The sequence below is a fragment of the Streptomyces sp. NPDC001904 genome (genome assembly GCF_040297005.1).
Lineage (GTDB): Bacteria > Actinomycetota > Actinomycetes > Streptomycetales > Streptomycetaceae > Streptomyces.
The window spans coordinates 1-57,671 of record NZ_JBEOYI010000025.1; the positions used below are offsets into that span (position 1 = coordinate 1).

At 68.1% G+C, this 57,671-nt stretch carries 31 protein-coding genes and 1 pseudogene (1 of these 32 running past the window's edge); 10 read left to right on the forward strand and 22 right to left on the reverse strand.

Translation table 11 applies throughout. From position 1 onward, the window contains the following. Positions 1 to 71 precede the first annotated feature (71 nt). The 20 genes from ABT127_RS30880 to ABT127_RS30975 form a co-directional block, all read right to left on the reverse strand. The gene (locus ABT127_RS30880; RefSeq protein WP_351457119.1) at positions 72 to 641 is read right to left on the reverse strand and encodes a cysteine dioxygenase family protein; all 570 of its coding nucleotides are present in this window, start codon (positions 639 to 641) and stop codon (positions 72 to 74) included. Positions 642 to 699: 58 nt separating this feature from the next. Continuing rightward, the gene (locus tag ABT127_RS30885) at positions 700 to 3,279 is read right to left on the reverse strand and encodes a condensation domain-containing protein (RefSeq protein WP_351457122.1); all 2,580 of its coding nucleotides are present in this window, start codon (positions 3,277 to 3,279) and stop codon (positions 700 to 702) included. Positions 3,280 to 3,332: 53 nt separating this feature from the next. After that, on the reverse strand, positions 3,333 to 4,544 hold the full coding sequence (locus ABT127_RS30890) for a class-II aminoacyl-tRNA synthetase family protein (protein WP_351457125.1): 1,212 nt from the start codon (positions 4,542 to 4,544) through the stop codon (positions 3,333 to 3,335). A gap of 79 nt (positions 4,545 to 4,623) precedes the next feature. Continuing rightward, positions 4,624 to 4,869, reverse strand: coding sequence for an acyl carrier protein (locus ABT127_RS30895; protein WP_351457128.1), 246 nt, complete (start codon positions 4,867 to 4,869; stop codon positions 4,624 to 4,626). A 40-nt stretch (positions 4,870 to 4,909) separates the two neighbouring features. Next, a complete protein-coding gene (locus ABT127_RS30900; protein ID WP_351457130.1) occupies positions 4,910 to 5,761 on the reverse strand; it encodes a 3-hydroxyacyl-CoA dehydrogenase family protein in 852 nt (283 codons plus the stop codon). 124 nt (positions 5,762 to 5,885) lie between these two features. Beyond that, a complete protein-coding gene (locus ABT127_RS30905) occupies positions 5,886 to 10,466 on the reverse strand; it encodes a type I polyketide synthase (RefSeq protein WP_351457133.1) in 4,581 nt (1,526 codons plus the stop codon). Then, a complete protein-coding gene (locus ABT127_RS30910) occupies positions 10,463 to 15,088 on the reverse strand; it encodes a type I polyketide synthase (RefSeq protein ID WP_351457136.1) in 4,626 nt (1,541 codons plus the stop codon). Before ABT127_RS30910 ends, ABT127_RS30905 begins: the two co-directional genes overlap by 4 nt. Positions 15,089 to 15,522: 434 nt before the next feature. After that, entirely contained in the window at positions 15,523 to 18,732 is a 3,210-nt protein-coding gene (locus tag ABT127_RS30915) for a non-ribosomal peptide synthetase (RefSeq protein WP_351457139.1), read from the reverse strand. 82 nt (positions 18,733 to 18,814) lie between these two features. Next, positions 18,815 to 19,978, reverse strand: a complete 1,164-nt coding sequence (locus ABT127_RS30920; RefSeq protein ID WP_351457141.1) for an acyl-CoA dehydrogenase family protein — start codon at positions 19,976 to 19,978, stop codon at positions 18,815 to 18,817. Positions 19,979 to 20,000: 22 nt separating this feature from the next. After that, positions 20,001 to 20,981 carry an alpha/beta fold hydrolase gene (locus tag ABT127_RS30925; RefSeq protein WP_351457144.1) on the reverse strand — a complete coding sequence of 327 codons (981 nt, stop codon included), beginning with the start codon at positions 20,979 to 20,981 and terminating at the stop codon, positions 20,001 to 20,003. A gap of 14 nt (positions 20,982 to 20,995) precedes the next feature. Continuing rightward, positions 20,996 to 22,399 (reverse strand): amino acid adenylation domain-containing protein, encoded by a 1,404-nt coding sequence (locus ABT127_RS30930; RefSeq protein WP_351457147.1) that lies wholly within the window; start codon positions 22,397 to 22,399, stop codon positions 20,996 to 20,998. 3 nt (positions 22,400 to 22,402) lie between these two features. Then, positions 22,403 to 24,154, reverse strand: a complete 1,752-nt coding sequence (locus ABT127_RS30935; protein ID WP_351457150.1) for a non-ribosomal peptide synthetase — start codon at positions 24,152 to 24,154, stop codon at positions 22,403 to 22,405. Positions 24,155 to 24,171: 17 nt separating this feature from the next. Further along, the gene (locus ABT127_RS30940) at positions 24,172 to 25,389 is read right to left on the reverse strand and encodes a cytochrome P450 (protein WP_351457152.1); all 1,218 of its coding nucleotides are present in this window, start codon (positions 25,387 to 25,389) and stop codon (positions 24,172 to 24,174) included. Positions 25,390 to 25,499: 110 nt separating this feature from the next. Beyond that, positions 25,500 to 26,219 carry an alpha/beta hydrolase family protein gene (locus ABT127_RS30945; protein WP_351457155.1) on the reverse strand — a complete coding sequence of 240 codons (720 nt, stop codon included), beginning with the start codon at positions 26,217 to 26,219 and terminating at the stop codon, positions 25,500 to 25,502. 136 nt (positions 26,220 to 26,355) lie between these two features. Then, on the reverse strand, positions 26,356 to 29,811 hold the full coding sequence (locus ABT127_RS30950) for a non-ribosomal peptide synthetase (protein WP_351457158.1): 3,456 nt from the start codon (positions 29,809 to 29,811) through the stop codon (positions 26,356 to 26,358). Positions 29,812 to 29,865: 54 nt separating this feature from the next. After that, entirely contained in the window at positions 29,866 to 30,624 is a 759-nt protein-coding gene (locus ABT127_RS30955) for a thioesterase II family protein (protein WP_351457161.1), read from the reverse strand. After that, entirely contained in the window at positions 30,621 to 30,836 is a 216-nt protein-coding gene (locus tag ABT127_RS30960) for an MbtH family protein (protein WP_351457163.1), read from the reverse strand. Before ABT127_RS30960 ends, ABT127_RS30955 begins: the two co-directional genes overlap by 4 nt. Positions 30,837 to 30,890: 54 nt before the next feature. Next, positions 30,891 to 32,354: a condensation domain-containing protein gene (locus tag ABT127_RS30965; protein WP_351457166.1), complete on the reverse strand. Its 1,464-nt coding sequence runs from the start codon at positions 32,352 to 32,354 to the stop codon at positions 30,891 to 30,893. A 440-nt stretch (positions 32,355 to 32,794) separates the two neighbouring features. Next, positions 32,795 to 38,194: an SDR family NAD(P)-dependent oxidoreductase gene (locus ABT127_RS30970; protein ID WP_351457169.1), complete on the reverse strand. Its 5,400-nt coding sequence runs from the start codon at positions 38,192 to 38,194 to the stop codon at positions 32,795 to 32,797. Between the two features lie 335 nt (positions 38,195 to 38,529). Beyond that, positions 38,530 to 39,453: a TauD/TfdA dioxygenase family protein gene (locus ABT127_RS30975; RefSeq protein ID WP_351457172.1), complete on the reverse strand. Its 924-nt coding sequence runs from the start codon at positions 39,451 to 39,453 to the stop codon at positions 38,530 to 38,532. A gap of 336 nt (positions 39,454 to 39,789) precedes the next feature. Here ABT127_RS30975 and ABT127_RS30980 point away from each other — a divergent pair, with 336 nt between their 5' ends. The 6 genes from ABT127_RS30980 (at position 39,790) to ABT127_RS31005 (ending at position 47,870) form a co-directional block, all read left to right on the forward strand. Beyond that, positions 39,790 to 40,041 (forward strand): acyl carrier protein, encoded by a 252-nt coding sequence (locus ABT127_RS30980; RefSeq protein WP_351457175.1) that lies wholly within the window; start codon positions 39,790 to 39,792, stop codon positions 40,039 to 40,041. Between the two features lie 508 nt (positions 40,042 to 40,549). After that, positions 40,550 to 42,541, forward strand: coding sequence for a carbamoyltransferase C-terminal domain-containing protein (locus ABT127_RS30985; RefSeq protein ID WP_351457178.1), 1,992 nt, complete (start codon positions 40,550 to 40,552; stop codon positions 42,539 to 42,541). Positions 42,542 to 42,635: 94 nt separating this feature from the next. Then, the gene (locus tag ABT127_RS30990; protein ID WP_351457181.1) at positions 42,636 to 43,928 is read left to right on the forward strand and encodes a condensation domain-containing protein; all 1,293 of its coding nucleotides are present in this window, start codon (positions 42,636 to 42,638) and stop codon (positions 43,926 to 43,928) included. A 318-nt stretch (positions 43,929 to 44,246) separates the two neighbouring features. Next, positions 44,247 to 45,020: a thioesterase II family protein gene (locus tag ABT127_RS30995; RefSeq protein ID WP_351457183.1), complete on the forward strand. Its 774-nt coding sequence runs from the start codon at positions 44,247 to 44,249 to the stop codon at positions 45,018 to 45,020. Positions 45,021 to 45,177: 157 nt separating this feature from the next. Then, positions 45,178 to 45,381 carry a hypothetical protein gene (locus ABT127_RS31000; RefSeq protein WP_351457186.1) on the forward strand — a complete coding sequence of 68 codons (204 nt, stop codon included), beginning with the start codon at positions 45,178 to 45,180 and terminating at the stop codon, positions 45,379 to 45,381. A 404-nt stretch (positions 45,382 to 45,785) separates the two neighbouring features. Continuing rightward, positions 45,786 to 47,870: a discoidin domain-containing protein gene (locus tag ABT127_RS31005; protein WP_351457189.1), complete on the forward strand. Its 2,085-nt coding sequence runs from the start codon at positions 45,786 to 45,788 to the stop codon at positions 47,868 to 47,870. Positions 47,871 to 47,980: 110 nt separating this feature from the next. Here the strand turns inward: ABT127_RS31005 and ABT127_RS39400 are convergent. Further along, positions 47,981 to 48,079: pseudogene (locus ABT127_RS39400) on the reverse strand (DNA-binding response regulator); the annotation flags it as partial. A 248-nt stretch (positions 48,080 to 48,327) separates the two neighbouring features. Further along, entirely contained in the window at positions 48,328 to 49,233 is a 906-nt protein-coding gene (locus tag ABT127_RS31015; RefSeq protein WP_351457192.1) for an NADP-dependent oxidoreductase, read from the reverse strand. 113 nt (positions 49,234 to 49,346) lie between these two features. Between ABT127_RS31015 and ABT127_RS31020 the strand changes: the two genes are divergently transcribed. The 4 genes from ABT127_RS31020 to ABT127_RS31035 all read left to right on the forward strand — a co-directional run. Further along, entirely contained in the window at positions 49,347 to 49,748 is a 402-nt protein-coding gene (locus ABT127_RS31020) for a MerR family transcriptional regulator (RefSeq protein WP_351457194.1), read from the forward strand. A 188-nt stretch (positions 49,749 to 49,936) separates the two neighbouring features. Further along, entirely contained in the window at positions 49,937 to 50,176 is a 240-nt protein-coding gene (locus ABT127_RS31025) for a hypothetical protein (RefSeq protein WP_351457197.1), read from the forward strand. A 607-nt stretch (positions 50,177 to 50,783) separates the two neighbouring features. Further along, the gene (locus tag ABT127_RS31030; RefSeq protein WP_351457200.1) at positions 50,784 to 54,038 is read left to right on the forward strand and encodes a non-ribosomal peptide synthetase; all 3,255 of its coding nucleotides are present in this window, start codon (positions 50,784 to 50,786) and stop codon (positions 54,036 to 54,038) included. Beyond that, a protein-coding gene (locus ABT127_RS31035; protein WP_351457203.1) for a non-ribosomal peptide synthetase/MFS transporter crosses the window boundary here: on the forward strand, positions 54,035 to 57,671 show its 5' portion. The gene runs 1,970 nt beyond the window's last position; the window shows 3,637 of its 5,607 coding nt (coding positions 1-3,637); the start codon lies at positions 54,035 to 54,037; the stop codon falls past the right edge of the window. Before ABT127_RS31030 ends, ABT127_RS31035 begins: the two co-directional genes overlap by 4 nt.

The following is a 57,671-nucleotide window of genomic DNA, read 5'->3' on the forward strand; positions in this document are numbered from 1 at the left end:
CCCCGGCGGGGGGCCCCCCCCCCCCCCCCCGCGCGGCCGGCCCCCGCCCCCCTCTTGCGTTTCCCGCACGCTCAGACGATGACTGCCTCAGAGCGCACCGGAAGATCGTAGGTGCGACGGATGCTGGAGCCCTGCCTGCTCAGGTCGGCCCCATAGACATGCAGGGACACGCTGGTGCAGTCGGCCGCGTTCCGGACCTCGTGGATGTCTCCTGGCGGAAGAAGAAAGTCGACCGCGCCGGCCGCGTTCGTCGTGATGCCGGCGGGGACGAGGTGAGGCTGCTCTGATTGCTCCACGAGGCGGTAGCGGACCTCCTGCTCAGACCCGAGGTAGACACCCGTAACACACCAGGCGACATGATCGTGAATAGCCGTCCGCTGCCCTGGCAGCCAGATCAACGCGACGACCGAGAACGAGTCCTCGGGATCCACATGGAGAATGTGCTGCTTGTACGCGTCCTGCTGGGGGTCCATCTGCTCCGGTGTCAGCAAGCCGTCGCACCGTAGATAGGGAGCGACGGCCTGCCCGACGCGCTCGCCGCTGCGTGCTGGATCGTCGGCGGCCCACGCCCGCACTGCCACTCGGATGTCGGCGACGAGCCGAGTCAGTGGTGACGCGAGATCCTCGGAGTGTCCACTCATGCGGATCGCCCTCCCTTGCTGATCTGAGTACGTCAAAGCCTCCGCCGGAGTCCTTGGGTCACACCCCGAGACGTTCGAGTGTGCGTAGGGCGTCGAGCAGACCGGTGCGGTCGTCGTCGCTTCGGCGCATGGTTGTCACGACCGTGGCATTGGCACCGGAGTCGTCGACGCTCTGCTGGAGGGCGGGTGCCAGGACAGGATGTGCGCTGATCTCGACCAAGACGTCGTGGTCGCGCAGCAGCCGGCTGGTGGCATCGGCGAGCAGGACGGGATGGCGGAGATTGCCGGCGAAGTAGCCGCCGGTGGCTTGTTGCCAGTCGAGTTCCTCGCCTGTCACCGAGGACACCATGGGTATGCGGCCGGGCTTGGGCGTCAGTGTTCCGACGGCGGCTTCGAGGTCGGCCATGATCGGGTCGATGGCGGGACTGTGCGCGGGCAGATCGACTCGGACCATGGCACACAGCACCTCGCTTGCCTGGAGCTCGGTCACCATGGTCTCGAGGACGGCGCGTTCACCGGCCAGGATGGTGGTTCGGGGTCCGTTGCGGGCTGCGATGGACACACCGGTACGCAGGTGTGGCGTGAGTTCGGCCGCGGACAGCTCGAAAGCCGCCATGCCGCAGTGCGGGCCGGCCACCCGTCGCTGCTGGTCGCTGTAGTGGTGGACCAGTCGGGCCGCGTCGGGGATGTCGAGTATGCCCGCGATGACGCAGGCGGCGACCTCGCCGATGCTATGGCCCGCGACGGCGGAGGGTAGTACGCCCTTCGACTCCAGCCAGCGGGCGATGCCCACCTGGATGGCAAAGATGATGGGCTGCATGACTCCGACGTCGCCGGTCCTGATGTCCGGTTCGTCGAGGAAGAGCTCGTGCACGAGTGACCATCCGGTGTGCCGGGCGAGTTCCCTGTCGCACTCTTCGAGGACAGCGCGGAACGCCGGTTCGGCCCGGAAGAGCGTGCGCCCCATCCCGACCCACTGCTGGCCGTAGGGGGAGCACACGAATGCGGCTCGCATGGCGCTCTCGGTGGCAGGGGCGGACTCGACGAATCCGACCGGGGCCGTCTCCTGGACGGGCGCTTTGTCGAGTTGGCTCAGCCGTAGTTGTGGAGCTGTGGCCACGACGCTGAGCAGGTCGGTGAAGTCCTGTGCCAGCTGCTCGGCGTCCGCCGGTGTGAACAGGTCGAGGGCATAGCTGAGGCTGGCGTCGATACCGGCCGGGGTTCGGCCGCCGACAAAACGCTCGAACAGCTCGAAGCGGAGGTCGAAGCGGGTGATCCCCTCTTCGACCGGCTCCATCCGCACGGTGAGATCGGGCAGTTCGAGGTCGGCGATCGCATTGTTCTGGAAGGCCAGCATCACCTGGATCAGCGGGTGCCAAGCCGGTGATCGAGCGGGGTTGAGGGCTTGGACGAGGTGGTCGAACGGAACGTCCTGGTGGGCGAAGGCGGCCAGGTCCGTACTGCGCACGCGGGACAGGAGCTCGCGGAAGGTGGGATCGCTGTCGGTCCTGGTGCGCAGCACCAGGGTGTTGACGAAGAATCCCACGAGGTCGTCCAGCTCCTCGTCGCTGCGCCCAGCGGTGGGGATGCCGATGGCGATGTCCGTACCTGCCCCGCGACGGGTGAGCAGGGCTGCAAGTGCGGCCTGAACGACCATGAACACGCTGGTACCGGTGTCTCGCGCCAGTTCTTGCAGCGCCTTGTGCGTCGTGTGCGGCACATGTGTGACGGCTCGGCCGCCCTTGTGTGAGGGGACGTCCGGCCGGGGGGCAGCCATGTCGATCTGCAGCCGGTCGCTGAGTCCTTCCAGCTCTGCTCTCCAGAACTCTGTCTCCCGGTTGAGCAGGCTGTTCGGATCATCTTGTGCGCCCAGCAGTTCGTTCTGCCACAGCGTGTAATCGACGTACTGACACGGGAGTGCATCCCAGTCCGGGACTGCCCCGTGACGACGTGCGGAGTACGCGAATGCCAGATCCTGATTGAGTGGTGCCAACGACCATCCATCACAGGCAATGTGATGGATAGTCAGCAGCAGTACGTGCTCGTCGGGCTGCAGCCGGAACAGCCGAGCTCGCAGCACGGTCTCAGCGGTGAGGTCAAAGGCGTAGCCGGCCTCTTCTCGCAGAGCCTCGGGCAGTTCCGCCTCGGAGAGGGCGATGACAGGCACCTCGACGGGCACCTCGTCGGGTTCGAGAACGATTTGCTGGGGCTGCCCGTCCCAGTCCGGGTAGGCAGTACGCAGGCTCTCGTGCCGCGCAACCAGGTCCTCGAGGGCGCCTTGCAGGGCGGGGATGTCGAGATCGCCGCACAGCCGATAGGCGATCGGCATGTTGTAGTGCCCTGCCGCGCCGTGCAGTCGGTTCAAGAACCACAGACGGCGCTGCGTCTGCGAGAGCGGGATCTCTTCCGGCCGGTCAAACCGACGCAGTTCTGGGCGCCGGTTGGCAGCGCCGTTCTCCAGGTGCTCGGCAAGCTGGGCGACGGTTGGCGACTCGAACACCGTACGCACCGGAATGTCGATGCCCAGGGCCGCCCTGACGCGGGTGGCGAGTCGGGTGGCCAGCAACGAGTGGCCACCCAGCTTGAAGAACGAGTCATCAATGGTGACTCGTTCCACGCCGAGAACCTGGGCGAACACCGCGCAAAGGATCTCCTCCTGGGGGGTGCGTGGCTCCCGTCCCCGAGTCTCGCTCACTGCTGGCTCCCGACGACGGCCGAGCGCACCTGAGCCGGCCACTGTGCGCTGTCAAGGCCGTACTGACACAGGAACGCGTAGACCAGCCGCTCCAGACCGAAGCCGACGCATCCACTGCGGACCGGGCCGTCTTCTCCGTGGTCGATACCGAAGGTCTTACCGAACAGGTCGTCGTGGTAGTTGAAGGAACCCACGGCGATCGTCTGCTCCGGCGCGACGTGCAGCCTCAGCTCATACTTGAGCTCCATGAGCCGCTGCGACCAGATCCTTTCCGAGGTGTCCGTGCCGCAGAAGAACGGGTCGTTGCCCACCTCGCAGAATCCGCTCATACCCAGCGTCTCGACGAAGTCGAAGACCTTGCGCATGAAGCGCTCCCGGGCGTTCAACACATCTTCGCGCGAGCCCATAAAAACGATCTCTCGGATGGTGAAGTCCCAGAGCCGCTCCAGCGTCGTGGCGTACGCGGCCTCGAAGCGGAACGACTTGCCGCGCGCCGTGACGACGTGCAGCTTGTCGGCTTCCAGCGTTCGTCCGCCATATTGGTGGAACGTGTGATAGCACATCGTTGGCGGAAGGCAGTAATCGACGTTTCCGCAAGAATCGAGGATCCCGGAGTCGAGGCTGTCGGCGGCGTACGAATCCTGGAAGTCACGGTAGACGTCCAGGTCGTTGCGCAGCCGGGTGACGAACATGAGGTGCTGCGGGAAGGACTTCGTGTATCCCGCAGTTTCCAGGGTCTTGGTCCTGATCAGCGTCGGGTACCGGTACTCGCGGGGGTCGAAATCCTCGGCCAGCAGGTCGCAGACCGCCTTGTCGAAGTACGTGAAGAGGGAGAGCAACGGCTCTCCGAGGGCCACCTGGCCCTCGCCGACTTCGGTCACCGCGCCTGACTGCTCGAGGAGATCGAATATGTCTCCGTGAGACGTGCGCCGGTGCGGCGAGGTCCACACCGAACGGGCGGGAGTTACACGCTGCTTACGAACGTCGTTGTTCACCATGTAGTCGACCTTGGCGGTCAGGGCGGCGTGGTCGAGCGGCTCGGCCGAGAACAGAACCACGCCGTGCACCTCGTCGTCCTTCACGACCAGGTGGAAGCGCGTGATCTCGGGCGAAACGAAGTAGAGGCGGCGCTCGATCTCGGGGGCCAGCGCCTCGGGGATCGGAGTCTGCAGCTCGATCCGGGTCTGGACATCGTTCAGGTGCTTCATGGTGACTACTTCCTCGCCGGTGGGGACAACAGGGCCCGGCGCGCGCCTGTGCCATGGCGGCGCGCGCCGGGGAGGCGGCCTAGACCGCGGCCTTGGAGGTGACCAGTCGGACGAGGCCGTCGACGGTGCGGAAGTTGTCGAAGTTCATGTCTTCGGGACCCAGGCTCAGACTGAATTCCTGCTCCAGGAACAGTGCAAGCTGCATGGCAAAAAGGGAGTTGACGTAGCCCAGGGCGAAGATGTCGTCGCTGTCGGCCAATGGCTGGCCCGCCAGCTGGGGGGCGAGAAATGCGCGGACCCGGTCGCGGGTTTCTTCGTGCGTCATTGTGGGGCTTCTCCTTCGAGGGTATGGCGGGGTGGAAAGGTCAGTAGGTGTAGAAGCCTTCGCCGGTCTTGCGACCGAGGAGTCGGGCGTCGACCATCTTCTGGAGCAGCGGGGCCGGGCGGAACTTGCTGTCCCGGAAGCTCTCGTACAAGACGGTGAGGGAATTGAGGATCGTGTCGAGGCCGATCAGGTCACCGGTCTCCAGCGGGCCCATCTTGTGGCCGAAGCACTCACGGAACATCTTGTCGACGTCCCCGGCCGAGGCGATCTGGTCCTGGACGCAGAAGATGGCCTCGTTGATGGTCACCATCAGAACCCGGTTGGTGATGAACCCGGGGGAATCCTGGACGACGATTCCCTCCTTGCCGAGGTTCTTGAGCACTCCGCGAGTGATGTCCAGTGTCTCTTCGGAGGTGAAGTGTCCGCTGACCACCTCGACAGCGCTCATCATCGGAACGGGGTTCATGAAGTGCAGTCCGAGGATCTGTGCCGGGCGCTTGGTGACCGACCCGACCCGAGTGATCGGCACCGCGGAGGTGTTGACGCCGAAGATCACATCAGGGCGGCACAGGGCGTCGATCTGCTCGTACACCGCGCGCTTGATGTCCCAGTTCTCCGTGACGTTCTCGACCACGAAGTCGACGTCTGCCAGGGGCGCGTACACGGTACTGGTCCGAATCCGCGAGAGGACGGTGTGAGCGCTCTGCGGCGGCTTCTGCCCAAGGAGCATGGCGTGCACCATGACGTCACGCCCGATCTGGGCGAGCGCACTGTCGAGCTGATCCTGCGAGGTGTCCACCAGGACCACTTCGAACTCGGCCTGCGCGAACGACTGGGCGACGCCACGTCCGATCGTTCCTGCTCCGATCACGCCTACGGTACGGATACTCACTGGTTACGCCCTTCTTGGGTTGCGGAAAGGGGGTGCTCTGGGGACTTCCAGCACATGGGGTACGGCTCAAGATCACGTCTTCGAGAAGAGAGCGGTGGTAACGCGCTTCGGGGCCGGGCCGGCTCTACTCGCTGCCCTTCGCCATACGGCGGCGCTGCTGGTGTTGACGGCGCCGCTGAAGGTTGGCCCTGCGGTCCTCGAGAGCCATGGCCCTCTGGGGTGAGGGCTCTTTGGCAGGTGCCTGGTCCAGGCCGGCGAGGTGCGCCACGGTGAGCCCCTCGTACAGATCGCTCAGGGTGATCGTCGTTCCCAGACGGGAGTTGACGGCACTCACCAACTGGATGGCGACCAGGGAGTTGCCGCCGAGGTCGAAGAAGCTGTCCTGGATCCCGACCTTCTCGATGCCGAGCAGGTCCTGCCACACCTCGCAGACGGTGCGCTCGGCATCGTTGCGTGGTGCGACGAACTCGGTGAGGATGTCAGGCCGTTGGTGCGCCTGTTCGGCCCTCTCCACAGTCGCATCCGCTGCCAGGGAGGCCGCGTCGGCAAACACGTCCGACAGAGCGGCGGGCGATACGACGATTTGCGCCTCGGACGCGCTGGTCAGGATCGTATCGAGGGCCCTCAGTCCCTCGACCGTCGACATTCCACGCTGTTTCACCTGTTCGGCGGTTGCCGAGGCGGCCGCGTCGGCAGCCATGCCGACGTCCCTCCAAGGGCCCCAGTCGATGGTGATCACGCGGTGGCGTCGTCCGCGATCGTGGGCGAAAGCGTCGAGGAAGCAGTTGGCGGCGCAGTAGTCGACCTGGCCCACGCTGCCGATGTTTGCTCCGTTCGACCCGAACAGCACCAGGAAATCCAGGTTCTGGTCGGCCAGGGCTTCTTCGAGGACCAGCGTGCCGCGCACCTTGGGTCGGAGCACTTCGGCTGCCGTCGTCAGGTCCTTCAGCTGGATGAGACCGCCACCGGGAACACCTGCCGTGTGGAAGGCGCCGTGGATGGCGCCCCAGCGCTCGGTGGTCTGCCGGACGGCTTCGCGCATCGCCTCCCCGTCGCTGACATCGGCCTGTAGTACGAGCAACTGCGCACCTGTGTCGCGCAACCGCACCAGTTCGCGCACGACTCGGGTGTCGCGCTGCTCCCCCGGGTTGCTCCGGAGCCATGTGTCCCATTCCGCGGCCGGCGGCAGTGGGCTACGGGCCGTGAGGGCGATCCGGGCGCCGGCCGCGGCCAGATGGCCCGCCAGAGCGAGCGCCAGCCCGCCCGTGCCACCGGTGACGAGGTAGGTGCCTCCCTCGCGGATTGCGGGTGCCGGCTTTGAACCGTCCTGCGGCGCCAGCGGCTGCGGGAGATAGTGCTGGATCCAGCGGTGGCCCCCTCGGTGGGCCACCGTCTCCGATCCCGTCGCGGACTCGGTCGCCAACTCGGCGATGAGATGGTCGAGTTGCGCTCGGGTCGGCGCAGTACGGCAGTCGATGTCCACGCTGCGGCACGCGGTTTCCGGCACCTCGCGGGGCAGCACCCGGGTCGGACCGAGCAGAGTGGCCTTCAGGGGCGACAGCGGCTCGGAGCCGGTGATGTCGTGCAGACCGTTGCTGAGCACCCAAAGGTGACGTGCCGCAGGTTGCGCGTGCCGCGTCAGGGCCTGAGTGAGGTGTATCAGGCTTTCGAAGCCGAGCTGCAGTACGGCCGTCTCGTGGTCGCTCTGCGTTCCATGGGCGTCCTCGTGTTCGGAAGTGACGTTCCAGGCATGCACGATTCGGGAGGGCGTGCCTGCCGGACCGTCTCGCAGTGTGGTGATCAAACGGTTGTAGTCGGTGCCGTCGGACGGGTCGATGGTGTAGCGGCCGTCCGCTGTCTCGGACCAGGCACCGGATGCTGCCACCACGCTCACCGTGGCACCGGTTCGGCGCAGCCGCTCGGCCATCGCGTCGCCCACGCCCAGGCCGTCGGCAAAGACCAGCCAGTGCTGGTCGGGATCGAGCTGCCTGCCTACGGGAAGTGCGGCCCGTTGCCAGGAGGGGGCGTAGAACCAGTCTTCGAGAGAGTCGCGGCGCGAGACGGTCCGGGCGGTGGCCGGGGCGGTCTGAGGGGTGATCCAGTACCGCTTTCGTTGGAAGGGGTAGCTGGGAAGCGCGATGCGGCGGCGCTGTTGGTGGCCGAAATAGGCCGTCCAGTCCGGGGTGTTTCCGGTGAGCCAGAGCCCGGCGAGGGCGCGCTGCACGGTCTCCGTGGCGCTGCGCTGGTCGCGCTGGTGGGGCAGCGAGGCGAAGGCAGTGGCCTTCAGGCCCGCGCCGGTGAGGATGCGACGGGCGAGACTGGCCAGGGTCTTTCCGGGGCCCACTTCCAAGAGCACGGTGTGGGGTTCGGAGGCAGCTGTGACGACGCCTTGCGCGAACTCGACCGTGGCGAGGATGTGATTTCCCCAGTACTGGGGGTCACGGGCCTGCTCGTTGTCGATCCACCGGCCGGTGACGTTCGAGATGAACGGCGTGGTGGGGTCCTGCCGCTCTGTGGCGGCGACGGCCGCAGTGAATTCATCGACCATCGGCCTCATGAGCGAGGAATGGAAGGCGTGCCCGGTGGCGACGGGCTGGGTGGCCCAGCCCTTCTCTGCCGCGATCCGGTCGAAGTCCTCGACTGCCTGATGCGAGCCGGCCACGACGCAGTCGCGCGGACCGTTGTGCACGGCGAACGAGAGGCCGGAAGTGAGCACGGCTTCGACCGCCGGACGGTCGGCCATGACGTTGAGCATGGCTCCGGGGGCTTGTGCCTGCATCAGGCGGCCGCGCAGGGCCACCAGACGCAGTGCGTCGGGGAGGGTGAAGACTCCCGCCATGCAGGCAGCGACCCATTCGCCGAGGCTGTGGCCGAGCATGGCGGTGGGGGTGATGCCCCAGGAACGCCAGAGCTGGGCCAGCGCGTACTCGATGACGAAGAGGGCGGGCTGAGCCCACTCGGTCTCGCTGAGACGTTCGTCCTCCATGAACATCACGTCGCGGATGTCGGTGCGCAGTACGGGAAGCAGTAGTTCGGCGCAGTGGTCGACCGTGGTACGGAAGTGCGGTTCCTGGTCGTAGAGGTCCTTCGCCATCCCGGTGTGCTGAGAGCCCTGGCCGGTGAAGAGGAGGACCAGCGGTCCGCCCTCCTGAAGGGCAAGGGTGGTCGTGACGTGAGCCGGGTCGCGTGTTTCCAGGTATGCGGCGACGGCGGCCGGGTCGGATCCGGTGACGGTGCGCCGATGCGGAAAGGCACGGCGTCCGGTGGCAAGGGTGTAGGCGGCGTCGGCGAGTTCGGGCTTGTCCCGGCGCAGGGCCTGAGCAAGCCGGTCGGTGGCGGCCTCCAGCGCCTCGGCGGTGCGGGCGGACAGTACCAGTGTCTCGGTAGGGCGCCGGCTCTTTGAGGAGGGTGCGGGAGCGGGAGCCTCTTCGAGGACGATGTGGGCGTTGGTTCCGCCGAAGCCGAAGGCACTGACTCCCGCGCGACGTGCCCGTTCGGTGCGTGGCCAGGAGCCGAGGGCTGACTGGACGTGGAACGGGCCGCCCGCGAAGTCGATGGCCGGGTTGCCCCGCTTGTAGTTGAGCGAGGGCGGCAGGGCCTCGTGCTCCAGTGCGAGCGTTGTCTTGATCAGCCCGGCGATGCCGGACGCGGCGTCGAGATGACCGAGGTTCCCCTTGAGGGAGCCGAGCGCACACGATCCCGTATTGCCGAAGGCCTGGGTCAGTGCCTGCACCTCAATGGGATCACCCAGTGCGGTGCCGGTGCCGTGGGTTTCTATGTAGTCGATGTCCGCCGGGACGAGCCCGGCATCGGTCAGCGCGGCAGTGACGGCCGCGGCCTGGCCGCTCACGCTGGGCGCGGTGAAGCCGACCTTCACCGCGCCGTCGTTGTTCACGCCAGAGCCCTTGATCACAGCGTGGACGGTGTCGCCTTCGGCCAGTGCGTCACCGAGCCGCTTCAGCACTACGGCGCCCACGCCCGTCCCGAAGACGGTCCCTTGGGCATCCGCGTCGAACGGGCGCACGTGACCGTCCGGGGAGACGAAGGAGCCTTCCTGGTGCAGATAGCCGGTTCCCGGCTCCGGATCGACGTGGACACCTCCCGACAGGGCCATGTCGCAGTCCCCGGCCAGCAGGCTCCGGCAGGCCGTGTGCACGGCGACCAGTGCAGTCGAGCAGGCGGTGCGAAGCGAGACAGCCGGGCCTTTCAGATCCATCTTGTACGCGATCCGAGAGGCCAGGAAACCCACTTCGTTCGCGACCAGGACCTGGGTCTGCCCCACCGTGTCCACGATCTGCTGATGCGAATAGACGTGCTGGACATAGCGGTTGGTGCCCGCGCCGGCGAAGACGCCGATGCGGCCCGGGTAGCGGACTGCATCGTGACCCGAGTTCTCCAGCGCCTCCCACGCCGTTTCCAGCAGAAGCCGATGCTGAGGGTCCATGAGCTCGGCTTCACGGGCCGTGTAGCCGAAGAACTCAGCGTCGAACAGGTCGCTCCCGGCGAACTGAGGCGTGGCCTTGACGTAGTTCTGCCGACCGAAGACTTCAGGAGACACTCCTGCCGCGGTCAACTCCTCGTCGCTCAAAGCAACGATGGACTCGACCCCATCGCGCAGGTTCACCCAGAACTCGTCCAGGTCCTGCGCGCCTGGGAAGCGCCCGGCCATGCCGACGATCGCGATGTCACCGTCGGTGGCGCTCACTTCGCTGCTCGCAGATTCTCCACGAGACCACCGAGGGTACGAACCGTCGGGCCCTCGTAGACGATGGTCAAAGGCACAGACACACCCAGTTCCTGCCGCAGACGGTGCACCACCTGGAGGCCGAGCAACGAGCTGCCGCCCAGTTCGAAGAAGTTGTCGTGCACGCCGACGCTCTCCAGTCCGAGCAGTTCTTGCCAGATGCCCGCGACCTCGTGCTCGGTCTCCCCGCTCGGTGCGACATAGGGGTTACGCAGATGGGGGCGTTCGTGCCGCTGAGCGGGAGGCGACACCTCCGCGACCGGGTCCGACCAGACGGCTTGACGACGCGCCACGTCGCCCGTCGATATGACCAGTTGAGGCTGGGGCACGGCGTCGAGGATCCGCGCTACGACCTGGCGTCCTTCGTCCGGCGTCAGCGCCAACTCGCGTACGGCGGCGCCAAGGTCGGAGGTGCTGCGATCCCCGGCCGAGAAGTACCAGGCTTCCCAGTTGATGCTGGTCCACGGCACTTCAGCGCAGTGATGGCGCTGGGCGAAGGCGTCCAGGGCCGCGTTCGCGGCAGCATAGGCACCGAAACCGAGGCCACCCAGGAGGGAGGCGATGGAGGAGGCGAGGATTGCAAAGTCAAGCTGCTGGTCGGCCAGCACCTCGTGCAGGATCTGGGTGCCGTACAGCTTCGGGCCGAAGTGCCATCCAGCCGCTTCCGCGTCGAGGGCGGACACCTCCCGGTGAGCGGCCGGTCCAGTGGTACCGGCACAGTGCAATACGCCGTCAATGGAGCCGAACTCGCGTAGCACGCGTTCCTTGAGCGCGAGCATGGCCGAGCGGTCCGCGACGTCGGTGGCGGAGACCAGCACGCGGGAGCCGAGCGCTTCGAGTTCCCGGACGGCGTCGATCACCGACCGGGTCGCCTCCGGATGCTGCGCATTGTCCCAGGTCTCTCGCGGCGGAAGCCCGGTGCGGCCCAGCAGGACCAGCGCCACCTGCTGCCGCTCGGCCAGAACGCGGGCCGACAACAGCCCGATCTTCCCGAGTCCGCCGGTGATCAGATACACCCCGTTCTCCCTGACCGGAGCGCTGGTTCGCACCGCAGGTGTGTCGGCCACGAAGGTGGGGGCCCATCGATGGTTTCCGCGCAGGGCAACCGTGCGCTCGCCGACCGGCGCGGCAAGTTCGGCAAGGAGCTGATCGACGTTCACCGGCGCCGCGTGCCCCGAGTCCAAACGGAGGTCGAAGTGGGCGCAGCTGAGCGAGGGGTACTCCTGCCCAAGGACCTTGCAGAGCCCCTGGACGGTGGCCTTGGGCGGGCTCAGCGGCTCGTCCCCGTGGACCGTGCAGACCTCGGTGGACACCACGTCCCAGCGCTGGGAGCGGGTCATGAGCTCGGATTCGGTTGCCTGCGCCCAGTGGACGAGGCTGTCGAACGAGCGGTGCACCAGACCCTGGACGTCCTCGGGCTCGGCGGCGTGAGCGGAGACATCGCCCACGCTCCAGCAGTGCACCACGCGGTCGGGCAGCTCGTCATCGGCGCGCAGCGCCGCGGCCAGTTCGGTGAAGTGTGCCGCCTGCGCAGGGTCGAGCACGAAGTCCCGTGCGCTCTTGCGGCTCCACTCGCTTCCCGCCGAGACGGTGCGCACGGTGGCGCCGACTGCCTCCAAGCGCTCGGCGAGCTGCTGACCAACCCCGCTCTCGTCGGCGAAGACAAGCCACCTGTGGCCGACGAGATCTGCTGCGACCGGTGCGGGGGCTGCCGCGAGTCGACGCCAGGAAGGCACGTAGAACCAGTCCGGCAGCGAACCGCGCCGCTGCTGGACGACTCCGTCGGTGAGCTGGACAGCGCCGGGGGTGAGCCAGAAGGTGCGCCGCTCGAACGGGTAGCCCGGAAGCGGAGTCCGCCTGCTCCCGGCGGTCGGCGCGGGGAAGGGGCTCTCTCGGCCGGCCAGCCACAGACGCGCTGCCGCAGCAAGCATCGAGCTCCGGTCGCTCTGTCCGAGGAAAGGTCCCGGCAGCGAGGGGACGACCACGCGGTCGGTGCCGATGGCGGCCGGGTGCTGGAGGGCATCCGTGGTCAGGGTCGGCGCAGGGCCGATCTCCACGATCGCGAGGTCGGGAACCGACCAGAGGGTGTTCATCCCGTCCGCGAAGCGCACGGTGTGGCGTACGTGCCGAGCCCAGTAGTCGGGGCTGGTGGCCTCTTCTGCGGTGATCCATGTGCCGGTCAGGTTGGAGACGAATGGCGTCGAGGGGGCATTGAGCTGGACCGACGCGACCAGTTCGGCGTAGCGCTCGACGACCGGATCCATCATCGGGGAGTGAAAGGCGAAGCGAGTCGTCAGTCTCCGGCTGGCGACACCGGCCGCGAGCAGATCCCGGGCGACGCGTTCGACGCCGTCGACCGTGCCGGACAGCACACATGTCCGCTTGCCGTTGACAGCGGCAATGCACACGTCGTCGTCCGTGAAGCGGACGGCCTCTTCCTCGGACAGCGGCACCGCGAGCATCGCGCCGCCGCCCTGCTCCTCGATCAGGCGCGCGCGCTCCACGACGAGTCGCAACGCATCCGAGAGCGAGAACACTCCGGCCACACATGCCGCGACGTACTCCCCCAGACTGTGGCCGATCATCACCTCCGGCTGTACTCCCCAGGCGTCCCAGAGGCGGACGAGTGCGTATTCCACGGCGAACACGGCGGGGTAGCCGAGGCGTGGCTGGTCCAGCGGGTGCTTGCTCTGCTTCGGCTGCTGGAGCATCTTCTGCAGGTCGAAGGGCTGAGGGGCGGCGGACTGCGCGGACTCGTCGGCAGTGAGAATCAAGGGACGGATGTCCTCACCGAGGAGGGACCTCAGCAGCTCGGCACACTCGTCCAGTGCGGCGGCAAATGCGGGTTCCTGAGCGTAGAGCCCGCGCGCCATGCCGGGGAACTGGGTGCCGAAGCCGGTGAACATGAAGGCCACCGAACGATGTGCCGCGTCGGACGCGATCGCCGTGAGCAACCGCCCGTCGTCCCGTGCGTCCAGAGCCAGCAGGGCGTCCTTGGTGCTGGAGCAGACCAGCGTCCGCCGGTGCTCGAAGGATCGCCTGCCCTGCTGGAGAGTGAAGGCCGCATCGGACAGGGGGAGTTCGGGGTGCGCGCGCAGATGGTCCTGGAGTCGGTCAGTCGCCGCCTCCAGGGCTTCGGAACTCTTGGCCGAAAGTACCAGGAGCTGTTCCTGGGGGGCGTCTGTCGCGTCCTGGCGCGCGATACGGGGCGCCTGTTCAAGGATGACGTGGGCGTTGGTGCCGCCGAGCCCGAAAGAGCTGACACCGGCGCGGCGCGGTCCCTCGTCCTCGGGCCACGCCAGCAGCTCGGTATTGACGTAGAAGGGGCTGCCGTCCAGGGCGATACGGGGGTTGGGCCGCTCGAAGTGCAGGCTCGGCGGCAGTTGGCCATGCTCGACGGCAAGCACCGTCTTGATCAGTCCGGCCACTCCCGCGGCGGAGTCGAGGTGACCGATGTTCGTCTTGACCGACCCGAGGGCGCAATGGTGGGGATCGACGCCGGAGTACGCCGAGGCCAGGGCGGAGAACTCGATCGGGTCGCCGAGGATGGTGGCTGTGCCGTGCAACTCGACGTAGCGGACGGTGTCGGGCGTGACGTCTGCGTTGGCCATGGCGGTGGAGATGGCGGTGGCCTGGCCGGTCGCATTGGGGGCGCTGAATCCGGCCCGCTGGGAGCCGTCGTTGTTCAACGCGGATCCCTTGATGACCGCGTGGATGTGGTCGTCGTCGGTGATCGCGTCCTTGAGTCGCTTGAGCACCACCATGCCGACGCCGTTGCCGCCCACAGTGCCCTGGGCTCGGCTGTCGAAGGTCCGACAGCGGCCGTCCGGCGAGAAGATTCCGTCCGGCCGGTAGGTGTAGCCCGCGCTTCGTGTCTCATCAACCGCGACACCACCGGCCAGGGCGGTGTCGCACTGATAGGCGAGTAGCGCCTGACATGCCTCGACCACGGCAACCAGTGAGGTGGAGCAGGCGGACTGGATGTTCACAGCCGGGCCCTGAAGGCCCAGCTTGTAAGCCACTCGGCTGCCGAGGAAGTCCGGCCGGTTGCCGATCACCGTCTGCTTGTCAGCGAGGATCCGCGCAGCTCCGGGCTGCGTGGCGATGTTGTGCAGCAGGTAGGTGTTGTTGCCTGATCCCGCGTAGACACCGACGAGGCCGTCGTAGCGCTCGGCGTCGTGTCCAGAGCTTTCCAGCGCCGTCCATGCGCACTCAAGCAGCACACGGTGCTGGGGGTCCATGAGTTCGGCCTCACGCGGCGAGTAGCCGAAGAACGCCGCGTCGAACTTGTCGCTGTCCTTCAGCGGGTAGTGCACGCGGACGAAGTCCGGATCGGCCAGGGTGGCTTCGTCTACGCCCCGGGCGGCGAGTTCGTCGTCTTCGAAGTGGGTGGCTGAGCAGACGCCCGCCTTGAGGTTGCTCCAGTACTCCTCGACCGTGTCGGCGCCCGGGAAGCGGCCGGCCATGCCGATGACGGCGATGTCCAGGCTGTCCTCATATGCGGCAGCGACGTCGGCCGGATCGTCGAGGCGCCCGGGTTCAACGGCCGGTTCGAGCGCCGGGTCGGGGAACGACTCGCTCATGGTGACCTCACTTCGTTTGCAGTTTCAATTGCGCGCTATGCACAGGCCGATGGCGGGCGTCGCGTCGTGACACGCGGGAAGAAGCGGTTCGTCGAGGGGCCTGGATACGGCTGGCATCGATCCGTCGGCGAAGGGGACGGCGCCGCTCAGTTCGGTGTGGGCGACGCGGACACCGTGTCTGCACACGTGCGGGCGGAGTCATCGGCTCGTCTGCGCCGCGGAAGGTGCGGCCCTGGGACAAAAGCAGAGACAGAAAAGCCCGGACATGATTGCGGGTACGAAAAATCCGTACGGACGCAATCGTCCGTACGGAGCGAAGTCATATACCCACAGTGCACCAACGTGCGGTGCCTATTCTTAAGACTTGCGCATTCGTTGTCAACGGCCGATTTCGGGGAATTGCCCGGTCAGCGGAGTGGCGAGCACTATGTCCGTCACTCTTCGGTACGGCCTCGTCGTGCCCTCAACTGCTGCTGGCGGCGCTTCATCAGAGCGTTCTGCTGCACCCCTGCGGCTTTCGTGGTGAGCGGCAGGGACGAGCCGGCATGCGTCGCCGCTCGCGCAGCGCGGGGCGCGGTTGCATCGTCCCGCTCACCGAGGAAGGCCGCCTGGGCACGCACCGAGGTGTGTCGGAAGAGATCGAGCAGTTCGACCTCTCGGCCAGTGAGCGCCTGCAGCTTGTGTTGGAGCGCCACCAGGAGCAAGGAGTGCCCGCCGATGTCGAAGAAGTTCTGTTCCATGCCCACGGATACTCCGGGCAGCAGCTCAGTCCATATGTCGGCGACCAGACGCTCCCGTTCGTTTTGCGGCGGCAACGTCGGTCGGTCCGGTCCGGACGCCGGGGCGGGCAGAGCGCTGCGGTCGATCTTCCCGTGTGCGGACAGGGGCAGCTCGTCGAGGACCACCATGGCCTGGGGGATCATGTGCGGGGACAGACGCGCGCGAAGATGCCGATCCAGGTCTGCGGTATCGAAGACCTCCGGCGTCCGCGGGGCGACGTAGGCCACCACCCGCCGGTCGCCCGGAACGTCCTCGCGGACCACGGCCACCGCGCCGCGTACCTCGCCGTGTGCGTTCAGTGCCGCCTCGATCTCGCCCAGCGCGACTCGGAAGCCCCGCACCTTGACCTGATCGTCCCGGCGTCCGAGGAACTCGATGGAGCCGTCGCGGAGTCGACGCACGACATCGCCCGTACGGTACAGGCGTTCGCCGCTCCCCTCGCCGAGGGAGTCCGAGATGAAGGCGGCCGCGGTGAGGTCGTGCTGCTGGTGGTAGCCGCGGGCGAGATTGACGCCGCCGATGAGGAGCTCGCCGGTGACGCCGATGGGCACGGCCCGCCCGGCTTCATCGACGACGTGGGCGCTGGTGCCCGGCAGGGGAACGCCGAGTGGTGTGATGTCCCACTGGGCGTCCGGGTGGTCGGCAACGGCGAGGGTCAGTACGCCGACCGTCGTCTCGGTGGGGCCGTAGTGGTTGATGACCTTGCACTGCGGAACGAGCCTCTGGAGGGAGCGCATCCAGCGCCAGTCCGACGCCTCGCCCCCGATGACCAGATACCTGCCGGGCAGCAGGTCGGCGAAGCGGGGCGAGGTTTGCAGGGCGCGGAGGTGGGAGGGCGCGATCTTCAGAAAGTCCACGCCGTGTGTCTGGACCCAGTCGGCGAGTTTCGAGGCATCGAGGGCACATTCACGAGACAGCACATGGACCTCGCCCCCGGTGCACAGGGGCGGGACCAGTGCCGTGACGCTGGAGTCGACGGTGAGGGGCTGCACCATGGCGTAACGGAGGGGGCCGTCGATACCGAGGCGCCGCAGGACGGAGTAGGTGTAGCTCACCAACTGCCGGTTCTCCACGATCACGCCCTTGGGCCTGCCGGTGGATCCCGAGGTGTAGAGCAGATAGGCGGCGTTCGACGCGGCGGATGGCGGGGTCGGCACGTTGTCCACGGGCCTGCCTGCGAGAGCCGTCCAGGCGCCGTCCAGCTCGATCACTTGGTGTCCGGGCAGAGTCGTGGTCCCGGAGGCCACCACGGTTTTGACTCGGGCATCACGCAGGATGCCCGCCCGGCGTTCGGTGGGGTCGCGGGGGTCCACGGGAACGTACGCCCCGCCGGCCTTGAGAACGCCGAGGACCGCCACGATCAGCTCGACGCTGCGGTCCAGGCAGATTCCTGTGGTCACCTCGGGGCCTACTCCGGATTCCCGCAGCAGATGAGCCATTTGGTTGGCGAGAGCGTTCAACTCTGCGTAGGTGAGGGCGGCCTGCTGCGAACGCACCGCGATCGCGTCGGGTGTCCTGTCGACCTGGGCTTCGAAGATCTGGTGGAAGGTCTCTTGTGGCACGTCGGCCGATTCGCCGTTGAGTGCGGCGATGACGTCCTGCTCCGCCGCGCTGAGCAGCGGCAACTCCGCCACGGGCTGGTCGGGTGCGGCGAGCGCGCCGGCCATGAGGGTTTGGTAGTGATCCAGGATGCGCCTGGCGGACGAGGGATCGAGGACATCGGTGGCGTAGCAGAGCTGACCGGCAAGCCGGTCCCCGTCCTGGATGAACTCCAGGGTCATGTCCCCCAACGCGGCTCCGTTGTGCACGTGAATGAACTCCGGTGCAAGGTCCGTCGTCGTGACCAGCTTCGGGGCCTCGTGGAAGGAGAATCCTGGCCGCCCGAGAAGGGTGAGGGGAGACTCCGGCGCCACGGTGTCTGCCCCGCGGTCCAAGGCGTGCCGCGCCGCTTCCAGCACTGTGGTGAAGGACTGCCTCCCCGTCACCTCACAGCGCACGGCGGCGAGGGTCTCCTGGGGGCCCGGAGCTGCCGGAGTCGTCGGCCAACGCGAGAGATCGGTGGCCACGGCCAGTGCGTGCTGACCGCTGTAGCGGTGAAGTAGGGTCTCGAAGAGAGCCAACAGAACGGCGGGCAGCTCCGCACCGCTGGCCGCACCGAGCGCACGCAACGCTTCCACGGTCGCGGTGGGCACCTCGAACGGCACGGCCTCGGCCGCCAGTGCACGGCGTTCGGGGCGGGGGCGGTCCAGCGGCAGCTCCGGTACCGGCGGCAGATCCCTCGGCGCCACTGACGCGCCGGACTCAGGCGGCGGCCCAGCAGGCGCCTCGGCAACCGGCGCGAGCGCATCGGCCGCTGTGTGCACACGAGCGGTCGAGCTGTAGGCCGCGAATGTCCGCCCGAGCAGCGCCGCGGCGGACCCATGGTCGCCGGCCATGCGATGCAGGACGAGCAGCAGCGTGTGTTCCCGAGCGGCGGCACGGATCAGAACGGCGCGGGCTGTGGGACCGTCGGCGAGGTCGAACGGCGCTCGCGCCGCTGCGGCCATCAGTTCCTCGGCTCGTCGGGTGCTCGCTCCCCGCTCCAGATCACGCAGGTCGTGCACCGTCACCGGAAGGACCGGTTGTGTGCTCGCGGTGGGCAGGGGCACACCGTCGGTGACAGTGAAGCACTCCCCCAGAGCCGGATCCGCCGCAGCAGCGATGCGCAGTGCGTCTCGCAACGCGTCTTCGTCCAGTTCGCCGGTCAGTCGGACCGCTATCGGCACGTGTACGAGCGGACTTTCAGGCGCCAACAGGCCCAGCAGCCAAGCCTGCTGGCGGGCGGCGGAGAGTGGAGACGGCTTCCGGGAAGAAGAATGTGTCATGAGGGGGCTGCCTCGAGGATCGTGGTGAAGACTCCCCGCTCGTGCCGGCGGGGGTCATGGCGGGAGACCTGGGCCGTGCCGGTCAGAGCGCGCGTGTGGCCGTTCCGGCCGGGTGGGGAATGTTGGCGCTCCAGTTGCCGAGCATGGACTGGTGGAGCTGCGTCGTACCCTCGATGATCTCCATGACCTTGGCGTCCCTGAACAGTCGTGCGACTGAGGAGTCTCCACCGATGCCATAGGCGCCGAGCACCTGGACCGCGTCCGCCGCCACCCGGTTCGCCGTCGTGGAAGCGAAGTACTTCGCCATCAAGGTCCGGTTCACGGCGTCCATGCCACCGGCGTCCTTCACGAATCCGACCTCCAGGCACATCAGCCGGGACGCGGTGGCGCCGGTGAGCATGTCGGCAAGCATGCGTTGGACCAGCTGGTGGTCGATGATCGCCGTGCCGTACTGCTCCCGCTCGCGCGCGTACCGGGACGCCTCTTCCAGACATGCCTGAGCCAGACCCACACAGCCCCAGGCCGTGCTGTAGCGGCCGATGTCGAGCGCGGTCGACGCGACGAACACCAGGCCGGAGCCGGGGTGCCCCACCATGGAAGTCGCCGGGATGCGGCAGTCGTCGAAGGAGATCTCGCCGAGCGACGAGCCGCGCAGGCCCAACAAACCCGGCAACGCCTCGACCCGAAGGCCGGGGGTCTCTCGTTCGACGAGGAACGCGGTGTGTCGCCCCTCGTACTGGGCGAAGACCAGAAACACGTCGGCGATCTCACCGAAGCTGATCCACTTCTTGACACCCCGCAGCACGATGTCAGTTCCATCGAGCCGTGCCTCCGTCTGCACGCTCTTGGCGTCGCTGCCGACGTTCGGCTCGGTGAGGCAGAACGCGGCGATGGCATCGCCCGATCCGATGCGCGTGAGCCACTGGTCCTTCTGCTCCTGGGTTCCCCACTTCCAGATGGAGTGAGACACCATGTCGGCGCAGGCCACAAAGTTGCGGACGTTCTGGCAGGTGCGGCCCGTCTCCTCGGCCATCAGGCCGTAGGTCACCATGTCCAGGGAGCGGCCGCCCCACTCCTCGGGAAGCAGTGACGAGAGCCAGCCCGCGCTGCCGAGCTTCTTGATCAAGTCACGCGACAGGACCTGCTCCTCATCGGCGGCCCGTGCCTCAGGCGCGATGAATTCGTCGGCGAACTCCCTGAAGGACGCCCAGGTCTGCTTCTGCTGGTCGGTGAGGCGGCTGGTCATCGCAATTCCTAGCTTTCGGAGGTTACTTGTGTTCGACGGACCCGCACCCGAGGAGCAGCGCCAGCTTGGTCAGCAGCTCTTCCTCGGAGTCACGGAGGAAGAAGTGATCGCCGGCAATCTCCTCGGCGGCGAAGGTGCCATTGCTGTAGGAGGCCCACTCCCCCGCCGCGGCCCGCGGAACATCGTGGTCATCGGCGCCGTAGAACACGGAGATCGGGCACTTCAGCAAGGCGAACCCGGGTGCCTGGTAGTGGTCCAGGATCATGTAGTCCGCGCGCAGGGTCGGAAGGTACAGCTCCATCAGCTCTTGGTTCTCCAGAAGCTCCTCCGGTGTGCCACGCAGCTTCCGCAGCCGGTCGGTGAATTCCTCGTCCGACAGGTCATGGGTGGTCTCGAGCGGGGTGGCCTCGTGCGGGGCCGGGCAAGCCGAGACGATGAGGCGCTGCGGCGCGGGAAAGCCACGCTCAGCAAGGTGCCGGGCAAGTTCGAAGGCGAGCACACCGCCGAAGCTGTGGCCGAACAGGGCGTAGGGGGTGTGCCGTGCTTCGCCCATGGCGTCGGCCAAGTCCTCGAGCAGACGCGGCATCTGGTCCAGCGCCGGTTCGGACCAGCGTGCACCCCGCCCGGGAAGTTCCAGGGGTTTCACGGTCACGGCTGCCGGCAGGATGTCATCCCAGTGCGCGTACATCCGCGCCGAGGAGCCTGCGTAGGGAAGGCAGTAGAGGTTCAGTGCCGCGCTCTCGTCGGTGTCCTGCTGTGGGCCGGACGGGAGGTTCGCGCTGCCGATGCCGAGCAGGCCGGACACGGTGGGATTGTCGTGGATCTGCCGCAGTGGAACGGCGTGGCCGAGTGCCTTGGCCAGCCGTCGCTGGAGTGCGACGGCCAGAATGGAATTCCCGCCGGCTTCGAAGAAGTTCTCGTCGTCCGATGCGGGTTCGGCTTCGAGGGTGTCGCGCCACGCCTGCAGGACAGCAGAACGGACCGCTTCCGTCTCAGGGTTCATTGCGTGTGCTTTCGTCACAGGTCGGCGTCGGCCAGCCCGGCACGGTCGATCTTTCCGGAGCTGTTGCGGGGCAACGACCCTACGAATCGGGCCTTGCTCGGGCAGTGGCTCGCCGGCAGCCGGGAACGGATCCAGGTGTTCAGCGTCTCGGTGGTGAGGTCCTCGGAGGTGACGACGAAGGCGACCATGAAGGCTCGTTCCGGGCGGTCGGCATGGCGGACGAGTACCGCTGCCTCCGTCACCGCGGGGTGTTCCTCGATCACGGATTCCACTTCGCCGAGCTCGATCCGGTGACCCCGCAATTTGATCTGTGCGTCGACCCGTCCCAGGTACTCGAGGGAACCGTCGGCCGCCCACCGGCCTCGGTCGCCGGTGCGGTAGGTGAGCGCCGGGCCTTGGGGTGTCGTACGGACGGAGAATCGTTCGGCGGTGATATCCGGACGCCCCAGATACCCGGACGCCAGGCCCTCGCCGTAGAGGAAGATCTCCTCCTCGTCCAGGAAGAGGGCGCAGCCCGGAAGGGGGTCGCCGAGCGAGACGGTGTCGGCGTGCTCGATGCGTGCAGCGGTGGCCCAGATGGTCGCCTCGGTCGGACCGTAGAGGTTCCACAATTGCTTGCTGCGCGGGAGAAGAGCCGCGGCGAGGCTCGGAGTGAGTGCCTCTCCCCCGCACCAGACCCGGCACCCGTACGAGAGGTCTTCGTCTCCGGTCGCGAGAAGCAGACGCCAAAAGCTGGGTGTTGCCTGGATGACGTCCGGTGAGTGGAGTGCGAGGAACTCCGCGAAGGCGTCGGGATCTGTGCGCGCTTCGACAGGTACGGCGACGAACTTGGCACCGACGATCAAGGGCACCAGCATCTCTGCCAGCGAGATGTCGAAGGACAGCGCCGTCATGGCGAGGATGGTCTCCCCCGCTTTGAGGCCGGGGACCAGGGACAGCGCGCGGATGCGTGAGGCCAGGGAATCATGAGGGACCATCACTCCCTTGGGCCGTCCCGTAGATCCGGACGTGTACAGAACGTAGGCCACGTCGTGCAGGTCGCGGCCGTCCGTGTCCGCGGCCGGCATCGTGTCGAGGCGGTCGACGGTGAATTCGGCCTCCTGGGGGGCGCGGATCACGGCTGCCGGACGCGCATCGTCCAAGATGAGCTCGCGGTGCGCCGGCGGGCTCTCCAGGTTCATCGGCAGGATCGCGCAGCCGGCCCGAGCGCCCGCGAGGAGTGCGATCGCCCCGCTCACTGGACTTGAGGTCTCCAGCGCCAGCAACGAGCCGGGTTCCACGGTCTGCCGGATCAGAGCGGCCAGGGACTCGGCCTGCCGTATCACGTCCTGGTAGGCGTGCACGTGCACGCCTACGGCTGCGGGCTCCTCGGCGGTGCGGTCCGCCTGGGCGCGGACCAGGTCCCAGATCGTCTCCATACGTCAGTCCCCCTTGGTGCGGAGTTGCTCCTCGACCTGTGCGGTGAAGTCCGCGAAGACCGGGCTGCTGAACATCACTTCGAGGGGCAGCGGAATGCCGAAGGCCTTGCGGGTCATGTTCAGCACGCGGGCGGCTTTGAGCGAATGGCCGCCGAGTTCGAAGAAGTTGTCGTTCGGCTCGGGTGCTCGGCCGAGCACCTCGCTCCAGATCTCCGTCAGCTTCTCCTGCGTCGGATCCAGCATCGTCGCGGCGACCTCCACCGGCCTGTCTGCCGGTGCGGACGGCAGCTGGGCAAGATCGAGGAGTTCGGCCCGGTTGATCTTTCCGTTGGCGTTCAGTGGGATCGAGTCGAGCCGAAGCAGGGTGGCGGGCACCATGTACGCGGGGAGTACGTCGGCGAGTTCGGCGCGTACGGCATCCACGGCGGCCGGGCCCGAGTAGAGCCCCACCAGTTCGCCCCCGTCCTGGTCGGGGCGGACGGTCATCGCGGCCTGGTCGACCCCGACGACGCGCAGGGCCGCCTGCTCGATCTCGATGAGCTCCACCCGGTGTCCGCGCAGACTGACCTGGGAGTCGCGGCGCCCGAGGAACTCCAGTTCCCCCTCCGTGGTCCAACGGCAGCGATCGCCGGATGCGTACCACCGGGCGCCGTCCGGGTCCTGCGTGAACTGCTTGCGGTTCATCGCTTCGTCACGCAGGTAGCCAATGGCCAGGATGTCGCCACCGATGTGGAGCTCACCGGGGGTGCCCGGAGCGGTCACGATGGATCCGTCCTCGGCCACCAGTCGGACCTCGGCGCCGGAGATGGCGCGTCCGATCACCGGCGCCTCGTGCTGTGCGGGCTCGCGCAGATCGCCGCTGGCCGTCGTGACGACGGTGGCCTCGGTGGGGCCGTAGTGGTTGAACACAGCTGCCGGGAAGTCGGCGGGCGGTCGTACCCGGAGTCGGTCACCACCTGTGGTGAGGACCCTGAGCGACTGGGGCGGGCTGCTCATCGTGAAGGCCTGCTCGGCCAGCGGGGTGCTCAAGAAGCATTGTTCGACACGGTGGTCGTCGATGAAGCGGCACACCATGTCGATGTCTGCCGTGGCGACGCCTTCAGGGAGTACGAGCGTGGCACCGCCGGCAAGCGTCGACCACACCTCCCATGCCGATGCGTCGAATCCCAGACCGGCGAAGGCCGCGACGCGGACGCCGGGTCCGGTTCGGTAGGTCTCCTGATGCCAGGCAACGAGGTTGCCCAGACTCGCGTGGCCGACCTCGATCCCCTTGGGGGTGCCGGTGGAACCGGAGGTATAGATCACGTACGCCACTTCGGCATCGGACATCGCCGGGTGGCCGTCCTGCCCTGCGTGCGATGCGGCGTCGGGCCAGAGGACGAGCGAGACATCGGCGGGTCCACTGCCGCCGGGCGACAGGACCGCGAAAGGCCGGGCGTCGCTGAGGATCGCGGTACGTCGCGCCTCGGGAAGCGCTCCGTCCACCGGAAGATAGGCGGCACCCGCACGCCATGCACCGAGCTGGCAGACCACGCCCTGGATTCCACGCGGAAACAGGGTGGCGAGGAGCGCCCCGGGGTGGAAGGAGTCCGTCGCGGTCAGCCGGTCGGCGACCTTCCCGGCGGCCTCCCACAGTTCGCGATACGTCAGGCTCTGCGACGGGGCCGTCGCCGTCCCCAGGACGATGGCCACCGCGTCGGGACTGTGCCCCGCCCATTCCTCGATCAGCTGCGGCACGGTGCTCTGTGCGGTCATCCCACTCACAATCACTCCTACTCTGAGGGCCACGACGGCTCTGACGGCCTCGAGACGGCCCCGGATGCTGCGGACGTTCGGGTGCCGATGTTCAGCCTCAAGTGCTCCATGACGGTGACGCCGTGGTGCGGACGCAGTACCGGCGGCTCTGCCAGCTCGACTCGGCTCCAGCGTCGGATCAGACCGTTGAGGGCTGCGGCGACCTCAAGGCGGGCCAGGCCGGAGCCCAGGCAGTAGTGAGCCCCGTAACCGAAGGCGAGGTGCCTGCCATTGCGCCGATCGACGTCCAGAACGTCCGGATTCTCAAGGGCGGCAGGATCGCGGTTGGCGGCTCCCAGCATCAGCAGCACCAGGTCGCCCGGCTGGATACGGTGGCCTTCGACCTCTACCTCCTCGGCTGCCACTCGTGCCACCTGTTGGACCGAGGTGTCGAACCTCAACAGCTCGTCCACCAGCGTGGGGATCCGCTCCGGGGTCACCATGTCCCACTGCCCGCTGTGCATGAGGGCACGAACCGCCTTGCCCACGAACGACGACGTCGTGTCGAACCCGGCGAACACCAGCAGGCTTGCGGTGGCGGCGACGTCCTGCTCCTCGATCCTGCCCTCCTGGTGCGCCTCCCCCAGGATCTCCAGCGCGGTCCCGCCGGACCCGGCCTGAGTGGACTGCGCAGCGGACACCGCCTTCTCTATCTCTTCGAGGGCGAGGGTCCCGCGCCGCACCACGTCGGGCAGGTAGTCGGCCACCAGGAGGGCGGCAATGTCGGAGGCCCAGTTCGCGATGCGAGGAGCTACCTCCTGTGGCAGCCCGATCACTCGACACACGACTCGGCTGGCCAGGGGTACGGCGAGTTCGGACATGACGTCGATCTGCTCGGTGACGCTGTCGAGCAGATCGTTCACGGACTCCTCGACGAAGGGCTGGAGTGCGGCGACTCGGCTCGCGGAGAAGAGCGGGGCGATCAGGCCGCGCAGGCGCTGATGCCGGGGGGCATCGTTGAACATGAACCAACGCCGCACGATGTCAGCGGTGCGCATGACGTCGGTGGTGCCCGACCGCTCGTGGTGCAGCCGCGTCGTGCCGCGCTCCGGCCAGGCGGATGACAGGGCGGGATGGCGCAGCAACTCGGTCACCTGGCGTTGGCCGGTGACGATCCAGACCCCGAGATCGTCGTCGCGCCGAACGGGCTCAGCATCCCGGATGGACAGATAGTCCATGCACGGATCGATGGGCATCAGTCCGTTGTCGTGTCGGTAGGGACAGCTGACTTCCATGGTGTTGACCCCTCTGCGTGAGTGCAGGGCAGACCGCTCGCCCGGACCGGGCAGTGGCTACGGACGGACTTCTACAGGCGGGCCGCGACCACCGTCGCAACGGACTGAGCAGCAGCCGTGCTGGTGAACAGGGCCACCGGGTCCACCGGGAAGCGGTGCACCTCGCCGGGACCGGTGTGCTCCCATTCGGCCGCCTCGCTGAGCAGCACGTGCACCGGTTCCTTCGGCAGCACGCTGCCATGGGCACCGGCCGCGAGTGTGTAGCTCATCCAGCCGCGCTGATGCCGGGTCAGGCTCTCGGCAATGTCCTGATCGAGCTCCGGGGCACACCGCTGGACCGTCGCGGTGAGGAAGTCACCGATCACGGCCAGGGCGTCGTCGGGGCTCTGGCCCAGGATCTGGGGCACGTCCTGCGGTGCCAGATCTTCGTCCATGGCTGTGGCCAGTTCGATCAGGAGCTCCTGAGCCTCATGAGCGTCCGGCGCACCGGGGTCGACGAGAATCAGACGGGGATCACCGCCCAGCCGGGCTGCGAGTTCGGAGGCGAAGCCGGACCCGGAGCAGTAACCGAGGACCACTGTCGGCACGACCGGATCCACCGCCAACTGGGCTGCCCAGTAGTCCGCCTGGGCCTCGATGGCGCAGATGGCCCCAGGAAGGGTGGGGTTGTCCAGCGGATCGATCGGAACGTAGCTCGCTTGCAGCTCCGATGGAAGCAGCGTGGTGAACGAGCGAGGGATCGGCTCGCGGCCGAACTCGACTCCCACGATCCTGACTGACTGCGCGGACAAGGCTTCCCCTTCGGGTATGAGCACGGGCTCTTGGATCTCGGTCGCGCGGTGCGACGCAACCGCTGGGCTCACGAGAGCGAACCGGCCGCCACGCGTGCGGGACGGCCGGTTGCTGCGGCCGGCCGGGCCACCGGCACTATGCCGTCCTGCGCATCGAGTCGATCTGTGCGGCCAGCGTGGCGATGGTTGGTGTGTCGACCAGCGAGCGCACCGGAATGTCCAGTCCGAGTTCGTTCCTGAGACTGCTGACGACTGCCAACAGGGAGAACGAATCTCCGCCGGCCTCGAAGAAGTTGGCCTCCACGCTCACCTCGTCCAGCTTGAGGACGTCTCTCCAGGCTGCCGCCACGGTGTGTTCCGTGTCGGTGCGCGGTGCCACGACGGTCGGTTCGGCGACCGTAGCCGCACTGGGCCGCGGCAGGCGCTGGCGGTCGACCTTGCCGGTCGGCGACAGGGGGATCGCGTCGAGCCACATGAACACCGCCGGCTGCATGACGATGGGCAGCTTGGGCGCGAGGTGAGCGCGCAGCGTGGTTTCGTCGAGTTCGCTGCCCACCAGCAGGGTCACGTAGGCGACCAGCCGCTGGTCGCGTTCCAGGACGACCACGGCATTGGTCACGTCAGGGTGCCCGCGAAGGACCGACTCGATCTCCTCCAGTTCGACCCGCACGCCTCGGATCTTGACCTGGCTGTCGACCCGGCCGAGAAACTCCATTTCCCCGTTGGGCAGGCGGCGCACCAGGTCGCCGGTGCGATAGAGGCGACGGCCGGGCCTGGTGGGGTCCGGGGCAAATCGGTCGGCGGTCAAGCCGGGCCGGTTGCGGTAACCGCGGGCGACGCCGTCGCCGCCGATCCACAGCTCGCCGGGGACACCGATGGGCTGCAGGTTGCCCCAGCGGTCGACCACCGCGCAGGAGGCGTTGGCGATCAGCTCGCCCAGCGGCATGGAGCTGCGCTCCACCGGCTCGTCGCCCATGCGGCCGACCAGCGCTGCGCCGGCGGTCTCCGTGGGCCCGTACTCGTTCCAGATCTCGCACTGCGCCGAGACGACCTTGCGCGTCCTGGCGACCAGATCGGCGTCCAGGTTCTCACCGCCCATGGACACGTGGCGCAGCGTGGGCATCTTGATGTCGGCATCCGTGATGCCGCGCATCTGGGTGGGCGTCAGATACAGCATGTGGATCGACCGCTCCTCGATGAAGCAGGCGGTGGCCCGTCCGTCGGCGCGCACCTCACGTGGCAGCATGACCAGGCACGCGCCGGCGGTCAGAGCATGGAACATCTGCTCGACGGACCAGTCGAAGTGGTACGAGAGGTTGTGGACCACCCGGGTTCCAGGGCCGATGGGTCGGATGTCCTGGGCCCACTGGATCCACGGGGTGATCGCGGTGTGCGGCAGTCCAACACCCTTGGGGTTGCCGGTGGTCCCGGACGTGTACATCAGGTACACCAGCTGCGACGGGTGCAGTGTGGGGCGGTGAGTGCCGTCTCCGGAGCCGGCCGGCGTCTGCCCACTGTGCTCGGTGGTGTGTTCTCCCGTGAGGGCGCCGGTGCTGACCACGTCGATGCTCGAGCAGACCGCGTCCGGCAGCTGCTCGCGCAGCTCCGGCGTAGTGACCAGGATCTTCATACCGCTGTCCGCGACGACGTACGACATCCGGTCGATCGGTGCGAGCGGGTCGATCGGCACGTATGCGGCCCCGGCCTTGAGGATGCCGAGAATTCCGATGATGAGATCCGCCGAGGGATCGGCGCACAGGCCGACCAGGTCGTCGGCGCCGATGCCGCGCGCGGCCAGTTCCGCCGCCAAGCGGTCAGCCCTGTGGTCAAGTTCGCGATAGCTGACGCGCTCGTCGCCGCTTTCGACCGCGTCCGCGTCAGGGTTCTGGCGCGCCTGCTCTTCGAACATTCGGTGCAGGAAGCGGTCGGTCGGATACGGTCCGCAGGTCGCGCTGGACCACTTCTCCAGCTGGCGACGCTCCGTGTCGGGGAGAACTTTGAGTTCGGAGACACGCTTGGTGGGCGCGGCCACGGCATCGGCAGTGAGGACGCTCAGGTGCTCCAGGATGCGCCAGGCCTTGTCCTCGAGGAACAGGTCGGTGTTGTAGTCGAGAGCGAGGCGGTAGGTGAACTCGGTCTCGACGACCCTGAACACCAGGTCGAACTTGACTGCCTTCAGGTCGAGATCGAGGTCGACGTCGGTGACGGTGAGCCCGGCCAGCTCCGGCGCCGGCACTTCGTGCTGGAACGCCAGCATCACCCGGAACGGTCCCTGGCGGGAGGAACGGTCGGTCGAGATCGCGTTGACCACTCGTTCGTAGGGAACGTCCTGGTGGGCGAAGGCCTCCTTCATCTGGACCCGTACACCGTCGAGCAGGTCGGTCACCGCCGGGTCGCCCGACAGATCACTGCGCAGGGCGAGGGTGTTGAGGAAGCACCCGAGCATGGATTCCAGTTCAGGCAGGTCCCGGTTGGCGCTGGGGATGCCGACGACGATGTCCGTCTGCCCGCTGTACCGGCTGAGCAGCACGTTGAGCAGGGTGAACATGGTCATGAACGGAGTCGCGTTGTTGTCCCGTGACAGCTCCCGGATCCGACGGGACACCGCTCGGGGCAGCTCGATGCTCACCGATGCCCCGCGGCTCGCGATGTTCTCCCGGGGTGGCAGGTCGGTCGGCAGGTCCAGTACGGGCAGCGGACCGCGCAACTTGTCCTTCCAGTAATCGAGTTGCCGGTCGAGAGCGTCTCCACTGATCGTGCGCCGCTGCCAGGCGGCGTAGTCGGCGTATTGCACCGGGGGTTTCTCGGTCGCGGAAAGCGTCCCGTCGGCGGCTGCCGCATACAGCTCGAGCAGCTCGGACATGGCGAGCTCGAAGGAGTACACGTCAGTAATGATGTGGTGCAGGTTGATCAACAGGACGTGCCACTGCTCGTCCAGCTGGTAGAGCTCCACCCGCAGCAGCGGTCCCTTCTCCACGTCGAACGGCCGCTGGGCGGAGTCGAGAAGGAGGTCGGCCAGGGCCTGCTCCTGCTTCTCCTCCGGCTCACTTCGGAGGTCGATCACGGTCAAAGGGAGGGTGGCCTTGCCCTGGATCACCTGCTCCGGTACTCCGTCGACAGCCCTGATGGTGGTACGGAAGACGTCGTGTCGGTCGACCAGTGCCTGGACAGCCTGCTCCAACGCGGTGGCGTCGAGCGGGCCTACCAGCTCGTTCGCCACGGGGACGTTGTATCGGGAGCTCGGCCCCTGGATGTGCTCGTCCACCCACAGACGCTGCTGTGTGAACGACGTGGGGGCGTGGAAGACATCGTCGGTGCGTGCAGCGAGCGGCTCGATGGTCAGAGCCCCGGTGGGCGCCACGTCTTGCAGCCCCTCGATGGCGGCGGCCAGTTGGGAAAGGGTCTGTGCCTCGAAGAGCACACTGAGCGGAATGCGGATCTCCAGCTCCTCGCGCAGACGACTGATGACCCTGGCACCCTGCAGCGAATTGCCACCCAGTGCGAAGAAGTTGGCATCCGGGCCGGGTATCTCGGTCCGAAGGACAGCCGTCCACACATCCGAGACAACGTCCACTACGGACCGCTGCGACATGTTTCTCCACCTATTCGGTCGATAAGGAGCACAGATATTGCGAAGAGCCTTCGGTCAACGACCGTTGACGTGTGACGTAGCACTGAGTCGGCGGACGATCTCGCCGAGCACGGCCGCCCGTGCGGAATGCAGGAAGAAGTGATCGCCGTCGAACATGCGCAGATCGAAGTCCGCGCCCGTCAGCTCACCCCAGCGCGGCAGTGACGCGTTGCCTGCGGGGTCATCCTCGGTCCCGCCGAATGCGGAGACCGGGCAGTTCAGTGCGGGCGCACCACGGAAGCGGTAGGTCTCGACGACAGCAAGGTCGGCACGGATCACCGGAAGCAGCAGGTTCATCAGTTCCGGGTCGGTGAGAACGACTTCCGGAGTGGCCCGCCAGGCACGCAGCCTTTCGATGAGCTCATCGTCCGGAGCCTCGTGGTACTGCGGCACGACTTCCGCCCTGACCTGGGGGGCTGCGCAGCCCGAGACGAACAGCCGCCTGGGTGAACCAGCCTCCATCCGCTGCAGTGAGCAGCTCAGGTTCCAGGCGACGAGGGCCCCCATGCTGTGCCCGAAGAAGGCGAACGGGCGATCCAGGTACGGGATGATCGCCGGCACCAGAGCGTTGAGTACATCGCCCATCCGATCGAGCGGGGGCGTCCCCAAACGGTCTTCGCGGCCCGGAAGCTGTATCGCCCACGGCTCGATGTCGTCGGGCAGTGAGGCGCCCCAGTCCCGGAAGGCGGAGACACCACCCCCGGCGTACGGGAAGCAGAACAAGCGTGTTTCCGCCTGCGGCCGGTTGGCCAGTGGCCTGACGAGCGCCTTCATCGTCCGCTCTTACCTGCCATCTCCTGGCGCAGGGTCAGCGGCCGCATGTCCGTCCAGACCTGATCGATGTGCGCGAGACAGGCATCCTTGGAACCCTGTTCACCCGCGTCCCGCCAGCCTGCGGGAATCTCGCGGCCCAGCGGCCAGACGGAATACTGCTCCTCGGAGTTGATCACCACGACGTACTCGTCGTCGTGACGCTGCTCTTCCATGGACTTTTCCTCTCGGTGAAGACTCCGGTGCCGGTGAACCGGCCCTTGGTGGGCTCAGTCGTTCGGTGTCGTGGGGCGGGAGGCTCGGAGCGTGCCGAGGCGACGGCGGGCGCCGGGCTGCGGCGTCCAACGCGCCTGACGTGCCTCGCGCAGGGGTTCCGACAGCGCCTCCAGCGAGATCGCCGGGTCCGCGACGACCTGCCGCAGAACGGCCAGGAGACCCAACTGGATCTCGTGGACCTCAGACTTCGCCAGCCGCCGGGAGTTGTAGTTGGCGCGCATGACGATCTGGTCGCCGTCCGGTCTGCCGAACAAGCAGAGGTCGAGCTGTGACGTCTGGTTCGCGGGCGGCAGGAAATCGGCGAATTGGAAGGAACTCGAAAAGATCGGGTTTCTGCCGGGTCGAGCCTCGGCGTCGAGCTTGTCGAGGAGCCGGGTGAAGGGATAGCGGCTGTTCGCGTAGGCGCCGATGCTCGCCGCTCGGGCCCGGTGCACGACGTCACCGAACGCGTCGGTGCCCGACATCGTTATCCGCACGGAGAGCGGGTTGACGAAGTTGCCGACCATTCCGTCGAGCTTGTTGGTGTCGCGACCGGAGAACGGGACACACACGACGATGTCGTCGTTGGAGCCGATGTCTCGTAGGGCCACCACGAACGCGCTCAGCAGCAGGACGTGCGGCGTGACGCGCAACTGTCTGGCCAACGCCGTCAGTCCTGCGGTGAGGTCGGTGTCGACGCTGAATTCCAGCGTCTCGTTCACCACTTCCTCGGCTGGTGCATCGTGATCGCCGATGCGCAGCCGCGGCAGCGGGGCGGCCAACTGAGCGAGCCAGTAAGCCTCCATGGCTTGGCTCTGCGTGCTCGAGAGCCACTGTTGCCGGTCTCGCACGAACGCGTCGAACGTCGTGGCGAGCGTTGTCAGTGCCGGTGGTTCGCCGGCCACCAGAGCTCGGTAGGAGAGCAGCAGCTCGCGCATCAGGATGCCCATGCTGGTGCCGTCCGCGATGATGTGGTGCAGGTTGGCGTAGAGGCAGTAGTGGTCGGACGCCAGCTGAAAGATCTTCACCCGTACTGGTGGGGTGCCAAGGTCCTCGAAGGGGATCGCACTCTCAGCCTTGATGAGCCGCTCCACCTCGGCCTCGGGATCGACCGCGCCGCCCAGGTCGACGAGCGGCACTTCGAGGGTGTGCTCGGGCAGCACGCTCTGGCGGGGGCCGTCCGCCGTGTCTCGGAAGGACAGTCGCAGCGCCTGGTGCCGTTCGATGAGGACGGCCACAGCGCGGCGCATCACATCCACGTCCACCGCCTCGTGCAGGTGTTTCCACACTGGCAGGTTGGCGTCCGCTCGGCCTTCGTCGAGCTGGTGCTGGAGCCACAAACCCTGCTGAACGTTCCACAGTTCGAACCAGGCTCCCACGTCCTGTGCTCCTGGGTTCGAGGTGTCCTGTGGCGGGGCCGGCTGCACCGCGTTACCGAGTCCCTGTTGGACTCCGGCGACATCATCGATGTCTTCCACTGAGCCAGCCAATCTCTTCATACGTGGTTACTGAACAATGCGCATCGCTGCCGCGAACTCGGTGAGGAAATCGAGCAGCCCGCCGAGGCCTGGGAAGTGGTATGGCACGAGGGCCGTCAGCTGCCGTCGAAATGCGGAGGAGGGGTGTTTCTGGATGCTTTATCAGCCACAGGGCTCTGACTCATCCGAGAACACGTCATCGTGGAGGTGGCGCAGAAGTATGCGGCACAACTCATCCACTATGAGATACATATTCTTAGGCCACTCTGCCCGTGTCAAGGGTTTACTCCGGCGAGCTCAGCCCCGGAACAAAGTCGCCCCTGACAGGCAGTTTGGAAGTGTGACCGGTGCGGGCCGCGGCGGCCCGCACCGGTCACACCCGCCCTACGGATGCTCCCGAGACACCGTCCTTGTGGGACTGAGGGATCGGTTCAGATCCTTCAGGCCTGGGCGTCCCTGGTATCGAGGTACTCGGCGAGGTCCGCGACCGTCACGTAGCGGTACAGGTCGACCATCGAGACTCGGATGTCCAGGACCTTCTGGATACTCTGGGCGATCCGGAGAGCGGCCAGCGAGTCCACCCCGAGCGCAAACGACGTGTCGTGCACATTGAGTTCGCTCAGACCCACCTCGCGGGCCCAGATCCCGGCGAGGGCCCGCTCGGTGTCGCTGAACTCGCCGTCTTCCTTACCAAAGAGCTTCAGACCTTCGTCGGACGGCACGGTCGGTGCCGACTCGGTCGACGCGGTGTCGGCGCTACGTGCTGCGGTGATGGCCTGCTCAATCGGGGCGGCCAGCACCAGCGGTGCGCTGCGCAACATGTGTGTGAGCCCGTCGGAGCGGCCCAGCTTCGGGTAGTTGATCTCGCCGACGACCACGGACGTGCGCGTAGATGCCAGGATCTCCTCGAAGCTGCTGAGCCCGTCTTCGATCGACACCGACCGGAAGAAGCCCTGATCCTGCTGGACCCCGTGGTCGAACGCCATGCCGGTGTCCAGCCAGTCGCTCCAGTCGATCGTCACGGTCCGCCTGCCGCGCGCGCCACGCTGCTCGGCAAAGGCATCCAGGTAGGCGTTGGCTGCGGTGTAGTCGCTCTGCCCGGCTGCTCCGAAGATGGCGACCGTGGAGCCGAAGTTCACCATGTAATCCGGCGGGTCGTCCTGCGTGACGCGGTCCAGCACATTGGCGCCGAGCACCTTGGGATCGAGCGTACGGCGGAAGGTCTCCGCATCCTTGCGGAAGAGGAAGCCGTCGCCGGCGACCCCGGCCGCATGGACGATGCAGCCGATCGGCCCCAGCTCGCCCCGAACTTCGGCGACCACGCGCTCCATTGCCGCCTCGTCGGTGACATCGCCGGAGAAGCTGCGCACCACGGCGCCGTTGTCCGCCAGTGTGCGCAGTGCGTCTATCTGGCTGCGCAGCTTGGCGTCGGTGACCTCCGCCCACTCCTCGCGTTCCGGCAGCCTGGTCCGCCCGACCAGCGCCAGCCGGACGCCCGGGACCGTACGGCTGAGGTGGTCGGCGACCGTGAGTCCGAGCCCGCCCAGACCACCGGTGATCAGGTAGACGCCGCCCGAGCGCATGGGTGTGCCCGTAGGCTCCTCACCGAGGTGCGCCGGGGCGAGTTGGGCGACGTAGCGCAGACCGTCACGCAGCGCCACAAGGGTGGGTGTGCGTGCACCGAGCAGTTCGGTGCAGACGGCCTCGGCGTCGGTGTCCTCGGCGATGTCAAGGCAGAACACGTCGGTGGCGTCGTACTCCTGGCCGATCACCTTGGCGAGACCGAAGAGCGTGGCGTGGACTGCGGCTGTCTCCGGCTCGGTCCCGCGCACTCGCGCAACCATGGGTGCGATCACGCTGAGCCTGGCCGGGGCGACGCCGCGTTCGGAGAGCGTGCGGGCCAAGTGGAAGAGGCTGTGCACGCCATGGTCGAGTCGGGCCTGCAGCACCGCCAGGTCCTCCTGGACGCCACCGTCCGCCGGGGCCGCGACGTGCACGATCTCATCCGGAAGTAGCGTGCCGAACGTGTCCAGCAGCCGAGCGAAACCTTCGGCGGTGGGGGGTACTTCGAACTGGTCCGCAGCCTGCGGCCGCCACTGATCCGCGAGTACCGCTTCCGTGACGCTGGCACCGTGAGCGCGCAGCGCGGCAGTCAGCTCACTGCCGATGGCACCCTGTTCGCCGATGACGAGCATCCGGTGCGGCGCCTTCTGCTGCTCCTGCGGGGGCGGCGCCGGTATCCACCGAAGGGTGTGGTGGCGGGTGTGCGGGCGCAGCTGGGCGACGGTGCGCCTGGCATCGCTGACGCGCTTCACGGTGAAGCCGCGGATTTCGACTGCTGTGGCTCCCGACTGGTCGCAGATCAGTACGTCGACCTTGCGGAACTCCGCGTTGTTCGTGTATTCGGGGTGCGGCTGGATGAAGCTCAGGCCTTGAGCGGGCAGCGGTCCGTGCAGGATGAGGGAGTCGTAGCCGACCGGGAGGAAGAAGTCGCGGTCGCCGAGGGCGAGCCGACGGTCTTCGGCGGACTCCAGGACCGCAAATCCGCTGAAGCCGGTGGCCTGATCGAGCAGGGTCGGGTGCAGGGCGTACTGCGCGCACTCGGCCCGGTAGGGCTCGGGCAGGTCGAGAACACCGAGCGCGGCGCGCTCGCCCACGTGGACGGTCGGCAGACTGCTGCGCCAGCGGTCGCCGAAGTCCATCACCTTGTGCTCGGTCTGCCGCAGTGCGATGTCCACACTCTCCAGTGAGCACGCCTGACGCAGTTGCTCCGGATCCTGCTGGGGTGCGGGCGAGGAGAGCGGCCGGACGCCGACCGTGCCCTGCACGTGCACCGTCCAGCGCTCTCCCGACGGGTCGAGGCTGGCGACGCTGAACTCTGCCTGCAGGTCGTCGACCTCACGGAGGGTCAGGTGTGCGGTACGCGGGACGTTCTCCTGCACCAGCAGCGGGACCAAGAACGTTACGTCGCACAGTTCGGTGACCGGTCGGCCGAAGTGCTGCGAAGCAGCGGCACGAGCCATCTCCAAGTAGGTGGTTCCCGGGACGATCGCCTCGCCGAGCAGCTTGTGCTCGGCGAGTACCCAGTGCCGCTCCAGCGAGAACCGGGTGGCGAAGACGGACTGGCCCATCGTCTCGAGCAGCACCTCGTCCAGCAGTGGGTGGGGGCCGGAGGCGTGGTGCTCCACAGCCTGCGGCTCCTGGGGCTCGAGCCAGTAACGCTGCTGCTGGAACGGGTAGCTGGGCAGCGGAATGCGCCGGCGCTCCTGCTGCGCGAAATAGGCGGCCCAGTCGGGCGCGGTGCCGGTGCGCCAGAGGCTGGCGAGGGTGCGCTGGATCGTCTCCGAGGCCGTCTTGCGGTCCCGCTTGTGGGGAAGTGAGGCCAGGGTGTTGGCCTCGACGCCCGCACCGGTGAGGATCCGGCGGGCGAGGCTGCTGAAGGTCTGGCCGGGACCGACTTCGAGCAGGGTGGTTCCCGGTTCGGCAGCTACGACCCGAACGCCGGCGGCGTACTCGACGGTCGAGCGGATGTGGTGGCCCCAGTAATCGGGATCCGTCGCCTGTTGGTCGGTGATCCAGGTGCCGGTCACATTGGAGACGAAGGGGGTCTGCGGGGTGCCGCGGTCGACGGTGGCGACGGCCGCGGTGAACTCCGCGACCATCGGCTCCATCAGACCGGAGTGGAAGGCGTGTGAGGTGGCGACGGGCTGGGTGGCCCAGCCGTGCTCATCGGCGAGAGTGGCGAAAGCCCGGATTGCTTCGTGGGATCCGGAGACGACGCAGTCGCGGGGACCGTTGTGGGCGGCGAGCGACAGGCCCTCGGTGAGCGCGGTCTCGACGGTGGTGCGGTCGGCCATGATGTTGAGCATGGCGCCCGAAGCCCGGGCCTGCATGAGGCGGCCGCGAAGGGCGACCAGGCGCAGTGCGTCGGGAAGGGTGAAGACGCCGGCGAGGCAAGCAGCAACCCACTCGCCGAGGCTGTGGCCGATCATCGCGGTGGGGGTGACGCCCCAGGACTTCCAGAGCTGGGTGAGGGCGTATTCGACGACGAACAGGGCGGGTTGAGCCCACTGTGTCCGGTCGAGACGGCTGTCCTGGGTGAAGACGATGTCTCGGATGTCTGTGTCGAGGTGCGGGCGGAGGAGTTCGGCGCACTCGTCGACGCAGGCGCGGAAGGTGGCTTCCTGCCGGTACAGATCGTGGGCCATGCCGGAGTGCTGGGAGCCCTGGCCGCTGAAGACGTACACCAATGGTGTGGTGCTGCTCGCGACGTGATGGGTGAGGACATGGGCCGGGTCGCGGGCCTCCAGAGCGGCTGCGATGGTCTCGGGGTCGGGTCCGGTCACGCTACGGCGGTGCGGGAAGGTCCGGCGGCCGGTGGCCAGCGTGTGCGCTGCGTCGGCCAGGTGTGGCTGTTCGCGGCGCAGGTGGGCGGCAAGGCGGTCGGTGGCTTCTTCGAGGGCTTCGGCGGTACGGGCCGAGATGATGAGCGTCTCGGTGGGATGAGGGCTGGGAGAAGAGGGTCCGAGGGCGGGGGCTTCTTCCAGGATCACGTGGGCGTTGGTGCCGCCGAACCCGAAGGCGCTGATGCCGGCACGGCGGGCGTGGTTCTCGGTGCGGGGCCAGGGTGTCGGCTCGGCCTGGACGTGGAAAGGGCTGTTGGCAAAGCCGATGTCAGGGTTGCCGTGGCTGTAGTTCAGCGAAGGCGGCAGAAGTTCGTTCTTGAGTGCAAGAGTGGTCTTGAGCAGGCCTGCCATGCCAGATGCAGCGTCGAGGTGGCCGACGTTTCCCTTGATCGAGCCGAGGGCGCAGGAGCCGGCGTTGCCAAAGGCCCGGGACAGCGCCTGCACTTCGATCGAGTCTCCGATGACCGTGCCGCTGCCGTGCGCCTCGACGTAGTCAATGCTCTCGGGGTCGACCTGCGCGGCAGCCAGTGCCTCCGTGATGACCTCGGCCTGTCCACCGGCGGTCGGAGCGGTGAAGCTCGCCTTGACTCCGCCGTCGTTGTTGACGGCCGACCCCTTGATCACGGCGTGGATGGTGTCGCCGTCGGCCAGCGCGTCCTCCAGCCGCTTGAGCGCCACGACGCCGACACCGTTGCCAAAGACCGTGCCCCGAGCGTCTGCGTCGAACGGGCGGATGTGTCCGTCCGGGGAGAGGAAGGCACCCTCCTGGTAGAGGTAGCCGGTGTTCTCGGGAGTTTTGTAGGAGACGGCTCCGGAAAGAGCCATGTCGCACTCGTAGTTGAGCAGGCTCTGACAGGCGGCGTGCAGTGCGACCAGCGAGCTGGAGCAGGCGGTCTGGACCGGGAAGCTCGGGCCCCGCAGGTCAAGCTTGTAGGACACACGGCTGGTCAGGAAGGCGAGTTCGAAGCCCAGGCCGACGTTCTCGCCTTTGATGGCCTCGCCCTGCTCCAGGTTGCTGAAGATGTTCCCGAGATAGGCGGTGGTGCTGGCGCCGCCGAAGACGCCCACGCTGCCGTCGTACTGGGCCGCGTCGTAGCCGGCGTGCTCCAGCGCCGCCCAGGCAGTCTCCAGGAAGAGACGGTGCTGCGGGTCCATGATCTTGGCCTCGCGAGCGGAGTAACCGAAGAACTCCGCGTCGAACAGGTCGATACCCTCGAACTTGGGTGCGGCCTTGACGTAGTGCGGCTGGCCGAAGACCTCGGGTGAGACTCCGGCCACCGTCAGCTCTTCATCGGTCAGGGTGACGATCGACTCGACGCCATCGCTGAGGTTCGCCCAGAATTCGGCGAGGTCCTTGGCACCGGGGAAGCGTCCCGCCATCCCGACGATCGCGACATCGCTGTGTGCCGGAAGGTCCGTGAACTCCGTGGTCATCATTGGTTCCTTGCCGTTCTGCGCCGTTGGTCGAGCCCCCGCCGCGACTGCGATCTGTCTGTGTGTCCTCGCCCCGGCGCCACACCACGACCTCACCGATTGCGGGGTTCCCCCGGCTCTCTCGAACACGCGTGGTGTCGGGCCCCTGTGGGTCGGCGGTGGGGCAACGGTGCGCATCGCCGTTGGCGCGCCACGGCGCCGGTTCGGCTCGCTTCCTGGAGCACCGAGGAGACTCACTGCGTCCAGGACCGGGAACCGAACCCGTGCGATGGCCGGCCGACCTGGGGATCGGGCGGCTTTCGCCCATGTGGCGGGGGCTCAGCCGTTGGTGATGCTCAGGTCAGCGCCTCGAACCGGCCCCCCATGAGGGAGCGCGAGCCAAAGCCATGAGGCCCGCTGAGCGCATCGCCGACGACAGTGGTGCGATGGACGATGCGTTCTTCCCCGAACATGAGGCCGTCCACCGGTCCGGCGTGGGCCACGGAGCGGTTGTCCCACATGACGAGCGTGTCCTTCTCCCAACGGACCCGGGCATGAATCTCGTCTCGCCCGGCGAGCTCGTCAAGGAGGAAGTCCAGCAAGGCCTGGCTTTCGCGGGGCTTGAGACCTCGGATCGACTGCAGGAACACGGTGCTGACGTACAGGCTCCGTTCCCCGGTCTCCGGGTGGACGCTCACCAGAGGGTGGAGTGCGGCGAAGGGGCCGGCCGGCTTGCCGTCGGAGTTCGGCTGCGGTGATGGATTGTGCCGGGAGTGAATGGCCTGCAGGGTGTCGAGGTAGCCCCGAAGAGAAGGGGACAGACCGGCGTAGAGCGCTTCAAGGTTGGCGAAGAGTGTGTCCCCGCCCGCTTCGGGTATTTCCAGGCCCCGCAGGATCGTGATGGAGGTGGGGTTGACGACGAAAGTGCTGTCGATGTGCCATTCGGTACGAATGCGCCTCGGTACGCTCGCGCTGAGTGGATTTGCGACCGACTCCTTCAGTCCTGGGCGGTCTTCCGAGAGCACGGTACGCAGTACGGCGGGGGCCTCGGGAAGCCCCTTCACGATGGGGTGGGCTGCCGTGGCCCCGCCAAAGGCATCGGTGAGTGCCACGTGGCGTTCGTCGTCCATCGGCTGATTGCGGAAAACAAGGACTTTGTGGCGAAGCAGGGCTTCGCGCAGGCGTGCGACGACGGTCGACGGCAGGTCGGCCGTGAGATCGACGCCAGTGACCTCCGCGCCGGTGATGGGCGTGAGAGGCCGAAAGGAAATGTCTGACATCGGCACCCCTAGTGATGTGGTTACACGGTGAGCTGCCGGCGGACATTACCCTAGATGAATTGACTGCAAGGCAAGGTCGTTGCGTATGTCACACACCCACGTTGGATGCCCTTGCCGCGCCATGCAGTCCACCCCTTGAACTTAGCCATCGCCTTACTTGCAGCGCACGCCTCAGGCCGCTGAACTACCGCCGCCAGAGGGCGAGTTGAAGGTTCACAGCGGGCATCAACACCACTATCAACCTCGCACATCCGAGGGGTTGACGCTCCTGATCAAGCACCATACGATCGCTGGACTCGACAGCTCTTGCACGTAACGAGGATCTGGAAACGCTGAATGTCGAACGAACAGTCAGATGCGTTGATGTCCGAGATTTCTGAAATATTCAGTCCCCTTGAAGTCTCACGTGACAGCACTTTTGCCGACCTCGGCGCCACGTCCGTTTCACTGCTTCGCCTGATGGTATCGACGCAGACCAAGTTCAACGTCGATATTGACGTTGTCGACATGTTCACGGTAGATACTGTCGGTGAGTTCATCAGTCTCGTCGAAGAGCGGATCCCTCAGACTGAGATCACTACGAAGTAATTCCGGCTGCCATAAGCCTGAGCGTTCCCGAATCAACACAGGTGGGCATCAATATCGGCTTGTTCAGACGGAGTCGAGCTGAACCTTCTCATTCCGCATTCCCAATGCGCTGCGCGTAGGCAGTAGCAGATTCGGTGGGGATTACGGAGTATGTCACCGGGCGATCGACCCGAGTGTCCGGCGCAGTCGCGTCCGCTCAGCACGGCAGCCAAGACCGGTACCCCGCCCGGGCGCCGCAGCCGCCGAGGAGTCCGGCGGGTCCGCAAGGACTGGGCCGGGCAATCCAGAGGACAGACCCGCACGCCGGTACACAGTGGCGGATGGAGTCGCGTCCGTGACCGGTACGACGTCGCGGATGTGGCCGCTCCTTCCGCGGGCGCCCGTGCAGCCCGTACCTGATCGGCGGCTACCCCCTCCAGTCCGGTCCGGTCTCGGACGTTCGGCCAAGGCCGACATCGACATCACGAGTCCATATGAACACTCTTGCTCTACCGTAAAAGGGGAACCCGTGACCGTGCGCTCAGATGCGACGTACTTTCTGTCCAGCTACATTTCCCCGCCAGACAGCCTGTCTGTCATCGCGCCACGGCATGACCAGAACATCGCGCTATGGTGTAGTCGTGATTCCCAGGTCGAGCTTGTCAGGGTGTGGGAGCTGGAGCGTATCAGTGGGCAGAAGCACCATTTCTGGCCTCTCTTCACCGTCGATCGATACAACCGTGTTCTCTCCGAGCTGCTCGCCACCGAGGGACTGACCCTCGAGGACGTGAGCACGTCTTGGGGCACACCCGGGCTGCCTCATCACACAGAGATTCAGTTGCCGGCCGACAGCGAAGAGTTTCCGGTGCACAGCCTTGCCCACCTCTACAGCGGCCTGCTCCTTGACTCCGAGGTCTTTCGAAACGAGACCATCATCGGGCTCGCGCTGGACGGCCGCCCGGACTTCGGTCTTGACCAGACGAGCAAGAAGTACTGGTACACGGGCTGCGTTTCCGACAAGGGCAACGTCAACTTCGCTCCGGTGGAATCGCCGGCTCCCATCTATGACGCCGCCTCGACCGAGTTCTCCAAGGAGCCCGGCACTCTGATGGCTCTGGCCTCGGCGTGCCCCACAGAGATCGCCTTCGACACCGAGGCAGCCGTGCAGGACTTGCAGCTGTTCGGCGGTCGGCGTGTGCCGCTGGTCGACACGCTTCCCTTTGTTCAGGGCATCGTTCGGGAGGCCGAATCCCAGCTGAGGTCCCGTGAGTTGGACAGCCGCTTCACCGAGCAGGAACACCTTCAGTCCGCCGTGATGAAGGTGGTCCAGACGGCCTGCGAGCTCGTCATGGTGCGCAACGTCGATCAGCTGCTCGCTTCGGGAGGGGTCGACCCGCGCCAGGCGTACCTCTCCCTGAGCGGCGGCTTCGCCCTCAATTGTCCGACCAACTCCTTCCTCCTGCGTCGCTACGGCTTCAAGGGCCTTCTCATTCCTCCGTCTGCCAACGACACGGGGCAGGCACTGGGGATCGGCCTCCTCGGATTCGTGGGAACGGGTCAGCTCCCTGCCGCCGATTTCTGTCTGAAGAGTCCCTACTACGGCTCCGAAGCGACGGACATCGAAGCCGCGTTGAAGCACTTCGATGACTTCATTGATGATGTACAGGACTTCACGGAAGCCCAGTTCGTCGAGGACGTTTCCCGGGGACCGCTGGTGTGGGTGGACGGGGCGGCGGAGATCGGCCCGAGGGCGTTGGGCCATCGCAGCATTCTTGCCGATCCCCGTTCTTCTCAGTCGAAGGACCTGCTCAACGACTGGAAGAGTCGGCAGTGGTGGCGCCCTGTGGCTCCGATCGTCCTGGAAGAGCACAGTGGCGAATGGTTTGAAGACCCGTGGCCCTCGCCCTACATGCTCGAGACGGCATACGTGCGCGAGGACAAGCGCGATCTGGTGCCGGCCATCCTCCACCTCGACAATTCTGCTCGCCGTCAGACGTTGACCTCCGAGACGAATCCTCTTCTGCACCGGGCGATCGAGGCGTTCCGTCAGAGCACCGGAATTCCGATGCTCTGCAACACGTCCCTGAACGACAAGGGCGAACCGATTGTGGACACGGCGGCGCAGGCCCTGAACTTCGCCATCCGCAAGGGTGCGTCCGTCGCCTACATATCCGGCCGCCGGGTGCAGTTGCGCCCGGACGCCCAAAGCCCGCGGTCCGCCCCCACGGAACGTCACCCTCGTCGCGAAGATCTCTTCGCAGGCCAGGAACAGGACCGTGACAAGATCTGGGAATCATGGCTCGAGTCGGGCTACAGCACCACGGCTATGGTTCTGATGTCCCGCTCCCCCGAGCTGCGCGATCAACAGTTGGCCAAGCCCTCCGTGGTCAACCAGCTGGCCGACGTCGCGACCGCTCGGGACGAGAGCGGCACGCTGGCGCTGGCCGGAGACAAGCATTCCCGTATGTTCGGGCCGTCCGCAGTCTTCGATCCTGCTTCCCAGGAGGGTGCGGCCTTCTGATGACGTTTCCCTGTGATGGACAGGCGGCGCCAACGCCGCAGCCGGGCGACGGCAAGCCTCTCGACGGCCAGTGGGCAGTCCCGGAGGTTCAACGGTGAGCGACCTTCGGTCCGGAGCAGTGACCTACGGTCAACTGTCGGTCCTGCGCTCGCTGGAGACGCATGGACCGGACCACCAGTCGGTCGCCAATCTGGTCAGCGTCTGGGAAGTGCCGTTCGGTGTCGGGGCAGCCCAAGTGATGGACGCCTGGCTGCAGTTGGTGGAAGCGCACGAGTCGCTGCGGACCATGTACGAACTGGGTATCCCCACGCCGAAGCAGAAGGTTCACCCCTACCGGCCGTCCAAGGTGGCTGTGGTGGAGCTTGCCGAGGACAGCTTCTCGGCTGCCCTCCAAGTGGGCGCCACGTCCGCAGTCGAACCCATTGACATCGAGACCGACCTGCCATGGCGCGCTTTCGTCACGACCTACCAGGGTGATGCGCTCTACCTGGTCACGGTGATCCATCACGTGGCAGCGGACAACGGCGCGTTGAGGGTTTTGGAGGAGCAGTTCGGCCGGCTTCTGGACGGCGGGGTGCTCGGCCCGGTGGTCCAGCCTCTGGAGATGGCACAGGCGCAGCAGGAAGAGTCGGGCTCACGCAGCATCCGACACTGGATCGAGGTCTGGGACCAACTCGCCCCGTCAGACCGAGATCCGGCCGACCCCAGTGAGCGTCGCAGGGCGTCCCTGTACAGCCTCGAGGCTCTGACCGCCGCGCAGGCCCTCTCCAAACAGCTGAAGATCTCGGTTCAGTCCGTAGTGCTCGGCGTCGGCGCGCTCGCGCTGGCACGACTCAAGCAGACTGAGCGAGTCACGTTCGCGCTGATGGCCGCCAACCGACTGACCGATCGGTGGGTGCCACTGGTCAGTTCACTCAACCAGTTCGCCCCGGTGACCGTCGCGATCGCCGAGGAAGCCGACCCGCTGGAGTATCTGCGATCCGGATACCTCCAGTCCATGAGCGCCTACGTCAACGGCTGCTACGACGTCGACGCCCTCAAAGCCGGCCTGCAGCAAGCGGGGCGACAGGAGGCAGACCCAACTGCTTTCGCCAAGCATTTCAACTTCCTTGGTGACGTGGACTTCGAGCCTGACGCAGGATCATCTCTGCACACGGGAATCCAGTGGCGTTCGTCCACCCAGCGCTCCGGGCCGAACTTCCATCTCGCGGTAGCGACCGGGAAGGGGCTTCTCATCGGCGTGGGAGCAAGTTGCGACTATCTCGAGGGGAATCTCCCAGCCGTACTCGCTGCTTCGATCGAGGCCGGACTGGTCAATATCGCCGGTGGATCCGCGACAAGCTTGGGAGCGGTGTCACTGGACGCTCTTCCGCAAAGGACTGTCTGACGGATTGCGCTGAGCGGGGGAACTATTTGGTTCCCCCGCTCAGTTGCTTTCCCTGAACAATGGGCGAGGCAGGCTCAGAAACCTGCGCAGACACCGCGAAGTCGCTTCTTCATCAGTAACACCTCCCTACCTCTGGCGACTATAACGACAGGTGATCGGAGAAGGGAAGAAGCTTCCCTTCCGGACGGACCGATAGGCGAAATAGGCTGCTGTCGGACCCTGTTGGTCCTTCAGCACAGCTACCTGGTGCTTGTGAACGCCCGAGTCTGCCGCCCCTGGCTGTCCACGTCACTTATCGACCAGTAGGAACGGAACCCCATGCACTCCGCATCCCCGCAAACGACGCAGAGCTGGGTTCGGCCGATTCCCGGCCGGACCCAGCCCGGTGGCCTTCGGCTCTTCTGCTTTGCCTACGCCGGAGGCGGTACCTCGGTCTTTCGGGAGTGGGGCACCGGACTCCCGGACGGGGTCGAGGCCTTCGCCGTACAGCTGCCAGGCCGGGAAGACCGCATCCTCGATCAGCCCATCACGGATCTGAACGAACTGCTGGATGATCTCGTCCCCGCACTACTGCCCCACCTGGACCGTCCGTTCGCGTTCTTTGGCCACAGCATGGGGGCCATCGTCAGCTGGGAGCTCACGCGGACACTCCAGCGCCAGCAGGGACTTGAGCCGACTCGTCTCATGGTGTCAGGCTGCCGGGCACCGCAGCACCACGAATCATGGTCACTGAGCGAACTAGACCTTTCTGATGATGCACTGGTCAATGAACTCCGCCGCCTCAACGGCACGCCTGAGGAACTGCTACAGAATCCAGACTTTGTCAGCTTCATCTTGCCTACTTTCCGAGCTGACCTCTCACTCTTCGCCAGCTACGTCTACCGTCCGGGCGAACTCCTCAACTGCGCTGTCTCGGCGTTCGGCGGCAACGCAGACCCTCAGGTGAGCGAGGACCACGTCAAGGCCTGGTCGGAACTGACCACTGGCCCGACCGAGGTGGAGATCTTCCCCGGCGGTCACCTTTTCCTCAACAGCGAACGACAGAACCTGCTCCGGAGCATCAGCCATGCCCTCCCGGACCTCGATCACTGACTGCCGGCGAGGGATCCCAGCACCCTGGCTTCACTCGTTTGCCATGGCGGCCTGCGGCCGCGTCTGTCGCGATGGCCTGCCACTCGGCAAATGGGCTGGAGTGCACTGATTTCATCCGCTTCCTGGTGGCGGAATCCGGAGCGGATGGTGATCTCCAGTGCGCCTCCAGGTACGCCGACGTCCGGGTGGCCAGTGCCCTTTCGGCAAGCGGGCGGGCGAGGTCGAGGCGGCCGGTGTCGCGGTGCGTGCGTGCCAGGACTTCAAGGGCGTCGGCTTCGTTGCGGCGCTCACGGTGCTCCAGGAAAAGCCGCAGGACCTGGGTGCCGTCGGCCAACGCCGCCTCGTAATCCCCCGGCCGTGACGAGCCATAGCCCGGTTGACCAGCGGGCTGATGGCCTCCGGCCTTGGTGGCGCAGCAGTCGGCGGACGCCAGCAGCCCGAGCCGGAGCGCCCGACGAGCACAACAGCATCGGCGATACTGCGGGGTGGCACCCAAACCTCGTTGGCGCAAGCGGCCTCGGCCCTCGTGCGAACCTTCATTTCCTGAACGCGATCTGTGACACGGGGGGTGCCTTCCGCGCACTCCGTTCAAAGTCTTGACGGGTTCACGGGGACGCCGCACCATCGGTCCGACCGGAGAGCGCTCTCTCATTCGGCGACCAACCCGCAGGAGACGCCGTGAGTGGAAGACCCCCGCACCACTCGTTACGCCGCTCGACCCGAAGAACCGTCCGCACCCCACTGTTCGCCCTCGTCACCGCGCTGTTGGCGACCCTTCTCCTGGCCGTGGTCCAGGCGCCCGCCCAGGCCGCCGGCACACTGCTGTCCCAGGGAAAGCCGGCGACCGCGTCGTCCACCGAGAACGGCGGTACGCCCGCTTCCGCCGCGGTAGACGGCGACAACGCAACCCGCTGGTCCAGCGCCGCGTCCGACTCGCAGTGGATTCAGGTCGACCTCGGCTCCACCGCCACCGTCAGCCAGGTGGTCCTCAACTGGGAAGCCGCCTACGCGAAGGCGTACAAGATCCAGGCGTCGACCGACGGCACCACGTGGACGGACATCTATTCCACGACCGCGGCGACCGGCGGAACCCAGACTCTGACCGTCAACGGGACCGGCCGCTACGTGCGCATGTACGCGAGCGCCCGAGCCACGCAGTACGGCTACTCGCTGTGGGAGTTCCAGGTGTACGGTACCGCGGGCAGCGGTGGCACCAGCTGCTCGACCACCAACGCCGCGCTGAACAAGTCCGCCACGTCCTCCTCGACCGAGAACGGTAGCACCCCGGCATCGGCCGCCGTGGACGGGAACAACGGGACCCGCTGGTCCAGCGCCGCTTCGGACCCGCAGTGGCTCCAGGTCGATCTGGGGACGAAGCAGAGCATCTGCGGCGTCCAGCTCAGCTGGGAGGCCGCCAGCGGCAAGGCGTACCAGATCCAGGTCTCGGACAACGGCACCACGTGGACCACCGTCTACCAGACCTCGACCGGTGCAGGCGCGACCGAACTCCTCACCCTGACCGGCTCCGGCCGTTACGTGCGCATGTACGGGACCGCCCGTGCCACGCAGTACGGCTACTCGCTGTGGGAGTTCCAGGTCTTCACCACCGGGACGGCACCGCCGGACGGCGGCAACGCGGTCCTCCTCTCCTACAAGAAGCCCGCCACTGCCTCCAGCCAGCAGGACGACGCCCAGTGCGGCGGCTGCACCCCGGCCAAGGCCGTCGACCACGACCCGGCCACCCGCTGGGCCACCGCGGCGGGAAGCGGCTGGAGCGACCCCCAGTGGATCACCGTCGACCTCGGCGCCAGCGCACACGTCACGCAGGTCGTTCTTCAGTGGGACCCGGCCTACGCCAGCGCGTACAAGATCCAGGTGTCGTCCGACAACACGAACTGGACCGACATCTACTCGACCACCACGGGCAAGGGCTTCAAGCAGACCCTGGACGTGAACGGCACCGGCCGGTACGTGCGAATGTACGGAACGGCGCGCGGCACCGCATACGGCTACTCCCTGTGGACCTTCGACATCCTCGGCACCGGTGGCGCCCCGACCGCCCCGCCCGCCGACCCCCCGAATCCGGGGAATCCGCAACACATCGTGTTCCAGGACGAGTTCAACACTGCGGCCGGCACCACCCCGGACTCGGCCAGGTGGACCCAGGACACCGGTCCCGGCGTCAACGGTGAGCTGGAGTACTACACGAACGGCAAGAACACCACCATGGACGGCGCGGGGAACCTCGTCATCGAGGCCCGCAAGGAGGTCACACCGGGGTCCAACTGCCCGACGGATCCGCTGTCCGGCTCGACCACCTGCCAGTACACCTCCGGCCGGATCAACACCTCCGATCACTTCAACTTCACGTACGGGCATGTCGAGTCACGGATCAAGGTGACCGGCACGCAAGGGCTGTGGCCCGCGTTCTGGCTCCTCGGTTCGAATTTCAAGACCGGCACGCCGTGGCCCGCGTGCGGCGAGATCGACATCATGGAGCACATCGGCAAAGTCCCCGACACCGTCTACTCGACGATCCATGCCCCCGCCTACAACGGTGCGGGCGGCTACGGCTCGCCGTACCAGGTCGCGGGCAGCGACTTCTCGTCAGGCTTCCACACCTACGCGCTGGACTGGGACTCCGGTCACATGACGTTCTCGGTCGACGGCAACGCCTTCTTCACCGTCGCCCGCTCCACCCTGGAGACCACGAAGGGACCGTGGGTCTACGACCACCCCTTCTACATGATCCTCAACAACGCGGTGGGCGGTGACTGGCCGGGCGCGCCCGACGCCTCGACCGTCTTCCCGCAGAAGATGCTGGTCGACTACGTGCGTGTCTCGCAGTAGGGGCCGTTCCCTCAGTGCGGCGGGGTGCCTCGGGTGTCCCGCCGCACTTCGCCGGTTGAGGGTGGCGCGCTGTGGGTGTCACCCGGTGCGACGAGTCCGGTTTCGTAGGCGAGGACGACGTCGGGTTGCAGTGCGCGAACGGCGGCCACGGCCTGGGCACCGTCGGAGGCCTCGCCCACGACCTCGATGCCGCGAGCGGTGAGGATCATCCGGAAGCCGGTGCGCAGCAGTTCCTGGTCTTCAGCGTCAACCAACGGAGCCAGGCCGTAGTGGTCCGGCTGTGCCAGGTACTCGAAGACCTGGGCCGCCGAGGCGGCAACGGTGGCTCTGCGGCTGACCCCGCCGTGAGGCATGGACACATCATGGCGCAGGTCCCCGAGTGAGCGGCACGGGCCGGCGGTCCGGCCGTCCGGGCGCCGCGGTGGCTTCCGCCTCGCGGGCCCGGACGCGTCCGGGATCAGACGGTCACCACGATCTTCCCCCGCACGTGTCCGCGCTCGGAGGCGGCGTGCGCCTTCGCGATGTCCTCCAAGGGGTAGGACTGCTCGATGCGCGGCACGTAGCGGCCCTGTCCACCGAGGCGGGCGGCTTCGGCCAGGAGCGTGGAGTCGTTGACCGCGTTGGCCACCCGGACGCCCAGCCGCTGGGCGTTCACGTGGTCGGCGACCGTCACCACGCGGTCCGGGCCGCCGGCGATCTCGACCAGGTCGGGCAGGGAGCCGGAAGCGGCGGCGTCGAGGACCAGGTCGATCCCGTTCGGGGCCAGGACGGCGAGGCGCTCCGACAGGCCCGCGCCGTAGGTGACGGGAACGGCGCCGAGGGAGGTGAGGTACGCGTGGTTGCGCTCGCTGGCCGTCCCGATCACGGTGGCCCCCAGAGCGCGGGCGATCTCGACCGCCGCGCCGCCGACGCCTCCGGCAGCCCCTTCGATCAGCAGGGTGCGCCCCTCCAGGGGGCCGAGCGCCTTCAGGCCGCCCAGCGCCGTCACGGACGCCAGGCCCGCCGCCGCGGCCTCCGCGTCGCTCCAGTTGGCGGGAGCGGGGGCCCAGGCCGAGAGGACCGCCAGCTCGGCCGTCGCGCCCGTCACCCCGCCCAGGCCGAAGACGCGGTCGCCGATGCCGACCGAGTCGACGCCCTCACCGATCGCGTCCACCAGGCCCACGGCGTCGCGCCCCGGGATCGCGGGCAGATCCACCGGCAGGAAGTCGCGCACCGAGCCGTTGCGCACCTTCCAGTCGACGGGATTGACGCCGGCCGCCGTGACCCGGATGCGGATCTCACCGGGACCGGGCGACGGGTCCGGGGCCTGCTCGACGACGAGGGTGTCCGTACCGCCGTACTCGTGGTAGCGGGCTGCACGCATGATGACCTGCCTTGCTGGTGCGAATGGCTGGAATGTCCTGACGTCCACTACGCTAAAACCTGACGTTGACGTGAGGTGCAAATCGGGACGTCGGCCGGGAGGAAGGAAGAGTCATGCGGATCGGTGAGGTGGCCCGTCAGTCCGGTGTGAGCGTGCGGGCACTGCGCTACTACGAGGAGCAGGACCTGCTCCGGGCCGACCGCAGCGCCGGAGGCCAGCGCCAGTACCCGGACTCCGCGGTCGACCGGGTCCACCTGATCCAGCAGCTGTTCGCCGCCGGTCTGCCGAGCAGGTCGGTGCGGGAGGTGCTGCGCTGCGTGTACTCCGGCTCGGTGGCACCGGGCCTTCTGGATCAGCTGGAGAGCGAGCGCGCGCGGATCAGCGAGCGGATCACCGACCTCGTCGCCGCGCGCGAACGGCTCGACGCCGTGATCGCCACCACCCGCAACCCTCCGCCCGAATGCACCCACGGCCGGGCACCGGGGGCCCCGGCCGGCAGCGCCGCAGCCGACTGATCAGCACCACGAGGTGGACCCACTCGGCCGGCCCGGAGCGATTGGCCTAGACCTGTTGTGCATTCAATGACTGCCCGCTAGGTTCGTCACGGCTGCGCAGCCGATGCACCGGAAAGGCCAGCACGACCCGTACATCACGTATCGACATGCTCTGCGCCGAAAGTCCGGCGCCTTCAGAAGGGCTTGCCATGTACCGTCGTATCGCCGCTGCCGTCGCCACCGTCGTAGCCGCATCCGCGCTCGCCCTCGGAGGTGCGGCCACCGCCGAAGCCGCGCCGCCCGGGTTCTACGCCCGCAGCCACCACGCTTCTCTCGCCGAATGCAACGCGGCGGGCCAGGCGGGCCGCAACATCTGGGGCGCCCTCTACTTCTGCGAGCCGTTCGGCCCCTCGCGGCCCGACGTCTACGTCCTGTGGGTCCGCTACTGAACCACCGCCGCCCCTGACGATCCACGAGCAAGCTGCCACCGGCCGGCGCGGACCAGAAGAGTTCCGCGCGATCGGCCCACGGACGCCGTGGAGCAGTTGACGAGAGGTGCCTGACGATCCTTCAGGCACCTCTCGACCTCGCACCACCCGGCTGCGCGGGCACCGTCGCCCTGCCCCTTGCCGCCCCGCGCGGAGAGCAGGCTCGAAGACGCAGGATTCGGCCGAGTACGGTCGGCCCGGCCCCTCACCCCTCCCCCGCGAGTGACTTCACCGTCGGAGCCGCAGTCGCCTCCGGCGAGCCGCTCGCGCGCCGCGGCCGGGCGCACCGACGGCCCCCAAGTCGTCGCGTCGCGAACAGAGTTGCTCCAGCAGGCCGACCGCCCCGGAGGGCGCGTCGGCGCAGGCAGTGGCGCTGCCACCGCCCCGATCCAGGCAGCCACTCTGGTCCAGACCATTGACCCACCGCATGCCGCCTCTCTAACATCTGCGACACCGCCCGGCCCCACCCCCCGGCACCGGTATCCCCGCTCTTCGCGATGCGTGCAGCCGCGACGTACGCACAGTTCCAGCCATGTTCCGATCCCAGCGGCCCGCTGCCAGGAGTGTCATGTACAGAACCGATCGCCCGGAGGTTCCGGCGGCAGTCCCGGAGACTGGCGAACCAGGTGATGCGGGCGCGGACTCCGCTCTCTCCGTCGGGCAGGAACGACTCTGGTTCCTCGACCAGTTCGCGCCCGGCGACCCCGCGTACAACATCCCTCTCGTGCTCGAGCTCAGTGGTCCGCTCGCGCCGGTGTCGCTGCGGGCCGCCATGGACGCGGTGGTCGCCCGGCACGAGGCGCTGCGCTGCTGTTTCCCGTCCGTCGACGGCCGCCCCCACGTCGTCGTCCGTCCCGCGGCACCCGCCGCGTGGGACGAGCGGGACCTGCGCGGAGCGCCCGCCGACACCGTCGCGGCGGAGGTCGCCGCGGTGACCAACAGGAGCTTCGACCTCGCGCGAGGGCCCCTCGTACGGGCAGTTCTCCTGCGCACGGGGGAGGAGGCCCACACCTTCTGTCTCGTGCTCCACCACATCGTGGCCGACGGCTGGAGCCTGGGCCTCCTGCGGGCCGAACTGGCCGAGGAGTACGCCGCCCATCGCACGGGCCGTCCGGCCCAGGTGCCGGAGCCGCCGTCCTACCTGGCGCACGCCACCGCCGAACGGGCCTGGCTCGACAGCCCGGAAGCCGCGGCGGCCCTCGATCACTGGCGCCAACAGCTGCACGGAGCAACGCCGTTGCGTCTGCCGCTCGACCGTGAACGGCCCGCCGAGCCGGGCAGCGAGGGCGCTTACCACACCCGGATCCTGCGCGGGCTCGCCCCGGTCGTGGAGGAGTTCGCGCGGGCCCGTCGCATGACGCCGTTCATGGTGCTCGCCGCCGGTTACCAGGCACTCCTGCACCGCTGCACCGGGCAGGACGACTTCTGCGTGGGCGTGCCCACCGCGGCTCGCACGACCGTCGACAGCGAGCGCACGGTCGGCTACTTCTCCTCCACACTGGTGCTGCGTGCCGACTTCGGCGGGGCGCCGACCTTCGACGCGACACTGCGCCGGATCCGCGGCGACTGGATGCGCGCCCTGACCCACGGCCGCGTCCCCTTCGAACGGCTCACCGAGGATCTGGGCACCGAGCGCGACACGAGCCGCACACCCGTCTTCCAGACGCTGCTGACGGTGCACACGCAGAGCGGGGGCGCGCTCGGCTCCCACCCGTTCGACGACCTGATCTGCGAGGAGGGCGACGGCGGGCACACCGCGGCGAAGTTCGAACTCACCTTGGACATCCGCCCCCATGGCGAGGACCTGCACGCCGTCTTCGGCCGCCGGGCCGACCTGCTGACCGGCGAGCAGCTCACCCGGCTCGCCGCCCGCTTCGAACTGCTGCTGCGCGCCGCGATCGCGGCGCCCGGCACACCCGTGCACCTGCTGCCGGTCATGGATGCCGACGAGCGGGCGACGCTGGGCGCGCAAGCTGCCGGACCGGCGCTCGACCCGTTCGCGACGACCGTTCCCGAGCGGATCGACCGGATGGCGGGCGAAGCCCCCGACGCCCCGGCGCTGATCGGGCCCGACGCCTCGTTCACCCGTCGTCAACTGCATGACGGAGCGCGCGCATTGGCTGCCCGGCTGGCAGCGCGCGGCGCGGGCCGGGGCGACCTCGTCGCGCTCTGCGTGCCCCGGGGGCCGATGGCCGTCGTGGCGATGCTGGCGATCTGGCGTCTCGGCGCCGGTTACGTGCCGATCGACCCGCAGTACCCCGCCCGGCGGATCGACTTCATGCTGCGCGACAGCGGAGCCGCCCTGGTCGTCACCCCGGACGGCACGGCCCCGCCCGGGGTCGTCACACAGGTCCCCGTCGTGGCCGCCGACCCGGAGATTCCGGCCGCCTGCGCTCCACTCGCCGAGAACGGCGCCTCCCCCGACGACCCGGCCTACGTGATCTACACGTCCGGCTCCACCGGAACGCCCAAGGGCGTCCTCGTGACCCAGCGCAATCTCGCGTCCCGGGTCGCCTGGATGACCGGCGGCTACGGTCTCGGACCGGCGGACCGCGTCCTGCACAGCGCCTCGCTGTCCTTCGACACCAGCGCCGAGGAGATCTTCCCGGCACTGGCCGCGGGCGCCGTCCTCGTGACCGCTCCCGCCGGCACCGCACTGCCCGATCAGCTCGCCGAGCCGTACGCGGCGGGCATCACCGTCCTCGACCTGTCCACGCCGTACTGGCACCAGCTCGTCGCCGACCTCGACACGACGCCCTGGCCCACCACGCTGCGGCTCGTGATCCTGGGCGGCGACCAGGTGCTCGCCGCCCAGGTCGCCGTCTGGCGGACCCGCTTCGGCGACGGGCTACGGCTGGTGAACTCCTACGGACCGACCGAGACGACGGTCATCGCCACCACGGCCACGCTCACCGATGGCGGGCCCGCGGACCGGCCGCCGATCGGCCGCCCCATCGGCGCCACGACCGTCGCCGTGCTCGACCGCCACGTCGGCGCCGTGCCGCCCGGCACCCCGGGCGAGCTCGTCATCGGCGGGCCCGGCGTCACCGTCGGCTATCTCGGGCGGCCCGGACAGACCGCGCGCTCCTTCGTCCCCGACCCCGAGGGCCCGCCCGGAGCGCGCCGCTACCGGACCGGGGACCTGGTACGCAGCCGCCCGGACGGGCAGCTGGAGTTCCTCGGCCGCATCGACCAGCAGGTCAAGGTGCGCGGCTTCCGGGTCGAGCCCGGCGAGGTGGAGTCCGCGCTGCGCGCCCTGCCCGGCGTCGGCGAGGCCGTGGTGAGCGCGCGCGGCGACCGCCTCGTCGCCCACGTCGCCGCATCTCCGGACGCCCCCGCCCCGCACCCGGACGACCTGCGCGCCGCCCTGTCGGCGGTCCTCCCCGCCCACCTGGTCCCGCACCCGGTCGTGGTCCTCGACCGGCTGCCCCTCACCGCGCACGGCAAGATCGACCGGGCGGCGCTGCCCGACCCCGGCGCCCCCGCGTCGCGCCGCGCGTACGTCGCCCCGCGCACCGACGCCGAGGAGCTCGTCGCGGACGTCTGGCGGGAGGTCCTCGGCACGGGCCCCGTCGGAGCGCACGACGACTTCTTCGACCTGGGCGGCCACTCGCTGCTGGCCACCCGCGTGGTGGCCCGCGTCCGTGCCGCCGTCGACCTCGCCGTCCCCCTGCGCACCCTGTTCACCCACCGCACCGTCGCGGCCTTCGCCCAGGCCGTGGAGAACGCCCTGGCCGAGGAGATCGACGCGCTGTCGGAGACGGCGGCGGTCCAGCTCCTCGCCGACCAGGACGCAACAGAAGGACACGGGACCCTCGCATGAGCGCCGACACCACCGTCCCCACGGACCCGCCCGCGCCGCGTCTGTCGGCCACCAAGCAGGAACTGCTGCGCCGCAGGCTCGCAGCCCGCTCCACCGCGCGCACCACGACCGTGCCGCGCCGCGCACCCGGCACCCCCGTCCCCTTGTCGTTCGCGCAGGAACGGCTCTGGTTCATGGAGCAGTTCGCCCCCGGCACCGCCGCCTACAACATCCCGGTGGTGCGCCGGCTGCGCGGCGCCCTCGACGTGACCGCCCTCGGCGCCGCCCTGGACGCGAGCGTCGCCCGGCACGAGACACTGCGCTCCCGCTATCCCGCCACCGACGACGGCCGCCCGCTGCTCGTCATCGACCCGCCCGCCCCGGTCGCGCTGGCCCGCAGCACCGCCGCCGGCGAGGCGGCGGCCGAGCATCTCGTGGACCAGGCGGCGGCGGAGCCGTTCGACCTGGAGCACGGACCACTGCTGCGGGCCCTGCTCATCACCCTCGCGGACGCCGACGACCACGTACTCGTCCTCGTCGTGCACCACAGCGTCAGCGACGGCTGGTCCAGCGAGGTGCTGCTCGACGAGATCCTGCGCGGCTACGCGGCACGGGCGGCCGGAGACGGCGACCCGCTGCCCGAACTGGCGGTCAGCTACGGCGACTTCGCCCTGTGGCAGCGCGAGCGTCTCAGCGGCGACCGGCTCGCCGCCGAGGTCGCGCACTGGGCCCGCGAACTGGCCGGGACCGAGCCGCTGGAACTCGCCTGCTCCCGGCCGCGCCCCCCGCGCCAGACCTTCGACGGCGCCGGGTACGCCTTCGGGGTGGACCGGGCCCTCCTCGACCGGCTCGCCGCTCTCGGCCGGCGGCACGACGCGACGGTGCACATGGTGCTCATGGCGGCGTTCCAGGTGCTGCTCGCCCGCTACAGCGGCCGCCGGGACTTCGCCGTCGGCTCCCCCGTCGCGGGCCGCCCCGAGCCCGAACTGGAGCCGCTGGTCGGCATGTTCGTCAACGTGCTGCCGTTCCCCGCGCGGCTGCACGGCGACCCCACCTTCGCCGAGCTGCTGCGCCGCACCCGCGACGTGTGCCTCGACGCCTACGCCCACCAGGACCTGCCGTTCGCCCAGCTCGTCAGCGAGCTGAAGGTCCCCAGGGACGTCGCCCGGCCGCCGGTGTTCCAGGCCGTCCTCGCCGTGCAGAACTACGCCACCCAGCGCGACACGGCGACCCGGCTGCCGCTCACCGTGGAACCCTTCGGGGTGCGCGCCAGCGGCACGCGGTTCGACATCGAACTCTTCCTCCAGGAATGGCCGGACGGACTGCGCGGCTCCTTCAACTACAACACCGATCTCTTCGCCGAGGACGACGTCGCCCTCCTCGCCGGCCACCTCGGCCGGCTCCTGCACGCCGCTGCCGACGCCCCGGACACCCCGCTGTCGGCCATGGCCGAACCCACCTCCGAGGAACGCGACTTCGAGGCGCTGGACTTCCAGGGCCGGAGCGTCGACCGGGCCCCCACCACCCTGACCGCGCTCGTCGCGGAACAGATCGCCCGCACCCCGGACGCGACCGCCGTCAGCACCGAGGGGCGGCCCGCGCTCACCTACCGCCGCCTCGACGCCCTCGCCGACCGGATCGCCGCCCGCCTGACCGCCGAGGGCGTCGGACCCGGCAGCCTGGTCGCGGTCAGCGCGGAGCGCTCGCCCGAACTCGTCGCCGGGCTCCTCGGCGTCCTGCGCGCCGGAGCCGGTTACGTCCCTCTGGACCCGGGCTACCCCGCCGAACGCACCGCCTTCCTCCTGGCCGACAGCGGCGCCACCGTCCTGCTCACCCAGCGCGGACTGCCCGTCCCCGACGGCTGCACCGCCCACGTCGTCCTCCTCGACGACCCCGCCGAACCCGCCCGCACCCGCACCCGGCCCGTCCCGCCCGCACCCGACGACACCGCCTATCTGATCTACACCTCGGGCTCCACGGGCCGCCCCAAGGGCGTCCCCAACACCCACGCCGCCATCGCCCACCGCATCCAGTGGATGCAGGACGCCTACCGGATCGGCGCCGACGACGCCGTCCTGCAGAAGACCCCCATCGGGTTCGACGTGTCGGTGTGGGAGTTCTTCTGGCCGCTGACGACCGGCGCCCGCATCGTCCTCGCCAAACCCGGCGGCCAGAAGGACAGCGGCTACCTGCGCGATCTCGTCGCCGACGCGGGCGTCACCGTCGCCCACTTCGTCCCCGCCATGCTGACCGCGTTCCTCACCGAGGACGGCATCGAGCGCTGCACCTCGCTGCGCCGCGTCATCAGCAGCGGCGAGTCCCTCACCCCGGGCGCCGCCCGCGAGCTGCGCCGCCGCCTGCCGCACTGCGCGCTCGCCAACCTGTACGGGCCGACCGAGGCCGCCGTGGACGTCTCCGCGTGGGAGTGCGACGGCCCGCTGACGACCGTGCCGATCGGGCTGCCGATCGACAACACCCGCCTGTACGTGCTCGATCAGGCGCTGCGTCCGGTGCCGCCCGGCGCGCCGGGCGAACTCCACATCGGAGGGACGCCCGTCGCCCTCGGCTACCACCGCCGCCCCGGACTGACCGCCGCCCGGTTCGTCCCCGACCCGTTCGGCCCGCCCGGCTCGCGCCTCTACCGCACCGGCGATCTGGCCCGCCGCAGGCCCGATGGCGCACTCGAACACCTGGGCCGCATCGACCAGCAGATCAAACTGCGCGGACTGCGCATCGAGCCCGGGGAGACCGAGGCCGCCCTGCGCGCCCTGGACGGCATCGCGGACGCGGCGGTCGTCCTGCGCGAGGACCGGCCCGGCGACCGGCGCCTCGTCGGCTACGTCGTCCCGGCCGCCGACGCCGAGGAGCCGGACCCCGCCCGGCTGCGCGCGGCACTCAAGCGGACGCTGCCGGAGCACCAGGTGCCGGCCGCGTTCGCCGCGGTCCCCGCCCTCCCGCTCACGCCCAACGGCAAACTGGACCGCCGCGCCCTGCCCGCTCCGCAGGTCAGGCGGGCGGCGGACGCCGCCGGACCCGCCACCCCCGCCGAGCGGATCCTCGCGACCGTCTGGGGCGAGGTGCTCGGCCTCACCGAGGTCGGCGCCGACGAGGACTTCTTCGAGCTCGGCGGGCACTCGCTGCTCGCGACCCAGGTCGTCGCCCGCGCCAGGACCCGGCTGACCGAGGCGGGCGCCCGCCCGGTCAGCGTCATGGACCTGTTCACCCACCGCACGGTCCGCGACCTCGCGGCCCTGGCCGAGGACACCGCCGCCGCGGGCGACCGCCCCCTCCTGCACCGGCTCACCCCCGCCGTGCCCGCGGGCCGCCGCGTCCGCAGCTACGTCTGCGTCCCCTACGGCGGCGGCAGCGCCGTCGTCTACCAGCCGCTCGCCGACGCGCTGCCCGACGACGTCGAGCTGTGGGCCCTCGCCTTCCCCGGCCACGACGTCGGCCTGACCGAGGACCACGTCCCCTTCGACGAACTGGCCGGACGGCTGACCGCCGAGATCGAGGAACGGATCGAGGGTCCGGTCGTCCTGTACGGGCACTGCGCCGTCGGGTCCGCGCTCGCCGTCTGCGTCGCCCGGCGCCTGGAGACCGCCGGCGTACCGCTGGAAGCCGTCTACACCGGCGCCCAGTTCCCTTTCGCGCGGC

Coding starts and splice junctions, on each gene's coding strand:
- ABT127_RS30880 (WP_351457119.1), bottom strand. CDS start 641: ATGAGTGGACACTCCGAGGATCTCGCGTCACCACTGACTCGGCTCGTC.
- ABT127_RS30890 (WP_351457125.1), bottom strand. CDS start 4,544: ATGAAGCACCTGAACGATGTCCAGACCCGGATCGAGCTGCAGACTCCG.
- ABT127_RS30895 (WP_351457128.1), bottom strand. CDS start 4,869: ATGACGCACGAAGAAACCCGCGACCGGGTCCGCGCATTTCTCGCCCCC.
- ABT127_RS30910 (WP_351457136.1), bottom strand. CDS start 15,088: ATGAGCGAGTCGTTCCCCGACCCGGCGCTCGAACCGGCCGTTGAACCC.
- ABT127_RS30915 (WP_351457139.1), bottom strand. CDS start 18,732: ATGACACATTCTTCTTCCCGGAAGCCGTCTCCACTCTCCGCCGCCCGC.
- ABT127_RS30920 (WP_351457141.1), bottom strand. CDS start 19,978: ATGACCAGCCGCCTCACCGACCAGCAGAAGCAGACCTGGGCGTCCTTC.
- ABT127_RS30925 (WP_351457144.1), bottom strand. CDS start 20,981: ATGAACCCTGAGACGGAAGCGGTCCGTTCTGCTGTCCTGCAGGCGTGG.
- ABT127_RS30930 (WP_351457147.1), bottom strand. CDS start 22,399: ATGGAGACGATCTGGGACCTGGTCCGCGCCCAGGCGGACCGCACCGCC.
- ABT127_RS30935 (WP_351457150.1), bottom strand. CDS start 24,154: ATGACCGCACAGAGCACCGTGCCGCAGCTGATCGAGGAATGGGCGGGG.
- ABT127_RS30940 (WP_351457152.1), bottom strand. CDS start 25,389: ATGCCCATCGATCCGTGCATGGACTATCTGTCCATCCGGGATGCTGAG.
- ABT127_RS30950 (WP_351457158.1), bottom strand. CDS start 29,811: ATGTCGCAGCGGTCCGTAGTGGACGTTGTCTCGGATGTGTGGACGGCT.
- ABT127_RS30955 (WP_351457161.1), bottom strand. CDS start 30,624: ATGAAGGCGCTCGTCAGGCCACTGGCCAACCGGCCGCAGGCGGAAACA.
- ABT127_RS30960 (WP_351457163.1), bottom strand. CDS start 30,836: ATGGAAGAGCAGCGTCACGACGACGAGTACGTCGTGGTGATCAACTCC.
- ABT127_RS30970 (WP_351457169.1), bottom strand. CDS start 38,194: ATGACCACGGAGTTCACGGACCTTCCGGCACACAGCGATGTCGCGATC.
- ABT127_RS30975 (WP_351457172.1), bottom strand. CDS start 39,453: ATGTCAGACATTTCCTTTCGGCCTCTCACGCCCATCACCGGCGCGGAG.
- ABT127_RS30980 (WP_351457175.1), top strand. CDS start 39,790: ATGTCGAACGAACAGTCAGATGCGTTGATGTCCGAGATTTCTGAAATA.
- ABT127_RS30995 (WP_351457183.1), top strand. CDS start 44,247: ATGCACTCCGCATCCCCGCAAACGACGCAGAGCTGGGTTCGGCCGATT.
- ABT127_RS31015 (WP_351457192.1), bottom strand. CDS start 49,233: ATGCGTGCAGCCCGCTACCACGAGTACGGCGGTACGGACACCCTCGTC.
- ABT127_RS31020 (WP_351457194.1), top strand. CDS start 49,347: ATGCGGATCGGTGAGGTGGCCCGTCAGTCCGGTGTGAGCGTGCGGGCA.
- ABT127_RS31025 (WP_351457197.1), top strand. CDS start 49,937: ATGTACCGTCGTATCGCCGCTGCCGTCGCCACCGTCGTAGCCGCATCC.
- ABT127_RS31030 (WP_351457200.1), top strand. CDS start 50,784: ATGTACAGAACCGATCGCCCGGAGGTTCCGGCGGCAGTCCCGGAGACT.